General features: G+C 42.4%; 58 protein-coding genes and 2 riboswitches (2 of these 60 cut by a window edge). Of the genes, 1 reads left to right on the top strand and 57 read right to left on the bottom strand.

The genetic code is table 11. From position 1 onward, the window contains the following. The 57 genes from nikB to N5C46_RS17360 all read right to left on the bottom strand — a co-directional run. Positions 1-864, bottom strand: partial view of a nickel ABC transporter permease gene (nikB, locus tag N5C46_RS17640; RefSeq protein WP_261749623.1) — the 5' portion only. Its footprint begins 78 nt before the window's first position; the window shows 864 of its 942 coding nt (coding positions 1-864); its start codon is at positions 862-864; the stop codon falls past the left edge of the window. A 250-nt stretch (positions 865-1,114) separates the two neighbouring features. Continuing rightward, on the bottom strand, positions 1,115-1,564 hold the full coding sequence (locus N5C46_RS17635; protein WP_261749622.1) for an Lrp/AsnC family transcriptional regulator: 450 nt from the start codon (positions 1,562-1,564) through the stop codon (positions 1,115-1,117). A 215-nt stretch (positions 1,565-1,779) separates the two neighbouring features. Next, complete coding sequence (locus N5C46_RS17630) at positions 1,780-2,976, bottom strand: PDZ domain-containing protein (protein ID WP_261749621.1); 1,197 nt, start codon at positions 2,974-2,976, stop codon at positions 1,780-1,782. Between the two features lie 326 nt (positions 2,977-3,302). Continuing rightward, positions 3,303-4,331, bottom strand: coding sequence for an alpha/beta fold hydrolase (locus tag N5C46_RS17625; protein ID WP_261749620.1), 1,029 nt, complete (start codon positions 4,329-4,331; stop codon positions 3,303-3,305). 17 nt (positions 4,332-4,348) lie between these two features. Then, entirely contained in the window at positions 4,349-4,534 is a 186-nt protein-coding gene (locus N5C46_RS17620) for a hypothetical protein (protein WP_261749619.1), read from the bottom strand. A gap of 11 nt (positions 4,535-4,545) precedes the next feature. After that, positions 4,546-5,307, bottom strand: coding sequence for a glucose 1-dehydrogenase (locus tag N5C46_RS17615; RefSeq protein WP_261749618.1), 762 nt, complete (start codon positions 5,305-5,307; stop codon positions 4,546-4,548). 150 nt (positions 5,308-5,457) lie between these two features. Continuing rightward, entirely contained in the window at positions 5,458-6,915 is a 1,458-nt protein-coding gene (locus N5C46_RS17610) for a S41 family peptidase (RefSeq protein WP_261749617.1), read from the bottom strand. 163 nt (positions 6,916-7,078) lie between these two features. Then, positions 7,079-8,152: a homoserine O-acetyltransferase MetX gene (gene metX, locus N5C46_RS17605; RefSeq protein WP_261749616.1), complete on the bottom strand. Its 1,074-nt coding sequence runs from the start codon at positions 8,150-8,152 to the stop codon at positions 7,079-7,081. A gap of 64 nt (positions 8,153-8,216) precedes the next feature. After that, on the bottom strand, positions 8,217-9,512 hold the full coding sequence (locus N5C46_RS17600; RefSeq protein ID WP_261749615.1) for an O-acetylhomoserine aminocarboxypropyltransferase/cysteine synthase family protein: 1,296 nt from the start codon (positions 9,510-9,512) through the stop codon (positions 8,217-8,219). A 148-nt stretch (positions 9,513-9,660) separates the two neighbouring features. Further along, positions 9,661-9,779, bottom strand: a riboswitch (SAM riboswitch). 88 nt (positions 9,780-9,867) lie between these two features. Beyond that, positions 9,868-11,007, bottom strand: a complete 1,140-nt coding sequence (locus N5C46_RS17595; RefSeq protein ID WP_261749614.1) for a trans-sulfuration enzyme family protein — start codon at positions 11,005-11,007, stop codon at positions 9,868-9,870. Between the two features lie 125 nt (positions 11,008-11,132). Next, positions 11,133-11,513, bottom strand: a complete 381-nt coding sequence (locus N5C46_RS17590) for a DUF302 domain-containing protein (protein WP_261749613.1) — start codon at positions 11,511-11,513, stop codon at positions 11,133-11,135. 82 nt (positions 11,514-11,595) lie between these two features. Beyond that, complete coding sequence (locus tag N5C46_RS17585; RefSeq protein ID WP_261749612.1) at positions 11,596-12,177, bottom strand: peroxiredoxin family protein; 582 nt, start codon at positions 12,175-12,177, stop codon at positions 11,596-11,598. Next, complete coding sequence (locus N5C46_RS17580) at positions 12,170-12,790, bottom strand: hypothetical protein (protein ID WP_261749611.1); 621 nt, start codon at positions 12,788-12,790, stop codon at positions 12,170-12,172. Before N5C46_RS17580 ends, N5C46_RS17585 begins: the two co-directional genes overlap by 8 nt. A gap of 21 nt (positions 12,791-12,811) precedes the next feature. After that, a complete protein-coding gene (locus tag N5C46_RS17575) occupies positions 12,812-13,864 on the bottom strand; it encodes a HAMP domain-containing sensor histidine kinase (RefSeq protein WP_261749610.1) in 1,053 nt (350 codons plus the stop codon). Beyond that, positions 13,857-14,543 carry a response regulator transcription factor gene (locus N5C46_RS17570; RefSeq protein ID WP_261749609.1) on the bottom strand — a complete coding sequence of 229 codons (687 nt, stop codon included), beginning with the start codon at positions 14,541-14,543 and terminating at the stop codon, positions 13,857-13,859. The genes N5C46_RS17575 and N5C46_RS17570 overlap by 8 nt, the downstream gene beginning before the upstream one ends. A gap of 9 nt (positions 14,544-14,552) precedes the next feature. Then, the gene (locus N5C46_RS17565) at positions 14,553-15,266 is read right to left on the bottom strand and encodes a cytochrome c biogenesis CcdA family protein (protein WP_261749608.1); all 714 of its coding nucleotides are present in this window, start codon (positions 15,264-15,266) and stop codon (positions 14,553-14,555) included. 82 nt (positions 15,267-15,348) lie between these two features. Continuing rightward, positions 15,349-15,918: a class I SAM-dependent methyltransferase gene (locus N5C46_RS17560; RefSeq protein WP_261749607.1), complete on the bottom strand. Its 570-nt coding sequence runs from the start codon at positions 15,916-15,918 to the stop codon at positions 15,349-15,351. A gap of 210 nt (positions 15,919-16,128) precedes the next feature. After that, positions 16,129-16,365, bottom strand: coding sequence for a hypothetical protein (locus N5C46_RS17555; RefSeq protein WP_261749606.1), 237 nt, complete (start codon positions 16,363-16,365; stop codon positions 16,129-16,131). 129 nt (positions 16,366-16,494) lie between these two features. Further along, positions 16,495-16,581, bottom strand: a riboswitch (cyclic di-GMP riboswitch). A gap of 150 nt (positions 16,582-16,731) precedes the next feature. Continuing rightward, positions 16,732-18,090: a murein hydrolase activator EnvC family protein gene (locus N5C46_RS17550; protein ID WP_261749605.1), complete on the bottom strand. Its 1,359-nt coding sequence runs from the start codon at positions 18,088-18,090 to the stop codon at positions 16,732-16,734. 39 nt (positions 18,091-18,129) lie between these two features. Then, the gene (gene ftsX, locus N5C46_RS17545; RefSeq protein ID WP_224521900.1) at positions 18,130-19,014 is read right to left on the bottom strand and encodes a permease-like cell division protein FtsX; all 885 of its coding nucleotides are present in this window, start codon (positions 19,012-19,014) and stop codon (positions 18,130-18,132) included. Then, positions 19,004-19,690, bottom strand: coding sequence for a cell division ATP-binding protein FtsE (gene ftsE, locus N5C46_RS17540; RefSeq protein WP_034764386.1), 687 nt, complete (start codon positions 19,688-19,690; stop codon positions 19,004-19,006). Before ftsE ends, ftsX begins: the two co-directional genes overlap by 11 nt. A gap of 569 nt (positions 19,691-20,259) precedes the next feature. Beyond that, a complete protein-coding gene (gene cccB / locus N5C46_RS17535) occupies positions 20,260-20,574 on the bottom strand; it encodes a cytochrome c551 (RefSeq protein WP_261749604.1) in 315 nt (104 codons plus the stop codon). 80 nt (positions 20,575-20,654) lie between these two features. Continuing rightward, a complete protein-coding gene (locus N5C46_RS17530) occupies positions 20,655-21,527 on the bottom strand; it encodes a YitT family protein (RefSeq protein WP_159362868.1) in 873 nt (290 codons plus the stop codon). Between the two features lie 410 nt (positions 21,528-21,937). Next, positions 21,938-23,039 (bottom strand): peptide chain release factor 2 gene (prfB, locus tag N5C46_RS17525; protein ID WP_156030177.1). Its coding sequence is split into 2 segments (ribosomal slippage): positions 21,938-22,966 and positions 22,968-23,039, totalling 1,101 coding nucleotides; the frame shifts between segments, so codons are not numbered across the junction. Between the two features lie 355 nt (positions 23,040-23,394). Next, on the bottom strand, positions 23,395-25,905 hold the full coding sequence (gene secA / locus N5C46_RS17520) for a preprotein translocase subunit SecA (protein WP_261749603.1): 2,511 nt from the start codon (positions 25,903-25,905) through the stop codon (positions 23,395-23,397). 380 nt (positions 25,906-26,285) lie between these two features. Then, on the bottom strand, positions 26,286-27,398 hold the full coding sequence (locus N5C46_RS17515; protein WP_261749602.1) for a YecA family protein: 1,113 nt from the start codon (positions 27,396-27,398) through the stop codon (positions 26,286-26,288). Between the two features lie 130 nt (positions 27,399-27,528). Continuing rightward, positions 27,529-28,365 carry a DUF1028 domain-containing protein gene (locus tag N5C46_RS17510; protein ID WP_261749601.1) on the bottom strand — a complete coding sequence of 279 codons (837 nt, stop codon included), beginning with the start codon at positions 28,363-28,365 and terminating at the stop codon, positions 27,529-27,531. 14 nt (positions 28,366-28,379) lie between these two features. Then, the gene (locus N5C46_RS17505; RefSeq protein WP_261749600.1) at positions 28,380-29,489 is read right to left on the bottom strand and encodes an aminopeptidase; all 1,110 of its coding nucleotides are present in this window, start codon (positions 29,487-29,489) and stop codon (positions 28,380-28,382) included. Between the two features lie 113 nt (positions 29,490-29,602). Beyond that, complete coding sequence (hpf, locus tag N5C46_RS17500) at positions 29,603-30,181, bottom strand: ribosome hibernation-promoting factor, HPF/YfiA family (RefSeq protein WP_061811450.1); 579 nt, start codon at positions 30,179-30,181, stop codon at positions 29,603-29,605. 417 nt (positions 30,182-30,598) lie between these two features. Next, on the bottom strand, positions 30,599-31,354 hold the full coding sequence (locus tag N5C46_RS17495) for an ABC transporter permease (protein ID WP_261749599.1): 756 nt from the start codon (positions 31,352-31,354) through the stop codon (positions 30,599-30,601). A gap of 6 nt (positions 31,355-31,360) precedes the next feature. Further along, complete coding sequence (locus tag N5C46_RS17490) at positions 31,361-31,693, bottom strand: MmcQ/YjbR family DNA-binding protein (protein WP_261749598.1); 333 nt, start codon at positions 31,691-31,693, stop codon at positions 31,361-31,363. 459 nt (positions 31,694-32,152) lie between these two features. Then, positions 32,153-32,500 carry a flagellar protein FliT gene (locus tag N5C46_RS17485; RefSeq protein ID WP_261749597.1) on the bottom strand — a complete coding sequence of 116 codons (348 nt, stop codon included), beginning with the start codon at positions 32,498-32,500 and terminating at the stop codon, positions 32,153-32,155. Continuing rightward, positions 32,500-32,904 carry a flagellar export chaperone FliS gene (fliS, locus tag N5C46_RS17480; protein WP_261749596.1) on the bottom strand — a complete coding sequence of 135 codons (405 nt, stop codon included), beginning with the start codon at positions 32,902-32,904 and terminating at the stop codon, positions 32,500-32,502. Before fliS ends, N5C46_RS17485 begins: the two co-directional genes overlap by 1 nt. A gap of 28 nt (positions 32,905-32,932) precedes the next feature. Beyond that, entirely contained in the window at positions 32,933-34,447 is a 1,515-nt protein-coding gene (locus N5C46_RS17475) for a flagellar hook-associated protein 2 (protein ID WP_261749595.1), read from the bottom strand. Between the two features lie 16 nt (positions 34,448-34,463). Further along, entirely contained in the window at positions 34,464-34,820 is a 357-nt protein-coding gene (flaG, locus tag N5C46_RS17470; RefSeq protein WP_261749594.1) for a flagellar protein FlaG, read from the bottom strand. 680 nt (positions 34,821-35,500) lie between these two features. After that, positions 35,501-36,535 carry a pseudaminic acid synthase gene (gene pseI, locus N5C46_RS17465; protein WP_261749593.1) on the bottom strand — a complete coding sequence of 345 codons (1,035 nt, stop codon included), beginning with the start codon at positions 36,533-36,535 and terminating at the stop codon, positions 35,501-35,503. A 16-nt stretch (positions 36,536-36,551) separates the two neighbouring features. Beyond that, on the bottom strand, positions 36,552-38,003 hold the full coding sequence (pseG, locus tag N5C46_RS17460; protein ID WP_261749592.1) for a UDP-2,4-diacetamido-2,4,6-trideoxy-beta-L-altropyranose hydrolase: 1,452 nt from the start codon (positions 38,001-38,003) through the stop codon (positions 36,552-36,554). 14 nt (positions 38,004-38,017) lie between these two features. Further along, entirely contained in the window at positions 38,018-38,752 is a 735-nt protein-coding gene (locus N5C46_RS17455; RefSeq protein WP_261749591.1) for a cytidylyltransferase domain-containing protein, read from the bottom strand. A 7-nt stretch (positions 38,753-38,759) separates the two neighbouring features. Beyond that, a complete protein-coding gene (pseC, locus tag N5C46_RS17450; protein ID WP_261749590.1) occupies positions 38,760-39,926 on the bottom strand; it encodes a UDP-4-amino-4,6-dideoxy-N-acetyl-beta-L-altrosamine transaminase in 1,167 nt (388 codons plus the stop codon). Positions 39,927-39,942: 16 nt separating this feature from the next. After that, positions 39,943-40,935, bottom strand: a complete 993-nt coding sequence (pseB, locus tag N5C46_RS17445) for a UDP-N-acetylglucosamine 4,6-dehydratase (inverting) (RefSeq protein WP_261749589.1) — start codon at positions 40,933-40,935, stop codon at positions 39,943-39,945. Between the two features lie 174 nt (positions 40,936-41,109). Then, a complete protein-coding gene (locus N5C46_RS17440) occupies positions 41,110-42,711 on the bottom strand; it encodes a glycosyltransferase family protein (RefSeq protein WP_261749588.1) in 1,602 nt (533 codons plus the stop codon). 17 nt (positions 42,712-42,728) lie between these two features. Then, a complete protein-coding gene (locus N5C46_RS17435) occupies positions 42,729-43,967 on the bottom strand; it encodes a motility associated factor glycosyltransferase family protein (RefSeq protein ID WP_261749587.1) in 1,239 nt (412 codons plus the stop codon). A 7-nt stretch (positions 43,968-43,974) separates the two neighbouring features. After that, positions 43,975-44,328, bottom strand: coding sequence for a DUF8042 domain-containing protein (locus N5C46_RS17430; protein WP_261749586.1), 354 nt, complete (start codon positions 44,326-44,328; stop codon positions 43,975-43,977). Further along, a complete protein-coding gene (locus N5C46_RS17425; protein WP_261749585.1) occupies positions 44,318-46,093 on the bottom strand; it encodes a motility associated factor glycosyltransferase family protein in 1,776 nt (591 codons plus the stop codon). Before N5C46_RS17425 ends, N5C46_RS17430 begins: the two co-directional genes overlap by 11 nt. Positions 46,094-46,156: 63 nt before the next feature. After that, the gene (locus N5C46_RS17420) at positions 46,157-46,972 is read right to left on the bottom strand and encodes a flagellin N-terminal helical domain-containing protein (RefSeq protein WP_261749584.1); all 816 of its coding nucleotides are present in this window, start codon (positions 46,970-46,972) and stop codon (positions 46,157-46,159) included. A gap of 158 nt (positions 46,973-47,130) precedes the next feature. Then, on the bottom strand, positions 47,131-47,352 hold the full coding sequence (gene csrA, locus N5C46_RS17415) for a carbon storage regulator CsrA (RefSeq protein ID WP_261749583.1): 222 nt from the start codon (positions 47,350-47,352) through the stop codon (positions 47,131-47,133). 4 nt (positions 47,353-47,356) lie between these two features. Then, entirely contained in the window at positions 47,357-47,800 is a 444-nt protein-coding gene (gene fliW / locus N5C46_RS17410) for a flagellar assembly protein FliW (RefSeq protein ID WP_261749582.1), read from the bottom strand. 18 nt (positions 47,801-47,818) lie between these two features. Then, a complete protein-coding gene (locus tag N5C46_RS17405; protein WP_261749581.1) occupies positions 47,819-48,409 on the bottom strand; it encodes a DUF6470 family protein in 591 nt (196 codons plus the stop codon). 74 nt (positions 48,410-48,483) lie between these two features. Then, positions 48,484-49,389 carry a flagellar hook-associated protein FlgL gene (flgL, locus tag N5C46_RS17400; RefSeq protein WP_261749580.1) on the bottom strand — a complete coding sequence of 302 codons (906 nt, stop codon included), beginning with the start codon at positions 49,387-49,389 and terminating at the stop codon, positions 48,484-48,486. Between the two features lie 14 nt (positions 49,390-49,403). After that, complete coding sequence (flgK, locus tag N5C46_RS17395; protein WP_261749579.1) at positions 49,404-50,981, bottom strand: flagellar hook-associated protein FlgK; 1,578 nt, start codon at positions 50,979-50,981, stop codon at positions 49,404-49,406. 29 nt (positions 50,982-51,010) lie between these two features. Then, the gene (locus N5C46_RS17390) at positions 51,011-51,505 is read right to left on the bottom strand and encodes a flagellar protein FlgN (RefSeq protein ID WP_261749578.1); all 495 of its coding nucleotides are present in this window, start codon (positions 51,503-51,505) and stop codon (positions 51,011-51,013) included. A 17-nt stretch (positions 51,506-51,522) separates the two neighbouring features. Beyond that, on the bottom strand, positions 51,523-51,789 hold the full coding sequence (gene flgM, locus N5C46_RS17385; protein WP_261749577.1) for a flagellar biosynthesis anti-sigma factor FlgM: 267 nt from the start codon (positions 51,787-51,789) through the stop codon (positions 51,523-51,525). Positions 51,790-51,902: 113 nt separating this feature from the next. Next, a complete protein-coding gene (locus N5C46_RS17380; RefSeq protein ID WP_261749576.1) occupies positions 51,903-52,319 on the bottom strand; it encodes a TIGR03826 family flagellar region protein in 417 nt (138 codons plus the stop codon). Positions 52,320-52,379: 60 nt separating this feature from the next. After that, on the bottom strand, positions 52,380-53,081 hold the full coding sequence (locus N5C46_RS17375; RefSeq protein ID WP_261749575.1) for a ComF family protein: 702 nt from the start codon (positions 53,079-53,081) through the stop codon (positions 52,380-52,382). Beyond that, entirely contained in the window at positions 53,071-54,561 is a 1,491-nt protein-coding gene (locus N5C46_RS17370; protein WP_261749574.1) for an ATP-dependent helicase ComFA, read from the bottom strand. The genes N5C46_RS17375 and N5C46_RS17370 overlap by 11 nt, the downstream gene beginning before the upstream one ends. Before the next feature lie 145 nt (positions 54,562-54,706). Continuing rightward, on the bottom strand, positions 54,707-55,558 hold the full coding sequence (locus N5C46_RS17365) for a DegV family protein (RefSeq protein ID WP_261749573.1): 852 nt from the start codon (positions 55,556-55,558) through the stop codon (positions 54,707-54,709). 213 nt (positions 55,559-55,771) lie between these two features. Beyond that, on the bottom strand, positions 55,772-56,674 hold the full coding sequence (locus N5C46_RS17360) for a DMT family transporter (RefSeq protein WP_261749572.1): 903 nt from the start codon (positions 56,672-56,674) through the stop codon (positions 55,772-55,774). Between the two features lie 253 nt (positions 56,675-56,927). Here N5C46_RS17360 and N5C46_RS17355 point away from each other — a divergent pair, with 253 nt between their 5' ends. Continuing rightward, a protein-coding gene (locus N5C46_RS17355) for a bifunctional 2',3'-cyclic-nucleotide 2'-phosphodiesterase/3'-nucleotidase (RefSeq protein ID WP_420720420.1) crosses the window boundary here: on the top strand, positions 56,928-57,671 show its beginning. It continues 1,317 nt past the right edge of the window; only the first 744 of its 2,061 coding nucleotides appear in the window; its start codon is at positions 56,928-56,930; its stop codon lies beyond the right edge, outside the window.

Below are 57,671 nucleotides of genomic sequence, written 5' to 3'. Positions count from 1 at the left end.
CACTAATAAAACAGAACCCTGAACCATAGGAAAATCTCTTGCGGCTATCGCATCAATCATTAACCTACCCACACCATTGATAGCAAATACCTGCTCCGTAATAATGGTCCCGCCAAGGAGGAATCCAAAATTCAATCCAATGACGGTAATAACAGGGATCATCGAATTCTTAAGAGCATGAATCCAAATGATTGTTTTCTCTTTCAATCCTTTTGCCCTGGCTGTACGTATGTAATCTGCCCGAATGACTTCAAGCATCGATGAACGACTCATCCTGGCAATCATTGCGGCTGAACCCGTGCCCAATGTTATCGCAGGAAGAATCAACTGCTTCATCCCTTCTATTGTCCAAAAAGGAGAATCGAGCCCCCCAACCGGTAAAACCTGTAAATTCACTGCAAATACGAGTATCAGGATGGTACCCAACCAGAAATTGGGTATGGAAATACCAGCTAATGCAACAACAGTACTGGAAACATCCAGCCAAGAATTTTGTTTAAGTGCTGAAATGATTCCAGCAGTGAGACCGATAACGATTGCAACAATCATGCTTGCAATGGCGAGATTCAGCGTATTCGGAAACCTGACAGCGATCGCTTCAGATACGGATTGCTTCGTTTGATAGGAATAACCAAAATCACCTTGAAACACTCCTTTCAGATAATCCCAATATTGGACCAGAAACGGGTCATTCAATCCAAGATTATCGCGAATGGCGGCAATATCAGAATCTGTCGCCGTTGGTCCTCCGATGATGGATGCCGGATCTCCAGGGGCAATATGCATACTGCCGAATACCAGGAATGAAATACCGATGAGTAAAAGTACTAGTTCAAAAAATCTTCGTGTGATAAGTGCTGCCAAAATGACCAACCTCCTTTTCCCAATCGCATTATTCCACTTAAATGAACTTTCGTTTGTTAGGTTAATTTTAGTTTTAACCTAACAAACGTAGTTATTTTTATGTTATTGACGATTATATCGGATACCGAAAGAAAAATCTACACATTTTTCTAAAAAATTTATTTATTTTGAATATTTAGGTTATCGTGGTGTATTCCAAATAGAAGTTCAAAAAAAAGAGCTTACCAAAATGTTGGTTAAGCCCTTTTTCCTATAATTTAAGTCCACTCCTGCTTTTGAATCTTCTTAGTAGAATGTGACTTTCTACTCTGGAAATGCCCTCTAGAGAATATAGTTCATTATTCACAAATTTCTCTAATGCAGTAAAATCTTCGACAAGTACGTGCATATGTAATGTGCTTGGCCCTGTCATTTGATAGCAACTTGCTACACTGGGATTATCAGCTAATGTCTGCGCGACCTCTACCAAATAAGCTGGTTCACAGTCCACTTCAAAAAAAGCTGAAACTTGCTTTCCCACTTTTTCCGAATTGATTACTACACTAAAACGCTCTATTACACCGTTTTCCATTAACTGATGTACCCTCTCCCTGACAGATACACGTGAAAGACTCAACTCTTTCCCAATGTCAGCATAAGAAAGTCGTCCATTTTCCGTTAACAACTGCAATATTTTCCGATCAATTTCATCAATCTTCATCCATTCACCTCATAAATCTAACAGTTAATAGTTTAACAAAGTAAATTCATTATAACGATAAACAAGTTTAGAGAAAAGGGAGTATCAGAATTTTCCAAAGATATTACAGGGCTTTATTCATAGAATATTGGTCCTTACTCTTAAGGAAAATAAACAAAAGGACCTCCGTCTAAAAGAGGTCCTTCTTACTATACTATATTTATATATTGAAGTCGTTACGAAACCTGATGATGCTCCCACCCTGAAACTTCATCGGCAAAAAGTATCCCCAGTTCATGATGATCACCTTCATACAGGGCTCCCTGGGTAAAACGGTTTTCACCATTCGTCCCCAGAACCTCCAGCTTACAATAGGCTCCGTTCTTTTGCAGTGCTTCATAAAATGCCCTTTCCGTATTCACTTCTGCACCGTTCACCTTAAGGACGATTTCCCCAACCTGAAGGGTCAGCTTCCTGGCAGGTGAACCCGGGAGGATACCGAGAATCATGACGCCATTTGGCTGCCGTTTGAAGAAATAAGGCTTCGAATCATCCACACTCCGGTGACGATAAGCAATCCAGACCCGGCCAAGGATGGCCACCACTGCTGCACCGACTGAAAACAGCGGGGCCCAGAATCCTGTTACAGCCAAGGTCAATACGAATGCACCTAGCCAGAACACACGGGATCCCGTATGCTTGATTGCGGCTTCAGGCAGCGTGCTTTTCACCAGCTGCTGAAACCCGAGGAGAAACGGTACACACAGTAATGAATATGTTTCAGTGCCCAGGGTAAACACCGGCCACCATTCAAATGGAAGAGTCAAGGACCCTGTGGGTACCAATACAAACATAGGGACGAGCCATAATTTTTTCCCGAGATGAGCTCCGACCTTCAAGCCACGTGCACTTTTAAGCAGGCGGGGTGATGTGTGCTTCCAGCCATTCAGTACAACCAGGATGCCTTCGATCATCGTCAATATACCGAGAAGGACGACGATGGAACTGAGCAGACCCAGATTCAGGTTTTCCACATATGTATTCACGTAAGGGATGTCCCACTGAAAATAATCCACCGCGACTAAGATAAAGTAGGAAACGCCTACTGTCATGGTCGCTGACATGAGTTGAAAACGTCCCGTCAACGCAAACAGGACCGACATGGCTCCGATGAGGATGAGACCGGCGAAAGGAATCACCACTCCCGCCCCGACTGTCACAACAGAAAACAGCAGCCCAAGGACGATTCCGTATGAAAATAACACCCGCATATCATGGTATCCGTCCAGCAATCTCGTATTGAAATCTCTCCGTTCCCTCTTCACACGATAATAACCCGCCATGATAGCGAAAAATACGGACAGATATAGTACAGGATGCAGGAATAATTTCCCGAACCCCTTTAACATTTCCAGTAACCAAAGCTCAACCAATATCCGTCACCACCTTTTGCAAGAAAATTTGCATTATCTACTATTTTATCAAAAGACGGTGTTAAAACCTATTGCAATTTTATTCAATCGTTTTACGATTCGATTTCATTTCCGACAGTATTCCTCATATTTTCCCGGGAAATGATGTCGATTGGATGGGAATGATATCTCCTTTTGAAGAAAAAGAGGCGGGGGAGATTCATCCCAGCCGCCCCTATTCCTTATTGAAAATAAGATTTGATACACTCTTTAAAAACGAAAAAGGCAAAACCCATATAATCAAAAGGGGTGTCGATTTCCCACTCCAGCATCATGTTCCCCTCCTTTTATTGTGAGTATTGATGCAGCCACTCTTTCAATTCATTTGATATCCCGTATTTAATCAGACTTGCGTGGCCTCCCCTTACCTCTGCTGCTACCTTATTCGTGCTAGACACCCGTTCCAGCAAGGGCGTGCTAATCGAGGAAGGAACCAAGTGATCATATTGGGAAGAAATCAAATAAAGATTCGATTCGATGTTTTTCAGATCCACTTCTTTTCCGGCAAGTTCGAATTTCCCTGACATCAGCACATTCTCTTTCACAAAATAGGTGATAATATCATTGGCCATGGCTCCGGTGAGTGCGATATGGTCGTTTGTCCATTGATTGAACCGGAACCAATAATGAGCATAGTTTTGATCGTAGGCTTTATTTAATAGCGACAGATAGGGAGAATAGTAAATGGGGGAAGTCAAAGCCCTCATCCCATAACGGATCATGGATGCCGGTATGAGATCGATTCTTTCCATGATACCCGGGATATCGATTTCGTCATTTTTCAAAGCTTGCACCCAATTGTGATAAGCCGGAACTTGACCAAAATCAATCGGCGTGACAAAAACCAGTAGATTTCTGATAAAATGTGGATTTAATGCTGCATAGATGACAGCCAACGTCCCCCCTAAGCAAAAGCCGGAAAGGGACAGCTCGTCTTTCCCACTGTGTTGAAGGGCTTTCTTTATGGATGGGTCCACATAGTGAGACAAATACTCCGCCAATCCTGTACCTTTCTCTTCCACTGCGGGTTCACCAAATTCGAGAAGATAGACATCGTATCCTTCTTGAAGAAATTCCCCTATCAGACTATGTTCCTTTGTCAAATCAAGGATGGATGGCTTGTTAATATGTGAATATAGTAAAAATACAGGGATATGCCCATTTTTATTTACAGGGGCATAGTACCACAATCTACTATTATGGTTTGTCCAAATTTCTTCTCTTGGAAAATTCGGCTGCCACTCACTATCATTTTGCAAAGTCTCGATGAATCCCTTCCAACGGGCTCGTTCTTTTTGTTCATGCTCTTTTTTCATGTATTCACTTCCATTCTTTATTCATTCAGCGTCTGTAAGAGTGAAAGAAGTTGAATGAATGCCAGTACTGTTTGGAATAATTCAAGCCATTGTTTGACGACCGCAACCAGTTCCGGATCATCCAGCTTCCCTACAATCCACTGATTCAACTCATACTCCACACTCATTCCGATTTTTTTCAATTCCTCATAAAATAGATCCATGTTTCCCCTCCTTATACCTGCGCCCGGATGCCGCCATCCACAACTAAGATGTGACCGTTTATATAGTCAGAAGCAGCAGAGGAAAGGAAGATGGCGACTCCATTCAGATCCTCTCCCTGTCCAAATCGCCTTGCTGGTATATGCTGCTTGATCATATTTCCCTGACTAGCAAAAAGTTCCTTCGTAATCTTGGTTGGAAAGAAACCCGGAGCGATGGCATTCACCTGGATATTATGCGGTGCAAGTTTCACGGCAAGGTCCTTCGTCAACGTCATGACCGCACCCTTGCTCGTATTATAGGGTACCGTATCCATGAGCATGGGGTTCGTCCCGCCAAACCCCGTAACGGAAGCGATGTTAATGATCTTCCCTGCTTTTTGCCTGACCATGATCCGGGACACTTCCTGGGAAAATAAAAAAGCCCCCTTTACATTGACATCCATCACCTTGTCCCACTTATCTTCAGGGATGTCAGCAAATGGACCGGCCCAGGACGTCCCGCTGTTATTGATCAATATATCGATTCTTCCAAACTCTTTCATCACCGTTTCCACTACATGTATAACATCCGCTTTCCGCGTCACATCGCAAGGAATGGCGAGTGACCGTACACCTGAACCAATCAACGTTTCCTTCACTTCTTCACACGCCGACTGGTTTCTCGAACAAATCACGACATGCGCACCAGCCCTTCCCAATGCCAGGGCCATCTCTTTCCCGAGGCCCCGTCCACCGCCTGTGACGATGGCGACTTTGTCTTTAACTGAAAACATTCTATCAATCTCCTTTCTAGTAAATGGAAGGTCATTATTATAATAGATAGATTGAGAGAATAAGTGCGGATTCTCCGCTCCATCCAGTCGAAATTGAATCAAATGCCCTCACAAAAAAAGAGACCTCTCACGAAGAGAGATCTCTTTTTTTTACTGATCCTTATTGGCTGTACGGTTTATATACTCCAAGGCTGCCTGCAGCTGCAAATCGTTCTTTTCATTCTGCACCGCTTCAAATATTTCCTCCTGCAGCCTTTCGCCGGTTTTCGCATCAATGACTCCCGTGACGTCGAGGCTTTCCTGGATCTGAAAATCCTTGACGGCTTTAGCCGTTTTCTTACTGAAATAACCGTCGACCCGATCAAGGGTGAAACCTAATCCTTGAAGCATTTCCTGGGCGTTTTTCACCTGCTCATTGTTCGTGCCTTCTTCCATTGGTTTTTCCACTTGAAGAGGATGGGCATAGAAGTAGGATGGCTGTCTGACCGGGATATCCGGTTTGATTCCCTTCTTATGGATCCAATTCCCGTTCGGCGTCAGCCATTTGAACATGGTGAGCTTGATATTGCTTCCGTCTCCCATCGGCACTGCCTGCTGAACGGTTCCTTTTCCGAAGCTCTTCGTCCCGATCAGTGGATATCCTTCCGCCTCACTGAGGGCCCCAGCAAGGATTTCAGATGCCGACGCACTGCCCTCATCGATGAGGACCACCACCGGGTACGCTTTTCTTTCCTTACTGTTGGAGAAGGATTTCAGCACCTCTCCGCTTCTTTCCTGGATTTGCACATACGGCTTTTTCTCGGTGACGAACTGTTTGAGGATGTCTTCCACACTGGAAAGGAGACCACCGGGATTACCCCTTACGTCAAGAACCAGTCCTTCTACCTTTTTCTTCTCGAGTTCTGTCAGCTGCTTTTTAAAATCGACGGCGGTATTTTCCGAGAAGGTTGTAATTTGGATATAGCCCGTCTTCTTCCCATCGACTTCCTTCACATCGGAAATCACCGTTTCAACAGGGATATCGTCCCGCTTCACGGACACCTCGATCGGATCTGAAAGACCCTCTCTCGTAATCTCCAATTTCACCTCCGTACCCTTCTTCCCTCTGATCTTCAACGTGGCTTCATACAGGTCCAGCCCGTCGATACTGTTTCCATCCACCTTGATGATGCGGTCATTCGGTTTCAGACCGGCTTTTTCTGCAGGTGAATTTTTAAAAGGAGCCACGATGACCAGTTTCCCGTCCATGATCGTGACCTCTGCCCCGATCCCTTCAAAAGAGGAATCCAACGCGTCATTGAATTGAGAAGCGGTCTCCGCATTCATGTAAACCGAATACGGATCATCCAGGGTCTTCAGCATCCCCTGAATCGCCCCTTCCACGAGCTGTCCCTTGTCCACATCCTGAAAGAACTTGTCACTGATCAAATCATACGCGACTTCCACCTTGTGAAGCTTATCATTCAGCTCCCCTTTGCCGTTAAACTGGGCAAGCTCGTCCCCGGACCCGGAACTGCCCGTCCACTCCAAGCCGCCATACATTCCTCCTGCACCGATCAACATGCTAATGATGATGGTGATGATGAGCTTTCTGCCCGTCCACTCCATATATTCCCCTCCAGCTTGTCGTTTGTTTATGGTATGGATGAGAGCAGCGTCCACTTTCCCATCCAACGAAAAAAGACACCACACAAAAACGCGCTTAGGCGGTGCGATGTCTTTGCTTATCTAACTATATGCCGGAGGGGGACGAGTTATGATTGGCAGCGGATTATTTCATACCCGTCACGATTTTTTGATCTTGGTGATTTTTCAGATGAGAAGAGATGATCCCTCCCCATTTCTCGAATTCCACAAGGAACCCGTCATGACCGAATGCTGTCGGGATAAAGTAATGTTCACCCTTAGGCACTTGTAGTGTGAATTCCTTTAAATACTGTGGAGAATAGATCAAATCACCCTCATAGCTGATCGAGACCAGCTCGCACGGATAGGAATCGGCGACCATTTCCGATCCTCCCCTTCCCCTCCCGATGTCATGGGTATTCATCGCTTTCAGGAGGGTAAGATAGCTGTTCGGATCAAATCGCTTTCCCAGTTTCTTTCCTTGATAATCAAGATAGCTTTCCACATTGTACTGCTCATTGGTCCTCACCCGCTGGAAGCGCCTGTCAAACAACTCCTGTGTACGATAGGTCACCATCCCGACCATCCTGGCAATCTCAAGCCCTTTTAATATGGAACCGTGAGGATAGTGGCCATTTTGAAATTCGGGATCCCCTTCAATTGCTGTGATCCCGATATGATTGAAGGCGAGACCGTAATCATTCAATGCCGGTGAGACGGCGAGGGCGAATACCTTATTGATATATGTCGGATACAGGGCCCCCCACTCCAATGCCTGCATTCCACCCAGCGAGCCGCCGATCACCGCTTCAATCCTTTCGACGGAGAGTTGTTGGAGTGCTTCATATTGGGAGTGGACCATGTCCCGTATGGTAATGTGGGGGAAGTCCGGGCCGTATCGTCCTCCGGTTTCCAGATCCGTGGACGTCGGTCCAGTACTTCCTTCACATCCCCCTAACACATTGAAAGCAATCACATTGTATAGATCGGTATCAATGTAGGATCCTGGTCCGACCAGTCCATCCCACCAGCCCTGATCCTCACTCGTTCCCTTCACAATATGGGTGCCGGTGAGGGCATGGCATACGAGGATGACGGGACCGTCCTTATTCCCGGTCCGTTCATAGGCCAGATTTATATTGTATAACGTGGTGCCTGACTCTAAGGTGAGGGATGGGACGGTAATGGAGCTTACTTCATAAGAGTATGAGTTCTCCATTCCTCCACCTCCTTTTTTGGTGTTGTTTGGGGTCATGGGCCCCCCCGGTGAAAACAGTTATTTTTTATACCCTCGACGTTTCTAAAGCCACTTCAATCGCATGATCCAGATCCTCGATCAAATCCTTCGCAGATTCCAAACCGACGGAAAGTCTTACAAGGTCCTCGGTGACACCTGTGGCCCGGATTTCCTCATCGTTCAATTGCTGATGAGTCGTGGAGGCTGGATGGATGATCAGTGACTTCGCATCCCCCACATTGGCAACATGGGACCAGAGGGAAATATTGTCGACGACTTTACGTCCTGAATCCCTGCCCCCTTTGATTCCAAAGACGACGATGGATCCCGCTCCATTTTTCAAATATTTTTGAGCAAGAGCGTGGGATGGATGCTGTGGGAGACCTGGATAAGAAACCCAGGCAACTCCGCTGTGCTGATTTAAGTGTTCCGCAATCTTAAAGGCATTCTCCGTGTGACGTTCGATGCGGAGATGCAGGGTTTCCAGTCCCTGCAACAGCAGAAATGCGTTTTGTGGACTTAAGCACGCCCCGAGATCCCGAAGCAGCTGCACCCTTAATTTTGTGATGAAAGCGGCCGCTCCCACATCTTGTGCGTAGCGAAGTCCGTTATAACTTCTATCTTCTTCTGTAAATCCAGGGAACTTCTCATGATTCCAATCAAACTTCCCACCGTCGATGACGACTCCACCAATGGCCGTACCATGGCCGCCGATCCACTTCGTCGCGGAGTGTATGACGATGTCAGCTCCCCACTCAATCGGCTTGCACACATATGGCGTGGCAAATGTGTTATCGATGATGAGCGGGATATGATGGTCATGGGCCACTTTCGCCACCGACTCGATGTCCAGGACGTGCAGGCTCGGATTTCCGATCGTCTCGGCGAATACCGCTTTCGTTTTCGGCGTGATCGCTTTTCGGAAATTCTCTGGATCAGTCGGATCGACGAAATGAACCTTGATTCCGTATTTCGGAAGGGTCGTAGAGAATAAATTGTACGTTCCGCCGTACAGATTGGTGGCTGCCACGATTTCATCCCCTGCACCGGCTATATTCAGGATGGAAAGAGAAATGGCGGCCATCCCGGATGATACACCCAAGGCTCCGATTCCCCCTTCTAAAAGGGCGAGGCGCTTCTCGAGGACGTCGACTGTCGGGTTCATGATACGGGTATAGATGTTTCCCGGTTCTTCAAGGGCGAATAGCTTTGCGGCGTGATCGCTGTTGTCGAACACGTAGGATGTCGTTTGATAGATGGGTACCGCCCTTGAGCCTGTAGTTGGGTCCGGCTCCTGGCCGCCGTGAAGAAGAAGTGTGTCGAAATCGAATGATTTTGTCATTTGGAATTCCTCCTAATTGTTTTGGTTTTGGGATTCTGTTGAACTAAGATACTGAAAAACCGAAGAAGAATAGGTACCTAGGAAGCGAGAAGAGGATAAAATAAAAAACCCTCTTCCTAAGAAGAGGGTCTAATTGAATAGGGTCCTCCTCTTATCTTTCAGGCAGATCGCCTGCAGGAATTAGCACCTTTTCATGTGACGCACAGTGCGTACATGAAGGTTGCCGGGTTTCATCGGGCCTAGTCCCTCCACCTCTCTGGATAAGAGCATTTAATTGTCAATGTGAAAAATTCATGCGTTGAGATGAATTATAAAGGGTAACCAGCCTCAACGTCAAGACCATTTTCAGAATTTTTTATTTTTTAACAGAAGCTGCTATTGCCTCGTTGAATTGAGAAACGATATCTCCCCCATCCTCGATACCTAACGATATGCGCACCACATGGGTGTTGATGCCTAGTTTTTCCTGCGCTTCTTTCGGAAGGGCACGATGAGAGGTTCCAAGCGGATAGGAAACCGTTGTTTCCACGCCGGCCAGGGACGGGATGATTTTGATCCATCCAAGGGACTTGAAGAATGTGCTGATATCGCAGCTGGCATCGAGTTCGATGGTGACGATCGCCCCATTCCCTTTATCGGATAGATCAGTTGGATAATAGACCCTCTTCACCTGCTCATTGCTGCGCAGTTCATCTGCAAGTGTTCCCGCGTTCTGAGCCTGGGTCCCCACCCGAAGTGCCAATGTTTTCGCCCCCCGGCATGTGAGCCATGCTTCAAATGGACTTAGGTTCGAACCGATGTTGACGACCTTCTCTCTTGCCTTTTGCACAAGCTCTTCTTTTCCGACTACGACCCCCGCTGTGATATCGCTATGCCCGCCGATATACTTCGTAGCGCTGTGAGCGACCAGATCGACTCCTTCAAGGTAGGGCTGACGCAGAAATGGTGTGGCGAATGTATTGTCGATCATCGATTTCAGGTTATGCTTTTCGGCAAGAGCTACCATTCTTGAAATATCCTCTACCCGCATAAATGGATTGGTTACCGTCTCACTGTAGAGAAGTTTGGTGTCGGGAGTAAGTGCTGCCTCGATTTCCTCCTCACTCGTGAAATCGACAAAGGAGGTCGAAATACCGAATGATTTCAGCTCTTCTTTCAGCATATGGAAAGTGCCTCCGTATAAATCCTCCGCCGCAACAATATGGTCCCCTGCCTGAACAACGGCAAGGATACCAACCAGGATTGCCGACAATCCGGAAGACGTGGCGACACCCGCAGGAGCTCCTTCAAGTTCTGCCACCATCTTCCCAAGTTCATCCGTGTTCGGATTACCCGTCCTTGAATAAAGATAAGGAGACTTCCCTTCATAGAAACCCTCAAGTTCCTCCAGAGACGTAAAAGAAAAAGCAGACGTCTGGTAGATCGGTGTTGTCTTACTACGGATTTCCTCTGTTCCTTTCAGCTGACTATGTACGACCTTGGTGGTGAATTTCATTTCACTTTCATCCTTCCTGAATCTATGTATTTTTAAAAGTGTATCATATTCAGAAGATTGTGAGGAGTATGAGTTAATGGGAGGCAAAAAAAGAACCCGCCGCTTTTTGCAACAGGTTCAAATCGTCAGACGTTTTCTAAACACCCGATCAGGCGATTTTCGATTTCCAACGCCAATCGTTTTAATTCATCGTTATCTACCATTTCAATCAGCTTGCTGGGCTTTGCCATCCCGATCTTCGTCGTTCCCTTTTCTGTGTATACCGTCACTTTACAAGGCAGGAAATAGCTGACGAGCATGCTTTCTTCCAGCACCTTTTTCGCTTCGTGGGGATTACATACTTCCAGGACAACTACTTCTTCGTTAAAATCCAGCCCTTTATCCTGAAGCTTGGCGGCCAGGTCAAGATTCCACAGAACCCCGAAGCTTTCTTCTTTCAAGGATGCCTCTACTGCTGATACGGCATCCTTCACATTCATTGAAACGTCTTTTGTGTAGTGGAACATTTTGATCCTCCTTTTGGGTTATGGTTACTTATACCTCATAGCGTATAAAACGAAACGTCCTGTCAGAGGTCCGTCCCTCCCATTATTCCATCCCTCCGACCATTTTACCCATCATTTCTTCGTTCATGGGGCCGACGATTTTGTGCTGGATGAGGCCGTTTGTATCGATCATGTAAGTGGTCGGGATCGTGAATGCCCGGTACTCGTCTCCGATATCCCCTTTCTCATCCATGAGAATGGGGAAAGTGAGTTCGTAGCCGTCGACAAATTGCTGGACTGCCTTCTCCCCATCATCCTGTGAGGTCAAATTGACGGCAAGGATTTCGACATTCTCTTTTTTCGCGTTTTTTTCGTAATACTGTTCCATATGGGGCATTTCCGCTTTACATGGCGGGCACCAGGTGGCCCAGAAATTCAGGATCACTTTCTTGCCTTGATAGTCAGACAGCTTTACTTCTTCCCCTTCCAACGTGGATAAGGTAAAGTCCGGTGCACGATCCCCTTTGGTGAGTCCCTGCTTGGCATCAGAAAGGTCCATGGATTCCTTGGCCAACTGGGCAGCCTCTTCTTTTGCCTTTTTTTCCTGTTGATCCTGGAACAAATTCACAAGGAAGATTCCGATCAGCAGTGCGACGATCGCCAGAGCAAAATTTCGTTTATTCACTTTTAGTTTTCCTCCTTACCGTTAAAAGAAAGATGAGACCGATCATCATCACTAAATACGACCAGGTGGTGACGGATAATTCGAAGCCGCCGATCAAAGTGTGAAGCAATAATTGGAAAAGGGTGAACAAAACGAATATCTGCCCACTCCACATCCTTCCATCAGATCCAGCTGATTTTTTCACCCCAAAATAAACCATCATCAGATTGAGAACGGACTGAATACCCGCTAAAAGAAAGTCATCATGGAGCATATGTAAGACAACCTCAAAGACAAGTACCGTAGTCATCCATGAAATGATAGGGGTAGATGGACAATCGACTTTCCTGAAAAAGATATACAGGAGAACAGCCGCCAAGCCTAACCAATACCCCATGATCCCTCCGTGAAAATAGAGAATCGTAAAGGGGTGCTTGATGACCGTTTGAAAGTCGATCACAATCACACTCAATTTCCAGACTAGTATAAAAATCAAAATGGCATTCGAATACCAGTCACTGGCCTTTCGATTCCAGAAGAAAAGGAATAAGAAAGTCAGTACGAATGAGGCGATGATGGCCCCCCATGAGGAGGGGAATGTAAAGGAACCGATCGTGTACCATTGCTCTGTCATGTATTATCCTCGAATCATTCGTTATTTGGGAAGTCGTATCTCAAAGGTATGATGAAGACCATCGGTTGCAAGGGAAAGATCTCCTCCATGGGCAAGTACGATCTCTTTTGCTATGGCCAGTCCGAGTCCTGTTCCGCCTGTCAAAGGCGACCTCGAAGGATCAACACGATAGAAGCGTTCAAAGATCAGCTCGCTTTCTTCAACAGGAATCCTTTTTCCTTCATGGGAAAACCGGATCACATAAGATCCCTCCTCAACACAGCTTTCTATCCTTACCTTCTTCCCATTGTCGTAATCCACAATATTTTGAAGGAGATTGCTCAGGACTTGATTAAGTCCATCAATGCTTCCCTCCAACGTGAAAGGTTCAAGAGTGTCATCCACCATGATCCCTTTTTCAAGGAATTTAATATGAAAGATGGTGATCCGCCTCTTTATCAGCTGATGAATCAAAATTTTATCCCTTTTGAAGTCTTTCATTTCCCCGTCGGATGTCCATTGATTGATCCGGGCGAGTTGTTCCAGCAATCGTTCGATCCGGGTTGTTTCTTCCTGAAGGGAACGATACATTTCTTGATCGCCTTTTACAATTCCTTTTTCAAGGCCTTCGAGGTATCCTGATAAATTGGTCAAGGGAGTTCTTAATTCATGGGACAGATCTTTTAATAACCGGTTTTGCTTTGATTTTACGCGAGCCGTCCGTTCTGTTAAATCATTGAAGGCATCATTCAGCTCTTTCACCTCATAAATCAGAGGATTCTTCAGTCGCTTAGGGTGATTTCCTTTTTTCAATTCTTGTGTTGCGGCTGTTAGTTTTTTCAATGGATGAATCAACCACTTTAATAAAAGGAAATGAAAGCCGCCGGCAAGAAGGAAGGCAAGAATGCTTACTTTCACCAAATATTGATTAAGCAGGATTTCCAGGTCCGTCCCTGTAATCTCTTGCTGATTGACGAGGGTGCAAGCATAGTTTTTGACCGTGAATCCAGCTATGGCGATGACAAGGGCAATGATGATTGTATTAAGAAAAGTCAACTGAGTGAATATCCCCCATACTTCTTTTCTTTTACGCATCGAACTTATACCCCATCCCTCTGACGGTTTGTATAAATGATTGATGGGTGATCGCTTGAAGTTTCTTTCGGAGGTGGCGGATATGGACATCGATCGTCCGTTCCGAAACAACTTTTTGATTCATATCATACAGGGCATCAAGAATCTGCTGCCTTGAAATCACTTGACCCGCATGGATCATTAAATATTCAAGGATCCTGAATTCAAAGGACGTTAATTCCAGGGTGTCGCCTTTATAGGTGACCTCTCCTTTCATCGGCTTCAGCGTCAATCCTTTTTTGCTGAGCTTTTGGCAGCGCGTCCCTGTTCTGCGAAGGACTGTGTCCACCCTTGTCACAAGTTCAGACGGACTGAACGGTTTTGTGACGTAATCATCCGCCCCGGCCTTCAATCCAAGGATTCTTTCATCCTCCGTCGTTTTGGCGGTCACAAAGATAATACCGATATCACTTTTCTCTTCTTCCCGAATCCATCTGCACAACTCTTCTCCCTGGGTTTTCGGAAGCATCAGATCCAGGATCGCGAAGCAAGGGTCATGCTCTTTGAATAATCGTTTTCCTTCTTCCCCATCCTGGGCTTCAAACACTTCATACCCGTCATTTTCAAGAAAGAGTTTGATTAGCTTGCGAATCTTTACATCGTCTTCAACAATCAGAATCGTCTTATTTTGAACCTTCATACTCTCCCCCTATGTTGAAAAGAAACTAAAAACGGAAAGATAAGAGCTGATTTGCTGCATCTTCCCACTAAACACAAGAAATCCCAAGATGATCATCAATGCTCCATTGATTTTCGAAAGCCCAGGAAGGATTCTGTTGATCGTCTTCATCACGGTGAACGTCTTGGTGATCATCAGGGAGATAAGCAGGAAGGGAACTGCCAATCCAATCGAATAGACAATCAGCAGGACTATTCCTTGGGTCAATGTACTGCTGGCACTTGCTAACAACAAAATAGAAGAAAGCGTCAATCCGACACATGGTGACCATCCACTGGCAAAAGCCATCCCCAGCAGAATCGATCCCAAAGCCGTCCCTTTTTTCTTCGTTTCAAACGATCTCGTATCTTTCAGTAAGAATGAAAAACTGAGCCAGCCCATCATTTGCAACCCAAACACAATAATAAGAATCCCCGCAATCTGTTCAATGTAGATCCGATATTCAGAGAACATTTCTCCAAGAAAGCTGGCTGAAGCCCCCATTAGAATGAAAATGAGGGAAAATCCTGCAATGAAACCAAAGGATCGCAGTAAAACCACCGATCGTTCCACCTTCATATGCCCATCCCGTGCCTGTCCACCAGTTAAATGACTGACATAAGCAGGCAGAAGCGGAAATACGCACGGCGAAAAAAAAGATAATGCTCCTGCCGCCAGAGCAAACCATATCGAAACTTCCATCATACTGTTCACTCCTTTACATGAACAGTATGAACAGGAAATGTTAATATTTGATTAAGAAAACCATTTTTATAAAATTTCTATCTTATCCTTTTTTCGCAACAATATAGTAGACGGATTCATGCAGATGCCCAACCGTTGTGATAAATCCTGCTGAATTGAGCTGACGTTCAAGTTCTTCAGATGGAATACGTTCTTCTAAAGGCGGTCCCATTTCCGATTCCACCGCTTCCCAATCGAGAATCAGCCAGTTTCCATCGTCTTTCAGCATATCGTGAAGGTCCTGAAAGACTTTGATCAAGTCCGGTACTTCATGTAAGACGAAGGCAGACACCGCTCTATCCAATGTCCCTTTGTTGAAGCTAAGGTATTCAAGAGACGACTTTACATACACGATATTATCTATATTTTCTTCCTCAGCCCGGTGTTTAAGGTACTCAAGCATCTCCTGCTGCAGATCAACCGCCTGGACCTTCGTCTCCACCTCGTTGGCTATCGGAAGGGTTAGATAACCATTTCCGCAGCCAAGATCAGCAACGATATCATCTTTCCTTAATTGGAGCAGCTTTAATACTTTTTCCACAGGTACAAGCTCTTGTCGTTTTGGGTCAAGCAGCTTTGAAGCTTTGTGATGTTCGAATAAGTGTCCGGTCATGACGTTTCCTCCGTTCGTAATATACCCTATTATGTATTAGTATCTTAAATTTCCATCATTGGGGCAAGTGATTTAATCATAGTGTATCCCTTACCGTCATGATTACAGACCGTGAGAGAGCTCTTTTTCCGGTAAAAAAGGATCCCTCTCTGAAGGATCCTTTCGTATACGACGTGAAAATAATTGCCCCTGTGAAGGAGAATCTAGAACTTAAGCTGCTCTCAACCCTTCCAGGATGAGCATGAAGTATTTGACGGTATCTCCACCGCGTTGATTGATGATGTCAATATCCACCAAAATCCTCTCGACTTCTTCGGCACCTATCCGGTCTATCAACATCTCACTAATATCTTCTGCAGTATAATTTTTTACGTATGTATATCTTAACGCTGTGCGGTTTCTTCGGCAAAAGCTTCGCAGTTGCCTTTTTATATCACTTAATTCCAACTTCATCACCCTTATAGCAGATTCAAATCACACTGAGACGAACATCCAATCAAAAAATGCCCACCAAAAAGGCAGGCTTAAATGAGTACTAGATTTACGTTCGAATTAGTATTCATTGTATCCATTGTTTTCGGTAACCCGGCGATCATTATTTTTAAAAATAGAAGACCCGTGGTTTTGCGTCCTAATTTTTCAATTAGTTTGCCATTTTTCGAAAATTCACATGAGTATACTAGTCATTATACTAGAAAAAAGAAGTGATGAAAACACTATTCCGTAACATTCGCGGTTTTATAAGGATGCAAGAATCGTTCATCTACAATCATTAATAAAGTCCCCGCCTTCATCAAAGCGGGGACTGTTTTATTAAAAGTTAATATATTGACGTGGGTTTACAGCATTAGCATGTGAAGCACTCCATGAACCTCTGTAAAGTTCAAAGTGTAAATGCTGTCCGAAAGAGTAACCTGTGTTACCCATGTAACCGATTTGGTCACCTTTATTTACTGCTTGTCCAGTGCTCACTAATGAAGAAGACATGTGAGCATACACAGTGGTAAACATTTGGCCGTTGATAGAGTGAGTGATGTACACTACGTTACCGTAGCTTGAACTGTAATGGCTCTTGATGACATAACCATCTGCCGCTGCAGAGATTGGAACACTTCCACGTGCCGCAATGTCTGTACCGTAGTGGAAACGTCGCTCACCATTTAAAACATCCCAGCCAAAATTGGTTGTGATTGCTCCACGTGCTGGTGCTGTCCATGCCCCTGCACTTACAGGTGCGCTTGGAGCTGTTTCTGCCGGAGCTGCTGATGCTGATGAAGCTCCGCCGCTGCTGCTTGCTGTCGCCTTTTGTTGTGCTGCTGCACGTTTCGCTGCTTCAGCTTCCGCCTGGCGCTTACGTTCGATTTCACGTTGACGGGCTAACTCTGCCAGACGTGCTTGTTCAGCCTGGATCTCACCTTCAAGCTGGTGTTCCATTTTCGAAAGTTCATCTGACTCTTTCTCAAGATCGGCTTTTTCTACTTTTAATGAAGCCTGCTGAGCTTCAAGCTGCTTGAATAATTCAGCTTTTTTAGCCTTTTGACTATCAAGGTCTTTTTTCAAAGATTCAAGATTTGCTTTGGAAGATTCGAGGTCAGCAAGTTCTTTTTCCACTTCTGCCTGCTTCTTCTCTAATTCCTCTTGATCACGTTTCTGTTCGTCCATGATCTTTTTGTCCGCACTTACAATGGTATTCACTGCTGTGACACGGTTGATGAAGTCTCCGAAGCTTTCCGCTCCAAGTAGTACGTCTAGGTAATTGGCAGAGCCGCCTTTTTCCTGAATGGCACGAGCACGTTCCTTCAGAAGTTCATTACGCTCTTCAATCTTCTTCTTTAACTCTTCAATATCCGCTTTAAGTTTATTGATCTTTGCTGTTGTTTCATCAATTTCTTTTGTTTTTTCGGCAATCTTCGTTTCTGTATCTTTTAATTTCGTACTGATTTCGGCAATCTGTGATTCAAGGTCTTTTTGTTTATTGATCGTTTGGTCGATTTGAGAATTTTTTTCACTAATTTTGCCATTGATCTCTTCTTTTTTAGATGAAACGTCGTCCTGCTGTTTCTTCAAGTCCTCCACGGAGGAGTTAGCGCTAGCAGTGGTTGCTAACGTTGGTAGACTTCCGATTGTTAATGCTGCTGCAATAGATAATGATATGAAATACTTCTTGTTCAAGCGGCATGCTCCTTTCAGCTTCTATCAACCTATCAAATTTTACACTTTTAAGAATTTACGCACAGACATAAAGCTTCCCCAAGCCCCGATCAGGCAACCCATTAATAAAATTAATCCGTTTACTTGATAGATAAAGGGGGTAAAATCTAATATCTGAATAAAATTGTTTTGTAGTTTTGGTTTAATAAATCCATAGGCATAGTAGTAACCTGTTGAGACAAGAGCGATCGGGATAATAGAACCTAAAATTCCAAGCCATAAGCCTTCTAATATGAATGGCCAGCGTACAAACCAGTTGGTTGCACCCACGAGTTTCATTATCTCGATTTCCCTTCTTCTAGCGACAATGGTAATTTTGATTGTATTTGAAATGAGGAACATCGCCGTGAACAACAGACCGATGATCAACACAAGTCCAACATTCCGACTCATTTCCAGTACATTGAATAATTTTTCAATCTTCGCCTCACCGTAAAGGGCTTCATTGACACCATCAAACTTGCTGATTTGACCTGCGATTTTCCCGGTGTCCCTTGGATTGTCTGCTTTTACGATAAACACATCATATAAAGGGTTATCTTGTTCAAATAATCTGAAATCGTCTCCCAGATCCTTGACCAGGTTCTGAAGTTCTTCTTCTTTGGAAGAATACTCAACCGATTCCACACCACTTATATTTTGTATCTTTTTTTCTATTTGTTCGGTTTGGGATTTTTCAGTACCAATTTCGAGTAAGACCCGTACTTCAACGTCTTTCTCAATATCGGTTGCTACCTTGTTCATGTTTAGCATCAAGACGATGAATACACCAACAAGTAGTAATGTTACGGTAACGGCACTCACTGATGCGAATGTCATCCAGCCGTTACGTCCGATACTCTTGAAGCTTTCTCTAAGATGGCGGCCATACGTTCTAGCTTTCATAACCGTAATCACCTCGCTGTTCGTCACGGACAATGCGGCCATTTTCAATGGCGATTACCCGATGCTTGATCGTATTCACGATTTCCCGGTTATGTGTAGCCATGATCACCGTGGTTCCACGGTTACTGATTTCTTCGAATATGTTCATGATATCCCAAGATGTTTCGGGATCGAGGTTTCCTGTAGGTTCATCCGCGATCACAAGCTTCGGAGTATTCACAATGGATCGAGCAATCGATACACGTTGCTGTTCTCCACCGGAAAGCTCATTCGGCAGCATTCTTGCTTTATGCTTTAACCCTACCAGGTCCAGTACTTCCATGACTCTTTTCTTGATCTGCTTTGGATGTTCTTCTATAACTTCAAGTGCGAAGGCAATGTTTTCATAGATTGTCAGCGATGGTAGCAGCTTGAAATCCTGGAATACAACCCCCACGTTTCTTCTTAAGTATGGAACTCTACTATTTTTCAGTTTTGCGAGATTGATACCATTTACAACGATATCTCCTTTGGAAGGACGTTCTTCGCGGTACATCATTTTAATAAAAGTAGACTTCCCGGCACCACTCGGCCCCACCACATACACAAACTCTCCTTGCTTAATGTGGACATTAAAGCCATTAGCAGCCATGACACCGTTGCTGTACTGCTTGTAGACGTCTTTCATTTCTATCATTTTAAAATCACCTAATTTGTATTATGTAGTTACCCTCTTGGCTGTTATCGACATATGTACACGGCACGTAACCAAAGTCGTCTTTATCACCGTTAGACAAAAATTGGTGAAAAACCTCGAATTACGCTTCCGAAAATTATTATAACATCTCTTTATAGTAAGTTAAGGAAAAAAATTATTACATTTACATTTCAGAACCTAAAAAAATGTGAATTTATTACCTGTTTTGTTGTCGATTTTACCTATGTTCAGACCATTTTATAGTTATTTATACCTAGTAACTGGTACTAATACTACATACTTACACAAAAGGATACTATCATGACAAACGCTAAGTTGATGGTAATCTGATTAAGTTACTAGGTTATAATTCTAGCTGGTAGAGAGAATAACAATTGCGTGATTTCATGAGAAAAGGTTCTGTAACAAAGACTTAAAGAAGGATTGGGGAAAATCTGTGGATATTTATTTAGAGGAAGCTTTGTTCATAACCCACAGCCTCGATTGGTGAAGTTTAAGCAGATTTCGGCAAAAATAAAAGAAGAACCCATTGGATTCTTCTCCCGATCTTATTTCTTATTCGATAACCATTCTGCCACCGCTTCTGCTTCATCACCTTTGATGAGTCCAGGAGGCATTTGTCCTTTACCATTTTTGATGGTTTCAAGGATTTGATCTTTGCTTAGTTCTGCCCCGATGTTTTTAAGGGCCGGCCCCATTCCGCCTTCAAGGTTCCCACCATGACAGCTGGTGCACTTATTATTTACGATTTTTTCAGGGTCAATTCCACCGGAGCTTGTTTCTGTACTGTCGCCGTCGTTACCACCACAGGCTGCAAGTACCAATGAAGCGCCAAAAAGAACACCTAGCAGCTTTTTCTTCATTTTTATCCCCCTAGGAAACTTATTTCAGAGTTACGGATCGGTTTTCAGGTCCGTCCCTCTCTTACATAATTATACCAAGTTTAAACTCGTTTGAAACCTTCCCCCAATACCTCTGAAGCGTCCATTGTCACGACGAATGCTGAAGGGTCAATGGTTTTGACCAGTTGTTTCAGTTTTGTGAATTCTGTCTGGTCCACGACACACATGAGGATCGGGCGCTCGTCATCCGTATAACCGCCGTATGCTGATAGTTTTGTCACTCCACGGTCGATTTTATTCAGAATTCCTTCACGAACTTCTTCCTGACGATTAGTAATGATCAGCGCCATTTTCGATCTGCTTATACCAACCTGGACGAGATCGATGGTTTTACTGGTTACATACAAACCTATAAGTGCATATAATCCACGTTCGATATCGTAGACGATGGCTGCAGATAGGACGATCATCCCGTCGATCAGGGCAACACAGGTTCCCAAGGACAGACCCGTGAACTTATTGACGATCTGGGCGGCAAGGTCCGTCCCTCCCGTAGAGGCTCTTCCACGGAATACGATCCCTAACCCAAGTCCTACACCGATTCCGCCGAAAAGGGCACCAAGCAACGGATCCTCCGTCCATGGTTTCCAGTCTTCGGTCAAGAATACGACTAATGGTAAAAACACCGTACCGATGGCTGTCTTGACTCCGAATTGAAGACCCAGGAAGATCAGTCCGGCAATGAATAACGGAATATTGAATGCCCACTGAACGTATGCCGGCTTCCAGTCAAATAATCCATTCAGAATGGTCGATATCCCACTCACGCCTCCTGAAGCGACCTCATTCGGAAGTAAGAACACATTAAACGCAATGGCCACAATCGTTGAACCGAACACAACAAACAAATACTCTAACAATTTTTCTTTACGTGGATTAAATACCTGCTCACGACGCCTTTCCTTCAAACCCATCCAGTACGACTCCTTTAACCTATGTATTAATAGTATGAGTACAAACGCTTTCTTTGATGCACCACTCCTCAAGGGACGGACCTCCAAAGGGTCACGTCTTGATTGTGAAGAAGTAAACATATGCATTCAAAAAACGCAGCACTTCTATTTTCATAAAACTGTGATGAAGAAGATGATATAGAGGCTGATCCATCCATCAAACCCTTCTGTATCAACCTTTGAGAGTATAGCATGGGCACATAAAGGTGTAAATAACAGTTCAATAACGTGTTAAAGCATTAATGAGGTGAGGTTCGAGGGACGGACCTTGGCTGGGGATATAATATGTGCTTCATTGTGCTGATTAGAGGTCCGTCCCTCAAAAAAGCTGACCCCGCCAGAGGTTGACGGGGTCAGCTTTTTATCAAGTATTACTTTATTTTGGATCGCAGGTAGGCGTTGATGAATGGATCGATGTCGCCGTCCATGACGCCTTGTACGTTTCCTGATTCTGTGTTGGTTCTGTGGTCCTTGACCATGGAGTATGGGTGGAAGACGTAGGAACGGATTTGGCTTCCCCATCCGATTTCCTTTTGCTCTCCACGGATTTCAGCAAGTTCCTGCTCCTGCTCTTCGATGCGCTTCTGGTAGAGCTTCGCTTTCAGCATTTTCATCGCTGACTCACGGTTCTTGATTTGAGAACGCTCAGATTGACACGTTACCACCACATTGGTCGGCAAGTGAGTGATACGGACCGCTGAGTCAGTCGTATTAATATGCTGACCGCCGGCTCCGCTTGCACGGTACGTATCGATTTTCAGATCTTCCGTACGGATGTCGATTTCAATTTCTTCATTGAATTCAGGCATGACTTCACACGAAACGAAAGAAGTGTGACGACGGCCTGATGAATCGAAAGGCGAAATACGAACAAGACGGTGTACGCCTTTTTCAGCTTTCAAGTAGCCGTATGCGTTGTGACCTTTTATCGCTAACGTTACACTCTTGATTCCCGCTTCATCCCCTGGAAGATAATCAAGGGTTTCCACCTTGAATCCGCGTTTCTCACCCCAACGTGTGTACATGCGAAGAAGCATGGAACCCCAATCCTGGGACTCGGTTCCGCCTGCACCGGGATGAAGTTCAAGGATGGCATTGTTTTTATCATGTTCTTCACTTAGTAGAAGCTGAAGCTCGTAGTCGTTTAGACGTTTGACCAGGTCAGCAAGTTCTTCTTCCAGGTCTTTTTGAAGTTCTTCGTCCGGCTCTTCTTTGACCAGTTCAAGGGTCAATTCGAGGTTCTCCTGGGATTCAAGCAATGATTTGTATTCATTGACGAGTTCCTTCAAGCCGTTTCCTTCATTGATCAGTCCCTGTGCAGTTTGCTGGTCATCCCAGAAGTCGGGTTGGACCATGATTTCGTCAAGTTCCTGGATTCTGGCCTCTTTGTTTTCTAAGTCAAAGAGACCCCCTGAAGTCCGCTAATGTCTTAGCTGATTTTTCTAACTCTGCTCTGATTTCTGATAGTTCCATGTGTGGTCACCTCTATATTTATTTGGGTTGTTGAGATTATTTTATTGGGAATATACCAGAAGTAGAGTGGCTGGATTTTCTATTAGATAGTAGTGGTTGATTTCCGCTGCAGGTGCTCGCTTTCCGCGGGGCGGGCGGTGAGCCTCCTCGGCTTCGCCTGCGGGGTCTCACCTGTCCCGCTTTTCCCGCAGGAGTCGAGCACCTTCCGCTCCAATCAACAGTGCTTTTAAAAAAGCCTGCTTACAAAATCATCCACTATTAATACCCTCTACTTCAGCTACCCATAAAAAACGGAAAAGTACCTGGGACTTATTTTAGCAAAATAAGTCCCAGGTATCATCTCAAATCGTAAATATTATCCTGTTATGCCGTGGCAGTGTTTGTATTTTTTGCCGCTTCCGCATGGGCATGGGTCATTGCGTCCGACGTCTGCTTGTTTGCGGACGGGTTGTTTTTTGGCTTTTGCTCCGTCTTCTTTCGGGTTGACCGCTTGGCCTTTGGCCACTTCCTGGCGTTCCAGGTTGTTGCGGATTTCCGCTTTCATGACGTATTTTGCCACGTCTTCTTCGATGGCGAGTACCATGCTTTCGAACATGGCGAAGCCTTCATGCTGGTATTCACGCAGTGGATCGTTTTGTCCGTATGCACGGAGGTGGATACCCTGGCGAAGTTGATCCATGGCATCGATGTGATCGATCCATTTCGTATCAACGGCGCGAAGCAGGATGACCTTTTCAAACTCGCGCATCTGTTCAGGCGTCAGCTGCTCTTCTTTTTCATTGTAGCGATGCTGTACATCTTCAAAGATGAGAGCCATCATTTCATCGGCTTCTTTTCCACGAAGATCGTCGACTGTGACGTCATTTTCCGGTAGAAGATTGGCGTTGACGAAATCAACAATACCTTGAAGATTCCAATTTTCCATCTCTTCTTCTGCCGTATGAGCCGCTACTTGGCGTTCAATGACTGACTTGATCATGCCTTCAACGATGTCGCGAAGGTTTTCAGAGTCGATGACTTCATTACGCTGCTTGTAGATGATTTCACGCTGTTGACGCAGGACATCATCATATTGAAGAAGCTGCTTACGAGCGTCGAAGTTGTTTCCTTCCACCCGTTTTTGAGCTGATTCGACAGCACGGCTGACCATTTTACTTTGGATCGGCTGAGAGTCATCCATTCCAAGGCGTTCCATCATGCTCTTCATGTTGTCAGAGCCGAATCTTCTCATCAATTCATCTTCCATTGAGAGATAGAATTGAGTCACCCCAGGGTCCCCTTGACGTCCGGAACGTCCACGAAGCTGATTATCGATACGTCTTGATTCATGACGTTCCGTACCGATGACGGCAAGACCGCCAAGATCGATGACGCCTTCCCCAAGCTTGATATCCGTACCACGACCGGCCATGTTCGTCGCAATCGTAACAGCACCAGGCTGACCCGCTTCTAAAATGATTTCCGCTTCACGGCCATGGTTTTTCGCATTCAACACGTTATGGCGTACGCCTTTTTTCGTGAGGAGCTTAGAAATCAATTCTGACGTTTCAACGGCAACCGTACCGACCAGTACAGGCTGTCCTTTATCGTTACGTTCTTTAATGTCTTCCACTACGGCGTTGAACTTTCCTTCGATGGACGCATAAATTAAATCGGCGCGGTCATCACGAACGATCGGTCTATTCGTCGGGATGACAATAACGTTCATATTGTAGATATTACGGAACTCTTCCTCCTCCGTCTTCGCTGTACCCGTCATACCGGACAGCTTTTCGTACATACGGAAGTAGTTCTGGAAGGTGATCGTTGCCATCGTCATGCTTTCGTTCTGAATCTCCAGACCTTCTTTGGCTTCGATCGATTGGTGAAGTCCGTCACTGTAACGACGCCCCTTCATCAAGCGGCCTGTGAAGGAGTCAACGATGATGATTTCACCTTCCTGGACCACATAATCAACGTCACGATGCATACTTACATGAGCTTTCAACGCCTGGTTGATGTGATGGTTAAGGGTTACGTGTGAGATATCGAACAGGTTATCAATATGGAAGGCTCTTTCCACCTTGCTGATTCCGTCTTCCGTTAATTGAACACCCTTTGTTTTTTCATCATAAGTGTAATCTTCTTCTTTTTTCAGTGTGCGTACGACCGCGTTCGCCTGGATGTAAAGCTGAGGCGTGCGCTGGGCGTTACCTGAAATGATCAATGGTGTACGTGCTTCATCGATAAGAATGGAGTCAACTTCATCGATTACGGCAAAATGAAGGCTGCGCTGAACCATTTGGTCTTTGTACAGGACCATGTTATCACGAAGGTAATCGAATCCGAATTCGTTATTCGTACCATATGTGATGTCCGCACTATATGCTTCGCGCTTTTCATCTTTAGACATGGAGTTGAGATTGAGCCCTACAGTCAGTCCCAAGAAATTGTACAGTTTCCCCATTTCTTCGGCATCACGGCTGGCCAAGTAATCATTGACCGTGATAACGTGAACGCCTTTTCCTGTGATGGCATTCAAGTAAACAGGCATCGTCGCCGTCAGAGTTTTACCTTCACCGGTTTTCATCTCGGAGATGTTCCCTCCGTGAAGGGAGATACCACCCATTAGCTGAACGCGGTAAGGATATAAACCAAGAACGCGGCGGGCCGCTTCCCGTACGACTGCGAATGCTTCAACGAGCATATCCTCCAGGTCTTCACCCTTTTGATAGCGCTCTTTGAAACGCTCCGTTCTTTCACGGATTTCATCATCCGTCAAACGCTCCATATCAGGACCTAATTCTTCTATTTGATCGGCCAGTTTCTCCAGCCTCTTTAATTCTCTTTTATTCGCATCGAACACTTTATTCAATAGACCAAGCATGTATAAACGCTCCTTTATCTGTGTTGGAATGAGAGCCAAACGTCACAAGTATAACGAAAGAAAATGAGATTCCCATGAGAATAATGTGAAATCCCTGTAAATTCCCAGGACCTCTTCCGCATCACTCTACTTAAAATTCGCTACAAAACCCAATTATCCTCCCACACAAACACGATATTTTCCCTATCAATCTTACCACTATCCCATATCGGTTACAACTTAAGGCTTTGAGGGACGGACCTCCCTCTTTCAGCCTTTTGAAGAAATGAATGCCATTATATCAAGCTTTCTAGTCTCAGTGGTCATGATTTGGGAGGTCCGTCCCTCAAAAAAAGCCGCCTTTTTCAGACGACTTTTGTAGGGTGTGTATTGAGTTTGATTTAGGCGTTCGTTGTTTTCAGCAGTTCGTAGACGGTGTCCTGGTAGCTTTCCCAGATTTGCTTGCTTCGTCTTGAGATGCTGTTGGCAGAGACATCGAAGTATTCGGCAAGTTCCTTTTGAACGTGGCGGATACTGATTTCGTCAATGTTTTTCGCCATGTCGACCATAGCCCCCGAGTAGATTTTCGGGTTGCGGATCGTTGGGCGTTCGGTATAGAAGTATTTTTCCAATACGGCTACGAGCAGTTCACTTTCTTTCTTATCTTCCCCTTTTTCAGTCAGGAAAGTTTGAAGTGAGGTGATCGCTTCGTTGTATTCCGGCGTCTTCCAGATTTCGACGCCTTCAATGGAGTCTGCAGAATCCTTCTCTGCATCAGATTCAACAGAAGCTTTACCCGTTGACGCTGCTTTTCCAGCTTTCTTCTTCTCCGCACTATAAAGGACGAATCCGACATCCGCGATTTCCAGGTACTGACCTGATAAGTAATCATGTAGAGTTTCAAATTCACCCTGTTCGAAACGGATCTTCACTAACTCCATCGCCGCTTTTTCAATCGCCGGATAAATGAAGTATTGAGCAAACGGAAGATATTTCTCCCCGTTCGGCAATAGTAATCCCAGGAAGAAGCTGTTCTCTTCAAGCTTACCGAATTTTTCCGTCACGATAAGTGTATCTCCCGTGATTGCTTCCCCGACACGCAGCGTGTTGTCATCAAGCTTCTCTACCGTACCAGCTGTCACCCGTACATTTTTCCACGATTCCAATACCTCAGCTGTCTGTGGTCGAGTCACCGTGCTCAGCTGCTTATCCACAAATCGTTCGATCAAACGAACACCGTCAGCATCCTTCTGAGTCGTTCCGTACCAGCTGACAAATGCCATTTCATAAATATCGGGATCAGCCTGCATCAAGTCCATCTTTGAAAGATAGTGATGGTAGGATTCTTCCATCTCGGCAGACTGGGCCGTAGCGATGAAGTCATACAGCTGTGCCTGCAGCACATCCAGTTCCTGACTCACCAGTGTATCTATATTCACAACGTTTTCGCAGCATTTCTTATATTTCTTTCCACTGCCACAAGGGCATGGTTCATTTCTTCCGACTGTACTCATGTTTGTATTTACCTCCAACTTCTCTGAGTCCCGTACACAAAGGTTCATTATATAACATTTCAGGCAAGCATTAAACTGTTTTAAAACAAGAAAAAAGAACCAATCACTTTCCGACTGGTTCTTTTTACAATTATCTTCCTTGATTTTTCATATAATCCAAGACATCCAAATCGATATAATTCTCTTCCTGCTCACGCATTTCAAAGTTTTCGGTGTGCAGGTAGTCTTTCAAATTTTGATAGAGGGACTGCTTTTCATTTGCATAGCCAAGACGGGTGAGTTCCCGCTCCACTTCATCGTGAATCTCACCTTCGAGAAGTACCACCCTGCCGGCATCTGATTCTTTAAAATACAGCTGGTGCAAATGATAGATCCGCTTCAATTCCTTAATAGGTGATGCGTGATCGTCGACCCTGAGGTCAATATAACGATCATTGAATCCGCCGTATCCACCGTTCTCCTTTACGACTAGTAGGGCAGCGGACTGCATGCCACGGGAATCACCGCCTGCTTCCTGGCCGGCCTCGAGGGCGTGGAGCAGCCTTTCAGCCAAAGACCCCGTGGTGGACTCAAAGGTATCCGCCATCGCCTTCACGGTTTGCTCATCTACTAAAATATTTCCCTGAGCTGCAAAATGCTTTCCAGTCTGTCCACCGGCCCAGTCATAGCACCCTTCACCGGTAAAGGTGGCGGGGTTGCCACATGCATCGATCAACCCCACCTGGCGCAACGGGCGCTCCGGGTCATCCCTTGTGATGATATCAAGCGCCTCTTCCGCCGTCTTGCCTTCCTCCATCAGTTGAAGCGCATGTGGCCCGTAGGAAGTATTCGCGTAAGACTGAGTCGCCACCGCCCCGACTCCTGCTTTCGCAAACGGTACAACCGAACCAACACCGAGGAATTTGGACTGTACCGCAATCCCCCACTCTTTCTCTTCCGGGTCATAGCCTACAATGGAATACGTCATGGTGAAGTCCTCCTTTAAATTAAAGCGTCAGGATTCAATCCTTTTAGCTCTTCTACTACAAATAACCCATCTTTACGAATTAAAACATCATCGAAGTAAATTTCCCCGCCGCCGTATTCTGGGCGCTGGATGCACACCATATCCCAATGGACATTGGAACGGTTACCGTTGTCTGCCTGTTCATAAGCCTGTCCAGGTGTAAAATGAAAGCTTCCGTTAATCTTCTCATCAAATAAAATATCCAGCATCGGCTCATTGATCTTCGGATTCACCCCAAGGGCAAACTCCCCGATGAAACGGGCACCTTCATCTGTATCCAGAATATCGTTGAGTTCCTTCGTTTTATCGGCCCTCGCCTTCACAATCTTCCCGTTCTCAAAGGTCAAAGAGACGTTGTTAAAAGAGAATCCGCGATAAAGTGTTGGTGTGTTATATGTAATCGTCCCATTCACGCTATCCTTTACAGGGGCTGTATACACTTCTCCGTCCGGAATGTTCCGCTCCCCAAAGCACATGACAGACGGAATGTCCTTGATGGAAAACGCAAGGTCCGTCCCTTCACCGGTGATGCGTACCTTGTCCGTCTTGTCCATCAGTTCTTTCAGCGGTTTCTGGGCTTCTTCCATTTGTTTGTAATCTACCGTGCAGACTTCCAGTAGATAATCGAAGAAGGTGTCATAGCTCATCTTCGCTTTCTGGGCGAGGGAGAAGTTTGGATAGTTTAAAAGAACCCACTTTTTGTTTTGAATAAGATAGTCGTTGGATTCTTTCATATGGGGCATAAGTTCCTGCCACTGTTCAGCGGGGACTTCACTCATCTCCGCGTCGTTGGCATCGCTGGCAATATGAATTATCGCATCCAGATCTTCATACTGCTGCATATTCCATTTATTTCGAATGATAACCTGCTCCGGCTTGGCATTACTGACCATGATCCGATTCAATTCAAGGTCGCTTATCTCAAAATAAGGAATGACCCCCATTCCATATGATTTTTTCAGGAGCTCTTTGATTAGAGGTTGTGTCGAATGCTCCCCCGTGATCATCAGCTTTTCCCCTTCTTTTAGTTTCAATGAATGAGTCAGCAGCACATCCGCTAACTTCTCTAATCGTGGATCTCTCATTTGATTTCCCCCTCATTTTTGTCTACCTTCAAACTTCGACAAAAAATGGTAAAATCCTCCTATCAATGAAAAAATCCTGCAGTCTAAGCGACCACAGGATTTCAATGATGTATTTAGTTTGTTTCAATTAAGCCATACTTGCCGTCACGACGCTTGTACACAATGTTCGTTGCGTTCGTCTCTGCGTCCGTGAAGATGAAGAATGTGTGACCCAGCATATTCATCTGCAGGATCGCTTCTTCGCTGTCCATCGGCTTCAGATTGAACTGTTTTGTTCTTACTACTTCCGCATCGTCCTCTTCCTCCAATTCAACGGCTGCTGCACCGTTAGGAGAAACATGATTCAGATCTTCCTGAGCCGCGAAGAACTCCTTCGGGCTGCCCTTTTCACGCATTTTACGGTTCACTCTGGTTTTATGTTTGCGAATTTGACGCTCCAATTTATCTACTATCAGATCAATGGCCGCATACATATCTGCGTTGCGTTCCTCTGCACGTAGAACTAATTGCGGCATTGGAATAGTCACTTCAGTTTTCGTATTTTTATCAGGATACACTTTCAAATTAACATGTACATTTGCATCAGGAGTTTCATTAAAGTAACGGTCTAACTTGCCAATCTTCTTCTCCACATGTTCGCGAATCGCTGGAGTTACCTCAATGTTCTCGCCTCGAATGTTGTAGTTCAACATGTAAACTCCTCCTTTTAAAAATAAAGCTATGTTATATATATTCTCCATTCCCTTCATTAATCCTTCTTAAACTTTCTAAATTTTTTGTCATTTTTTTGTGAAGTTTGTAAGGTGATGTCGAAAGTGTTGGTGTGACGGGAGTGGAGAGAGTTTAAGAGTGAGGTGGGAGTTGTGAATGTTTTGGGTTCACCTGGCACTCTTTGTAGTAGTATTATCTCACTTTTTTTTGGGGATTAGACGGTGGGGATTTGGAGGTTTTGTGGAGGGTTTGGGGCGGAATTGTGAAGGGGGTTTTGGGAGGAGGCTTTAAGTGAATTTTGTACCTGGTACATATGATGCAGATTGTACCTGGTAGATTCGGGTCTAGTTGTACCGGGTACAAGTGCTATTAAATGTACCTGGTACAAAAACAATTTATCAAACATCCACATCCCTCTTCCCAAAACTCCACCAACACAATCCACCAAACCCAACCAAATAAACCACAATCACCCCAACCGAAAACCAAAACGTCATTCCTTCAAACGGTGGAGTCCCGAAGAAATACTGTTGCAAATCGGTATTCGCAAACAACAGATACCTCCCCCACTCCATACCAAGCTCGTTCATCAGGATCAAAAGTGTTCCGGTGGAAAAGGTCAGAAAAATAGTAGAACCAATCGCAAACGAACTGCTCCTCGTCACAACTGAAAAGGTAAAAGCGAAGGAACAAATCACCATCATTTCTATGAATCTCAGTACGTATGCACCTGCCACAATAAAAAAATTCTCGTTCAAATCAAAGAAACTATCATAAAACCATAGCGAACCGAGCACGGCGGAAAATAAGAAATGAGAGGCTGTTAACACAGTAGCAATAACTAGCACGGTTATGTATTTGGAAAGCAGAATTTTCACACGGTTAATGGGTCGGATGAGCAATAGCTTGATGGTGGCTGACGAAAATTCACTTGATACGATATCTCCAACTATGATCAGACTGAAAAGTTGAATGATCATAAGGAGGTTAGAGCTGATCCGCATGTACTCCCAAAATGAAAATTGGATGCCGTCGAACAGTAGATAGACAAAAAGGGACGCGATGGAATCGATGAACACGATGAGTGCCAGTGAAATCCACATACGCGGTCGGGAGATTTGTTTTATGAGTTCATTGGTAATTAAATTCATCATGTTTCTTCATCTATTCTGAACTAGATTGGCGAGTCTCTTGGGTGCAGCAATCAAATAACCCTCACGAATCATTCCTTCAATGACTCGCCAGCCCACTTCCTCTACCTCAACCAGCACCCAGCCATGTCTCCCTATGTACGGCGCCTTTATATAGCCTGGCTGTTCGATGAGGATTTCCTGAGTGGCGGGGAGCGTTTTAATAGATAAGGTCTCCCCGATGATGACAAATGGTTTGTCCTTCACGCGGAAGGAAACATGTCCGAACCCATCTATGTGTTCATGAACTTCTGGATAGAGAAGGCATAGTCTTCTAATCTCATCTATTTCACTAGTTTTCATACCGGCGTCCTCCAGCATTTTTCTATTATTATAGCATGAGAGGATTTGGAAAAAGAAAAAAGCCTCGTGGATTCGAGGCTTAGTGTGTTAGATAGGGTTTTAGTTCTATTTCAATCGAGGCTTTCCAGGTAGAAAAGGCTGGGGACAGATTTTCTTGTACAACATGTTGCTTGATCTCATTGTTGTCTAACTGTCCGTCGAGTTTCCATGCCTGATCCGTCACCGTATCAAATTCAGTTAAAGCTTTCTGAATGCCTTCCTCATCAAAATAGTTCTTTTAACAAGGGATTGCTTTCTGAAATCTGCCCAATGGCCATGAAGACATCGGATAGGACCTGTTCCCCTTCTGTTTTAAATAAATCTGTGAAGCTTGCTTCCTTAGTTCAGTGCTTCTTCATTTATATTGAGTGTTCCGTCGTATTGACTGATATTCACCTAGTTTTGTTATCAAAGAATTACCTATTTCTTTTTATCATAGAACATCCCATCATGTTGCATGTTTTCATATGGATTTGCATAGCGTTTTACATTTGTTTTCTTTTTCGTCAAGCCGTTCATGTCTCGTTTGATGTCATTCCGCAGACCTATTAACGTGCGATCGATCGCACGGTTCCACTCCATCATCTGTTTCCCCATTAGATACTCCTCAGCCGAGAAGGGAGGTCGTATACCTTCAAGAAGAATTTGTCTTTCTTCCAGCATTTTTTCAATCTTTCCTATTATAGCTTCTCGGTTATCATCATCCACCCCGCTAACCGTTTCATACAATTGTCTCGTAATGGAATGGCAAAGACGGACAGAGCTCATTATGCCTGTCCGCCTTGTCCTGCATGTTGTTTCTGACGATTTACTTGCACAACTTGTTTCCATGTGTCCCTGAAATCCGTCAGAAAACCTTCCACTTCTTCTAAAATTGAAAGATCATTCTTCACATTTGCCTCTGCTAGACGGCGATTCAAGTAATCGTACAATGACATCAAGTTTTTTGAGACTTCAAGATCCCTGTTCAAAGTCACCATTAATTCATTAACGATGGCCTGTACTTTTTGGATATTGGTATTTTTAAGTTCTATATTTCTATCTTCTATCGCTTTCTTAGCAATTTGAAGAAACTTCAAGCTACCATTATAAAGCATGAGCGTAAGCTCTCCTGGTGAAGCGGTGTTGACCGAGTTATTCTGATAAGTAGTATATGGATTATTGATGGCCATATTGCCCCTCCTTGCTTATTATCTAAAATTACATGCCTCCGCCGAACTGGTTCATGAGATACATAGACTGCTGATTGGATTGCTGAATCGCTTTTTCCATAGCGGTGAACTGCTTCCAATAGCGATCTTCGACTTGAATCAGGCGGTCCTGGAATCGGTCAATTTGACTGTCCATATTATCAAGCATCCGACCAAGCATATAAGAGTTATTAACACTGGTTGGTTTCCCTGCTTTCTTCTCAATGCTTTCAACCGTGCCGTTAATCGTTTCACGAACCCGCTTCAACAATCCCTGCGATTCTGTATCCGTTTTGGAGCCTGTTGCATTGAAGAGAGCATAGACGGCATTCGGATCATCTTCAATCGCCGCTCTCAGTTTATCTTCATCAATGGTCAGCTTCCCTTTTGCCTGCCAGTTAAGCGAGCTAATTCCGATTTGACTCAACTGCTTATAATTTTCATTGACCCCCGTTCCATTAAAGGGAGTATATAGAGCAGTCCTGAGCTTCGTAAGTGTACCTGACAATATAGAATCATTTCGGATCAATCCACTCTTCGAACGCTCTTCCCACATCTCCACCTGCTTTTCTGACATACTTTCTTTTTCCTCGTCAGAAAGTGGCTGATAGTTTCGGTATCGTTTCTCTGAAATCTTGTCATCGATTTCCTCAATCATTTCATTATATTTGTCTACAAACTTAACGATTTTATCAACCATATTGTCGGTATCACCTGAAACCGCCACCTTGCTTGTGACTCCCACGGGACTTTTTTGGTGAAGGGTGTATGTAATATCATTGAGTGAAAAGGTGTTGCTTGCTCTTGTCACTTCCAATCCATTAATTATAGCCTTCGCGTCAGCTCCCGTCGTTGTCTTATCCAAAACTCCTGCAGTATGGGTCAATCCAAACGATTCAAATAATAATTTTGCATCATTATCCTGCAACATAATGGATGAAGCAGAACCAGTATCATTCTTGGTAATCGAGACCTTTCCTGCTTCAGCAAAAGCAGTAATCCCCAATTCACGTTTATTCGATAGCTGCTTTAATACTTCATCAAGGGTAGCACCCGCTTTAATGGTTAACTTGATGACATCGGTTTCTGTACCATCTGGATTTTTCACTTTAGATCCTGTTCCATCCCCGTTAGTTATCTTCAACTCAATTTCCGTATCTGCCGAAAAAGGAAAAGAGGGAGTATAAGTCGAAGCACCAGAAATCCAATTGGTCGATGTTGCTAATTGCTTAACTTCCACTGAAGTTTTAATATTCCCAGCTGAAGGACCTGCCGTTGCTGTCACAATATTAGAATCTGAGCTTGACACTTTCTTTTTAAGGAAATCTTTTTGTAACGTCATTTCATTAAAGATAAAGCTATCTAAATCACTAAGCATCGTATTCATTCTGCGGTAATCATCACGCTGCCATTCCATCACTTGCTTCTTCTGCGTAAGCTTGTTAAGCGGGATCTTTTCTGCCTTCATCAAATCCGCCACAAGTGAATCAATATCCATCCCACTCGCTAAACCACCGATTCTCATAATAAAGCCCCTTTCTCTAAATCTTTTTATCTACCATTAATCCCACAAATTCTGTCATCGCCGCGAACATGTCGAGAACCTTCTTGGATGGGATTTCTTTAATCACTTCTTTTGACCGCTCATCTACAATCGTCACATAGTACTCTTTTAATTTATCGTGAAACTCGAATTTAAGATGTGTGTTGGATGCCGATAAAAACTCATTCATCCCACGCACGACATCTTCCATCTTCTCTTTCGTAACAGGCTCTTTGTTGACTTCTTCTTGTTGCCGTTCTTGTACCTGGAGTTGTTTTACCGCTTCATTTGTATTATTTTCTAATTTGTTAAATGATTGTATAGCTGGGGTTGTACCTGTTACTTTTTCAATCATTTTTGGTCCTCCTAAGGGTTATATTGTTTTTATCGGATAGATTTTGGGGTTGTTTAGTGTCTAATAATTTCTTAGAGGAAGTAGCCCCACAAAGCAGTTTCATTTGAAATAACTAAGACAATTTATAAATGAATATTTTTCTGGAAAATAAAGAAGGATTAACGGAGAATTAATATAAGGTAGAGGGAGAGCTTAGAGATTTCTGCAATTAATGAATAAAGTACGCCTCTGTAAGGTAGGACATCTTTTCTTTATTATGTAGGAGAGAATTAGAATCCAAATTTATTTAAAGCATTAATACCGGTACCGATTAAAAGCCCATTATTAAGTAAAAAACGTTATGTCCATCCCCCCTAGTATAATTAGTGTGAACAACCACAAACCACAGCTATGGCCACTTCTATGCTTCGACTAATCCCCAAAGCATATAGCTTTTGTTTAATTTATAGAACCTAGAATTCTCCTATTAAAAAATCGGAAGACCCGCAAAATAGCGGGATATATATAAATTTTTTGTGTTCATACCGTTTATACGAGAACACCCTTATACAAAAGACAGCGCTGAAAGAAATTAATGGCGAACTACCAAACGAAAGATTAAAGAATATTTGAATAGCTAGGAATTTTGAATTTTTTTTCAAGAATGACATTTTCATGACTTCCAATCTATTACCGACGGCTTATTTTAAATGCTTCCAATCCAGTGGTGATCCTCTTTTAATATCTTGGCTAGCTGTAGAACCATAGACGTTCTTACTGTATTTTGGAGCTAGTCCAAACCCAGGACGAATAGATCGGACATTTTCTTTACTTAATACCTCCCCTTCTTTAATATCCTTTACTACAAATAAAGAACGAGAAAATTCTCTGCTTTTCACCTTTTTCTCAGTAAGCTCATAATCAACTTTTCCCAGCGCTTTCTCTGCATCCCTTACTGAATCAACAAGTAATTTAAACTCTTGTTTGTCTAGTGAAAAGCTAGCATCTGGACCACCAATACTTTTATCCAGAATAAAATGCTTTTCAATGACTTTTGCTCCTAGTGCTACTGAAACAATGGGTAAAGTTACCCCTAAAGTATGGTCTGACAAGCCCACTTCAACATTAAAAGTTTCTTTTAAATTTTGCATAGTTAATAGGTTTGCGTCTTCAATCTTTGCGGGATATGCAGAGGTGCATTTAAGTAAAATGATTTGGTCATTACCTACTCTTTTACATGATTGTACAGCTTCATCAATCTCACCCAGTGTTGCTATACCGGTAGAGATAATAATAGGTTTCCCTTTTGATGCAATATATTCGATTAAAGGTGTATCAGTTATTTCAAAAGAAGCAACTTTATAGGCCGGTACGTTTAAGCTTTCTAATAAATCAACTGCTGTTTTATCAAAAGGGCTTGAAAAGCAAATTAATCCGAGTTCTTTAGCATAGTCCATTAACTCTTCATGCCATTGCCACGGAGTATAAGCTTCTTTATACAAATCATATAATGTTCGGCCATCCCAAATTGTTCCTTGTTTCACTTGAAAGTACTCATCATCACAATCAATTGTTATTGTATCAGGAGTATACGTTTGTAACTTTATAGCATCCGCCCCAGCTTCTTTGGCAGCTCTTATTGTTTCTTTCGCTATATTTATATCACGTCCATGATTGGCCGACATCTCCGCAATGACAAATACCTTTTTAGATATATCAAATTTATCAATAAGCATGTATTATAATTCTCCTCTAATTAATTGAGTAATTATACTTTAGCATTCTATTATTACTTTCCTGTAGTATAAAGCCTGTATTTTCAAATAGCTTTCTAGATGCAATATTATCGTTTGATACATAGGCTATAATATTCTTTAATCCTGTACTTTCCTCGCAAATTAATTCCATACTCTTTTTAACAAGTACTTTACTTAACCCTTTTCCAGTAATTAATTTGCACAAGCTGATACTTATGGTTGCAGAATCATTCTCAATTTTATATCTCAATTGCCCTAAAAATTCATCTGTATTATCAGTAACCACATAAAATACATGGCTATTAGATTTCAAAATGTTTTCAAACCAGACCTTATGATTTTCCCATTCAATTTTAGCAGTATTAATCGAATATTTTCTTACATAATCCTCATTAGATAATTGGAATACATCAAAAACATCTTCATCTTTTGCTTTTCTCAAATAAAAATTATCTTTCATAAATTCTCCTGGTATTAGAGCATCAATAATTCTTTTACTACCCAATCCATCAATGACTTTACTACACTTTTCAATCAAATTAGTACGGTTACTCAATCTCATAATATTTTCGACTTCAAAAATTAACTTTTCATTAAAGAAAGGATCGTTATATTCAAGTGTTATTTCAACCAAATCGAGTTCTTTTAAAGCTAAAATATTATTATGCTGATTCTCTATAACTTTTATGGGAATAAAAGGTGTTTGCGTGGTTATCAACTCATAAATTGTCTGTCCGGCTGCGGTTATAGCAAAGTCCGATCTTAGCATAATAGACTTCATTTCTTCAGCTGTGGCATTCTCATATAATTGGATATTCTTTGTGCTAACGCTCTTTATTTTTCCAATATTTTCAAATGTATTCCCTATAACTACATTAAAAATAATATCTGAGTTATTATTTTTAAGTTGTTTTAAAATATTCGGAGTTAAATTGTGTATATCTGATCCACCTAGTGTAATTAGTACTTCTTTAATTTTGGGGTTAATATACTCTCTTTTAACTTGAATGAAGGGACTTCTCAATATAATATATTTTGGCCCAAGCAAATAGCAGTTAGTATCTTTGTTAAGATAATTAACTGCTTTTGTACTTAGAGATGGATTCACAACTATTCCTTTTGGATATTTAATTCTTGCAATATCATCAATAAATAAAGACTGCTTTGCTAGGTATGAAATAACTTGATACAACTCTTCTCCGGCTAAATATGAGTCTACGATACAATAATCATCCGGTTTTATATAGCTTTTTAAAAAGTTTTTTGATAACCAATTAATAACTTTGTATTGCTTATCCTTTATTATTTCAAATTGCTCTAAATCACCATTAATGATGAATTCAACGTCGATTTCCCTTTTTTCCAATTCATCATATAAAGAGCTGCACCTAGAGATATGTCCCAGTCCAATATGACTTCCACCTTCAGTGAATATCAGTGCCCTCATAATTTCCATCCTTATTAATTAATTTTCTTTTGTTCAATATGTGCATTGATTGTATGAAGATCTGGTTCTTCCTTAAATAGCTCAATGATATCTGGTAGGTAAAAATCATGAGCTCCTTTAAAAAGTCTGCTATAGATTTCACTTATCAGCTCAAAATCCTCTTTAGTATCTAACGTCCAGCGATATTTAGAATAATCAACTTTGTTTTTGAAATAATAGATTTTTTTGCTTTGTTCATATATGTAAGGAGTGACGTGTTCTCGATGATAGCTTTCTTTTCCGTTAATGAAAGCTTTCTCTAAAACTTCAAATGAAAAAATTTCTATATCCAACCCTCTAGGATATGTTCTTTGCGTAAGATCTGATCCAGCATTCGTTAAAAGCTCATAGGTCCCCTTTAAATAGAATTCAATTATTTCATCAATAACATTCGGATCAATTAGCGGGCAGTCTGATGTAATCCGAATAATGTTTTCAACATTATACTCTTTTGCAGCAAAATAATAACGGCTAAGGACATCATCTTCACTACCCCGATAGACCTTACTACCGCAATATATTGCTTCCGTTTCAATAATGTTGTCTCGCTCATGAGTTGTTGTTGCTATTATAATATCTTGGATTAACTTCGATTGTCTTACTCGTTCAATCACATGAGATAAAACTGTTTTTCCCTCTAATTCTTTCATGACTTTTCCTGAAAGCCTTGTTGAACCCATTCTTGCTTGGATAATAGCTGCAATTTTCATCATTACCCTACTTTCGATAATAATTTATTACTTTATTTACTGCAGAGATAACATCGTATACATCATCCATAGACATAGCAGGAAAAAGTGGTAAAGTGATAATTTCCTCATACAATTTTTCCGCCTTTGGGCAAATTCCCCTCTTGTATCCTAGTTGGGAATAATAAGGCTGTAAATGAACTGGGATATAATGTACATTCACCCCAATATTTTCGGAGAGTAATGCTTCAAAAATTTCTTTTTTTCTAACTTTTAATTTTTCTAAAGACAATTTAACTATGTAAAGGTGCCAGCTAGATTCTCCATTATTGTCTTGATATGGAATGTTTATCTCTTCTATCTCCTTAAAACCTTCGTTGTAAGCTGTAACAATTTTTCTTCTTAAGTCTATAAATTTATCAATTTTTTTCAATTGACTAGTCCCAAGCGCAGCCTGAATATCAGTCATCCGGTAATTATATCCTAAAAACTGCATCTCATAATACCAAGGTCCATGGTCTTCTTTTAGCTTTACTTTATCTCTTGTAATACCATGTGAACGGAACTGCATCAATTTCTCATAATATTCTTTGTTATCTGTAGTGATGATGCCACCTTCACCTGAAGTAATATGTTTTACCGGGTGAAAACTAAACATCGTCATATCACTTATAGAACCGACTTTTTGTCCTTTATAAGTAGCTCCAAGGGCATGTGCTGCATCTTCAATGACTACAAGATCATGTTTATCGGCAATTTCTATGATTTTATCCAAATTCACAGGCTGGCCAGTAAAATCAACTGGTATGATTGCTTTTGTCTTCGAAGTGATTTTTCTTTCAATTTCTTCAGGATCAATATTATATGTATGGGGATCAATATCAGCAAATACTGGTACGCCACCTTGATACAGCACACAATTGGAACTCGCTGCGAATGTAAGGGGAGTTGTTATTACTTCATCCCCCTCTGAAATGCCCGCAGCGAAACAAGCCCCATGTAAGGCAGCAGTTCCATTACAAAATGCTACTGCATAGGCAGAGCCAACATAATTCGCGATTGCTTCTTCAAATTTTAATACCGCAGGTCCGGTAGTGAGATAATCGCTCTTTAAGATTTTTATTACCTCTTCAATATCTTCTTGATCAATCCACTGCTTCCCATAAGGAAGATACGTTTCTCTAATTTTAGACATAATTGATTGCTCCCATTTATGAGAAGGAGTGCTGCATTCCTTCTACCAAATCTCTTAATTGTTCAACTGTCAGCCATTCCTGGTTTTGGTTGCTTACATACGTGAATCCTTCAGGCAGCGGCTTACCTCCGAGTGAGTATTCTTCTCTCCACCAAGGAAATTCTGGTTGAATGACATAGTGAGTATCATATTCCAGTGTATGGCGTGCATCATCTTCAGTGATCATCGCTTCATGTAACTTTTCTCCAGGTCGAATCCCAACAATTTGAATTTCACATTCAGGAGCGATAGCTTTTGCTAAATCCGTCACTCGCATACTAGGGATTTTCGGAATGAATATTTCTCCCCCATTCATTCTGCTGAGATTATCAATTACAAATTGAACACCTTGATCCAAAGTAAGCCAAAAACGGGTCATACGTTCATCGGTAATGGGAATTTGAACCTCGCCCTGTTCTTTAAGTTTCTTAAAGAAAGGAACAACACTACCCCTGCTGCCCACTACATTTCCATAACGAACGACAGAAAATCTAGTTTCTTTATTCCCTGCATATGAATTTCCTGCAACGAATAATTTATCAGAAGCTAATTTAGTAGCTCCATACAAGTTAATCGGACTCGCTGCTTTGTCTGTACTTAAAGCAATTACCCTCTGTACTCCCCGATCAATTGCTGCTTCAATTATGTTTTGTGCCCCATGGATATTTGTTTTTACTGCTTCAAACGGGTTGTACTCACACGCACCAACATGCTTTAAAGCTGCAGCATGTATTACTACATCCACCCCATCAAATGCTCTATATAAACGATCTTTATCCCTTACGTCTCCTATAAAAAACCTTATTCGGGAATCTGTGAATTCCTGAGCCATTTCATATTGTTTGAGTTCATCTCTACTCAAAACAATTACTTTTTTCACATCATAATCTAAAATCTTCTTTATAAACTTTTTTCCAAATGATCCAGTTCCCCCTGTGATGAGGATGCTTTTCCCAACTATTTCAAACATTTAAATCTCTCATTTCTAATGAAATTTTATAAACTTCCTCATTGTCTTTTATCGGAATTATTATCTATTTTATAAGGACTTCCCTACGATTTTAACGTGGAAATTTAAACCAGAATTAATATTACAAAAAATAAAAGCTGGCTATGCCAGCATCATAATTTATAAAAAGTCTCTCTATCTAGGATGGTCTGAAAGAATATCCATCATTTTCTTTATTCTCTCTATGTAAGTATGATACTTCGTTACTGTTTCAAATCCTTGGTATTTAATTCTTTGTCTTTCTTTATCGTTAATTAAATAATAATTAATTTGGTCTATTAAATCTTTTCTATCTCGGTAAACCACTAAATCCTTACCATCGTTAAATAATCTGGAAATGTCGTCTTTATAATTTGAAATGAGAAAACCCTTCGACCCTAATACGTCAAATACTCTCATTGGCAATCCGCTTTCAACAAAACATCTTGTAATATTAATATTTATCTTTGATCGTTTAAACACTTTGGGCATTTCCTCATAGTGTTCTACTAAACCTTTAAAAACACCATTGAACTTATTACCTTGTGTGAGCCAGCTCTCATCTCCGTAAATCCGCAGATCAAATCTTTTGTGTAATTCCCAAAGTATAGCAATGCGTTCAATATAGGTGTGATACCTTCCTAAAATAAAACCAAGTTTATCTAATGGCGAAAGAAGAGTGTGTTGAACAGTATTAATTTTATATTGTGAAACCTGTTCTATCTTATTTAACAAAGTAATGTCCAGTAATTCACTTAATATGTATTCTTCACTTTTGGATTGAATATTTAGAATTCGATTAATTTCAGAAAGAATTTCTTTTGAGAGCTTCGGTTTAATAAAAGACGAAAATTCATTATAAAGACCACTACTTCCCACAAAAGATACCTGAGTAGAGTATTTGTTTAGGTCGATAGTATTTAATACAACTCTTTCTAGCCTTTCCACGTTAGCAGCAACAGGTAAATAGAAGACTTGTCTAACTCCTGATTTTTTTAAGTGTTCAACCACTCTTTCATCGTAGACAAAATAATAACTCTTATCTCTTGAAATATTTTCAGGTTTATAAAGAGAATATGCAGGGGTATCTACTGTCCAAGAAACATAAGGGATATCTAATGTGTCACTAATTTTTGCAATTTTATCACTATAGTTTATGCTAAATATGATGTCGGGATTAATAAGTGCCACTTGTTTCTTCATCAGTTCAATACTATTCCAAGGCATTTCATGAACTTTATAATTCAATTGTTCAAACGCATCAATACAATCCTTTATGATAGTTGGGTGTTCAAAGGCACATACTACCTTCGATAAAGTTCTTTTCAAACTTGAGAAATATTTTATTACATTATTATAGTATGTTAAATTACATTGTATAAGGTTTTCATTTATTATCACTTGCACTCTATGTTGAGATGGATTAATTTGTTTATAATCAATACCAAAGTAAAAATCCACCTTGGTAGAAAATGTATTTACTTCATCTCGTTTTATTCTCAATAACTCATCTAAAAAAGCAATTTCATATTCTATAACAATAATAGGTTTTGAAGTTTGTTTACTAATTTTATCTAGTTCATATCCCATTCCCAACCCCAAGACAATATAACATTCTGCTTCAGGATCTAAAGGAATGTCTTTAATGTTCTCTTCTGGTCTATACTTTGAATACAAATACTTCCATTTTCCTTCAATTAAATATTTGCAGGTGTATTTCCCATTTTTGGCTTCTTCCACATATACCTTTTTTTGCATATTACAACTCCGAGCTATTACAATTTTAGAAATTCTCTCAGGGACATATGTTTCCATCCCTTAATAAATGCTCCACCTTCAGTACAATTACACAATTCTAATTCTTGATGAGTCCTGGCATATCTTTCAAACCATTTTAAATAAGCATATAGGTTTTTGGAGGTTTTTACCTTACCAGTCCCATAAAAATCTTTCACTTCTATGTACTTATAGTTTTCTTGAATTACTTTTTGCGCATGAGCATTTGCAGCATGTGAAAAATTCTCTGTAAATGAAAGGTCTTGTCCTACTAATCCTATGCGTTTACAACCTAATTTCACAAGCATATCCAGTAGACATGTTGCTACTGAGCCACCTGTTTCTAAGAGAATCGAATTACTCTGAGCATTTATTTCTGCTTGTTGAAAACCTTTTTGCCAAGCAATAAACCTTTGTCCCGAATAACTCTTAACTGTTAAATGATTTGCTGTACTCAAATAAACCAAAGGAATACCTGTCGTATTTATCCCCTCTAGTTGTTTAAATATATTATCTTTAGGGTCGGATATCATAATTAAATCTGGTTTGATATTCTCTGCAAGTAGTGGTATTACAGCGGTACCAACACAAATTATTTTAAATTTCCCATCAAGACTCACTCGCTTTAGCATACTTAATTGTTTTGTTAGTGAGGGGCCTGCGGATACCAAAATACAAGTATGATCATGGAAATTGAATAGTTCATTACTGATTTCTTTATCTCTTAAGGTAATGTTAAGATTAAAATTCTCTATTAAATTCCCAGACTGTTCTAAGATCGTTCTATTATATAAATGAAAAGATTCCAAAGACCTTTTCAGATCTTCGTTCTCAATAAGCTCTAAGGAAGGTTTATAGATAAAAAAGTTTTCTTTAGTTTCATTAAGCATTTGCCTTATCTCGTTAAAGATACTATTTTGGTTAAAATGCAAGACAACTTGTTCATTTAAAAGATCCTCCACAATTAACCTGTGTTCAATCAGCCAATGAACATATTTTGTGTTAAATTCAAAAACGTGAATTGTTATATCGGGATACATCTTTTTTAATTCTGCAATATGGTACCCCAAGCCTAATCCAATGACGATGATTTCATCTTGCAGTATTCTTGGGAGCCCATTGACCCATGAAGATGCTTCCTTTATTGGATTATACCTACTATGCAAATAATATTCTTTCCCGTCATGATTCACCTTAACTGTTTTGTGTCCTTTAGTTTTCACTAATTCCCAGTTCAACTTCTCTTCACTTATCCTTTTCAAGTCTCTCTAACCACTTAAGCATTGCAGGATTGATCTCATATTCGAAAATATCTGCTATTAAGACTGTATCATTAAAATGTAACCCATCTTGAATTTCAAATAGGTATTCGTTTATTTCATATGTATCTATATTCAGAGGAAAATCTACTCCTTTAATTCCATTAATAGCACTAACTACCCATTCAATTGCACTAATAACCTTTTGAATTCTGTCCATAGCTTCTGATTCTTTATCTTTTCTAAGCAATTCTGCAATAATAATAGCCTCATTTGCTACTTTCGGCAGGTATTCCTCTAGGCTCTCAATCGTTTCCAAGACTAACTCATTATGTGACATTTTTATCCCTCTTTTTTTCATTTTCACTTAATTTGTCCAGTAATTCCAATAAAAATGAATGACTAATTTTTGTAGATTCCTTAATTCCTTCAAAAAGCAAACTTGTCTTGTTATAAACTCGTTTATTACTATCTTCAAAGGATTCATTGTCTTGTTCTAAATAACTATGCTGTACTTTAAAGATAACTGGCCTCAAAATATAAAATAGAAATTCATTATGCAAGTATTCCTTCAATTCATTTTCGTATTGGGAAAGCCTTTCGTTACTAATTGTATCAAACAAGAAATTATTTTCTTTGATTTCAGCTAATATTGTATTAACTTCATCAGTAAGGTGTATTATCTCCTCATGAATACACAATAACTCTTCAACTTCAATTCTAAATTGGTTCCATTCTTCATTAGAACGTTCATTTATATCTGGAAGTGCATCAATCAAAGTGGTTTTTTTTGAAACCTTACAATAACTATCTAAAAACTGTTTAAAAGGGACCTGCTGAAATCCGCTAATTTTCACTCCACCTTCAGTACAATTGAATAGCCGATGTTTCTGACCACCAACCATGTTTACATATTGCTCAAATCCCTTTTGCATACCATTAAACACATAATCCGTTAAAACCTTTTCTCCATTGTAACCTTCCGTGTAATACATTTTTCTTTGTTTTTCTTTTTCTTTATCAATACCGTATTTTCCTTTATTCCCAGAAGCATGGGTTTGATTGTTTGTATATGCGAGATCCTGTCCGATTAATGCAACGGGAGCAGTAGTTAACTTCATTGCAATATCCAAGGAAAAATTGGCTACTGAATGACCAGTTTGGATAAATCCATTTTCTCGCTGAAGTAATTTATTTGTCCATTTATTCATGAGTGTATGATCCGAAATGTTAAATGTAAACTGTTTTCCATTATGAAGGGCAGGGATTTTTTTATGAACAATGAGCGGATATGCCATAGGAATATGAGAAATGTCAATATCTTCAAAATGAGTATAGTTTGGTTCACCGCCATCTACTGTTACGACAAGATTAGGTGTAATACCTTCATTTAACAATGAATTAATAGTAGATCCAGCGCAAATGAGAAATACTTTATCGCAATTCACCTTTAATAATGGAAGTTGTTTAGTTAAAGAGGGGCCACCTGAAGCAATCACAATCGGGCAATTCAGCTTCCCTGTTAAATCTTCAATATTGTGGGAGGTGAATGCAGAATATAAATTTGAAGTATAGTTTTCTTGCCATTTCTGAGAAAATATGTGGCGAGTATTATTATTGATAACTTCCATCAGGAGCTGATCTTTGGAAATTTCTAAGCATTTTTTATATAGAGCCGGATACAACTTTTGATAATTGGGTGTTTCAATTATTGTAAACCTACCCATGTACTCTTGAAATCCTGAGTTCAAGAGAGATTCGAATAAAGTTAAATCCTTGCCTAAGCAAATGCTAACATTAGGACAAGAAGTAATAGAGAGTTTATTAAATTTGAAAGCTAGCTCATATACCTCTTCATCAGGCTCAATTATTATTAACCTATCAGATTCGCTCATTTTTTCAATAATAGAATCTGCTAAATATCCAAGTCCAATACCAAACAAAATATGTAAATGATTCTTTTTATATGAAGAGTTCACTATTTTCTTAGCTTCTTCTATAGGGGCATATTTGCTGTGAACCAGTAAACTGTTAATTCTCAAACTTTTTATACCACTTTTACTATCGAGTGTTTCAATTTTATACTTCTCTTGTACTAAAACCATTTACATGCATCCTTTTAAAAAGGCAACCAATAAATTGGTTGCCTTATTGAATATTTAAGCTAATTAACGAAGTAACTGTAAAACCCCTTGAGGTTGTTGGTTTGCTTGAGCAAGCATCGCTTGAGCAGCTTGTGAAAGAATTGAGTTTTTCGTTTGTGCCATCATCTCTTGGGCCATATCCACATCACGGATTCGAGATTCTGCCGCCGTTAAGTTTTCAGAGCCCGTATTAAGGTTATTGATAGTATGTTCTAAACGATTTTGAACTGCACCAAACTTCGATCTCATAGTGGAAACAGATTCAATTGCATCATTAATGTTCGAAATAGCAGTATTTGCAGCTCCATTACTACCAACAGTAATTGCGCCTGCAGTTAAACCTAAAGCCGTTGCACTCATTGTAGTAATAGAAAGTGCAATGACTTGTCCTGAATTTGCACCAACTTGGAAGTTATATGTTCCTGAAGCTTTAATAAGCTTTTGAGTATTAAATTCAGTTTCATCAGAAATACGAGTGATTTCTGCTTTCAATTCTGTTAACTCATCTGAAATTGATACACGGTCAGCAGTCACATTAGTGTCATTAGACGCTTGAACCGCTAGTTCTCTCATACGTTGTAAAATAGAGTGTGTTTCGCTTAGTGCACCCTCTGCAGTTTGAATTAGCGAGATTCCATCCTGGGCATTTCGAGAAGCTTGTTCTAACCCTCGAATTTGTCCACGCATTTTTTCTGAAATAGATAACCCTGCTGCGTCATCCCCAGCTTTGTTAATACGAAGACCGGATGATAATTTCTCCATAGACTTAGACTGTGCATTTGAAGCACTATTCAACTGACGGTAAGTATTCAACGCAGCAATATTATGATTAATTCTCATAACAATAATTTCCTCCTTGAAAGTAAGTCCACATCCTTGTGAACCATATCATTTTATTAGTTTGCAACGAGTCACAAAGGTCGGCCGCCCTTCTCCTCATTACCTACAATACTAATATCGGACGTTTCTACTAGTGTTTAATAGTTTGAGAAAAATAATTAATCATTTTTTGGCAAAAGGGTAAAGAGGTTGTCGATTCCTTTGGAAGCTTCGGTGTTTTCTTCCTGGATAGAGAGATAAACTTCTTTTCTATGAATATCCACGTTCTTTGGTGCGTTGATTCCCAATTTTACCTGATCCCCTTTTACAGAAATAACCGTTAGCTCGATGTCATCCCCAATCTGAATACTCTCTCCAGTTTTCCTGGTCAGTACTAACATTCCCTCATCCCTTCTTTCCTGCAGGCTGAGCAAAGATCAGGTGATTGGTTTGGTAATCTGTGTTGGTTAGAATGACTTGTTTGCCTTTACGATTTGCCAGATTGATAATGATTGGAGCTTGTAGATTTGCTGTTGATTCATGGAGTGTTTCGCGAACAGTTAGAATAGAAAGGACCTGCACTTCTTTTTCAGAAGGATTATCCAGTAATTCTACACTCGCCTTATCCAATTCAAAGTCATATTCTTTAAAGAACATAAATGGATCCGTTACGACAAACCCAAGCTCAGGAGTTTTCACCGATTGCAATATATGAAACCACTCATTCTCCGGAAAAGGCAATAATACAAACTGCTTCTCTTCCCCAAACCCGGGGATCCCGTGTTCAAATGTCAGAACATCTTCTGACTTCACTTCTATTTCTCCATGATATTTCGTATTAATTTTCATCCGCTTCATTCCTTCATTCTATATTTCTTGTTCGTAGTTGATCCCTACATGCTTCAAATTCGCAAAATCAATTTGCAAGTCGGCGTAGCGCTTCAAGCTGACATCCACGTTGGCAGGTGTATACTGGATGTTCGGCTTTTGTGGACGAGAATTGTTGATCACCCTTTGTGGTTCAACATCCACTTTTACGCTTCCGGGAGTGTATCCAATTTTGACGCTCCCTGCCGAAGGAATCCATCCTATGTTGAACTCATACATTTGATCTTCACTGTTCCGCTTCGCCTGAGCGGCGATTGCATTACCGCCGTTCTCGATCATCATCAGCTCGTCCCCGTCCTGGGCTACCCGGGCAAGTCCCGTCAGCCAGTCTTCGTAGCCTTGTTGAGAAAATTCTTCAATCCTGCGGCGCGCCGATTTCAAGTCCATATCGGCCCTTGCCTCGGTTTGATCGATGGTCAGCTTGGAGGGCGTCCGTTCAATCTCCATCTTTGCAAGCGGTTGCTGGATATCCAGTACTGCCGGTGGTTGTTCGATGTCCATCCGCCCTGGAGTCGTCCGGATGCTCAGGGCTGCTGATGTGGACTGCAATCTTATTTGTGGAACGTTCACACATACTCACCTCCATGTAAAAAGGGACGGACCCTAAGGTGACGAAACACCTTAAAGGGTCAGTCCCCTTGCTTTTATCGTAGAAAATCCATTAATGTCGGCTGAATGATTCTGGCACCGACGCTGAGTGCCGCTCTGTGGACACTTTCCTGGGTTTTCAAATCTGTGATGACGCGTTCGATGTCGGCATCCTCGTTATCTGAAAGAATTCGATTGGCCGTTACTTCCTGCTGGGACAGCCGGTCGTCGACCATTTCAAGCCGATTGTACCTGGCACCGAGTTCAGAACGTTCTGCTGATAATGTGCTCATGACGCTATCTAACTCCCCAAGCTCGCCATCAAGAGCAGAAACGTCTCCAGATTCCAATGCCTTTTGGATGTTGTGTACTGTATCAAATAATTTCTGATTAAAGACCTTACTTGGATTAACGTTGGCTTTTAAAGAAACGCCTTGTGACACCTCTACGGGATAAGCATCGATGGCATTGCTGCCTAAATTGTCAGCAACCTGCGGGGCACTTCCGTCTGCGGGTTTCCCATCCTTGATCGGTGAATTACCAACATCCGTTCCATGAAAAATATATCTCCCTGCCACTTTCGTTTCAGCAACACTGACAAGGTCATTTTTAATTTGCTCTATTTCAACAGCAACTGCCTTCCGATCTTCCGGGCTTAACGTTCCATTTTTCCCTTGAAGCGTCAACTCCCGAACACGCTGTAAACCTTGATTTGCCTGATCGATTCCGGACTCCGAGTTTTCCATCCATAGGTAAAGCTCAGAAAGATTCCTCTTATACTGTTCAATCCCAGTCAGGTTCGAACGATAAAACATCCCTTTCATCGCAACAACGGGATCATCCGAAGGCTTCGTGATTTTCTTTCCTGTCGCCAACTGGTCCTGCAATTGCCCCATTCGTCCATAGGAAGAACTGAGGTTTCTCATCGAGTTCGCTGTCAGCATACTTTGTGTTACACGCATATTATTTCACCTACCTATCTTCCAACGGTCCCCATGCCGTTGATGATTTTATCGAGCATTTCGTCCTGCAGTGTGATCATTCTGGCAGAGGCGTTGTAAGCATGCTGGAATTTGATCATGTCCGTCATTTCTTCGTCCAGCGAGACTCCACTTACTGACATCCGACGTTCGTCCACTGCGCCTCTTAGTACATCAGAGTTGCTAGCGAGGCGGACAGATTCTTGTGATTCTACGGCCATTTTTCCGATCACGGATTCATAATGACTTTGGAATGAGGCTTCTTTTTCACCGTAAGGCAGTTTAGTCGTAGTGATGATGTCGGCAAGTGCGAGAACGTTTGATGCGTCTCCGAGGGTCGGATTATCTGCACCTGCTGTCGCGATGTTATCAAGGTTGCTCATTTCATCGGCTACCTGCATTCTTTGGGCGAATCCTTCTTTTGAAACACCATCCAGATCTACTGATGCATTCTTTGCATCCTGGAAGAACTTCGGTGTATCCGGAGTATCAGTGTCAGGATTGAAGTTTGGATCGTTCATCTGCTCAGGTGTGAATCCTTGTTGATGTTGGTCATTGAATGCTTTGGCGAATTCATACGCCATGCTGTCCAGTTCATCTAGCATACTAATGTATGAGCCTTCTGCTTCACCGTCATTATTTTTATATCCGTATGTATCAACAAGGGCTCTCAACTTTCCTTCGCCTTGTGATAAGAAGGCTTTTATATCAAGTATTTGCTGACCAATTGAGACGGAATCCACCGAACTTTGTGGCCCATCATAGGTAAGCTTAAGTTCATTGACTCCACCTTGCCCGACCAGATTGACGGCCAGGTTTCCATCCTTACCAACCAATGTGACAGTGACCGCACCTTCTGCAATCGGCGACGACGCTCCCCCATTGGACTGGTAACTTGTTTGGATGGAAACATGCTGTGAAAGTTCATCAATCAAGCGGTCACGCTCATCGTATAGATCATTTGGAAGATAGCCATGTGGTTCAACATCGGCTATTTGTTTATTGATGTTATCGATTTGTCTGGACAGGGAATTGATTTGCTTTTCAGAGACAGACAGCTCATTTTTCAGATCGCCTCTGACACTAGTTAGAGATGACGATAAGTAGTTGAATGTTTCTGCAACCGCTTTTCCTCTTTCGACGACGACTGATCGTGCACCTGAGTTGGAAGGGTTAACGGCTAGATCTTGAAGGGACTGCCAGAACATATCCATCGTTTTTGATAAGCCAGAATCGGATGGTTCGTTCATGACTTCTTCCATCTTCTTCATCGCTTCCATTTTTGTTTCCCAGTAGCCTAGCTTTTGGTTTTCGCCTCTGTACTGCATGTCCAGGAATGAATCACGCACACGTTGAATCGAACCGGCTTCGACTCCCGTTCCGATTTGGCCTGGGATTTGCGGACGGTTCATGGCTGGGGAAGGATAAGGTGTCGTTTGTTCAAAGTTGACTCGTTGACGGGTATATCCAGGGGTATTGGCGTTGGAGATGTTGTGGCCGGTTGTATAAAGGGCGCCCTGCTGGGTGTACATGCCTCGTTTTGCCGTTTCCAGGCCCATAAAAGTGGATCGCATGGTGTTGCCTCCGTTTCAATTAGTAAGTGCTATGCTTTCGAATCAAAGATGGATCGACTTGTTTGTGCTTTCTTTTCACCGTTCGGTCGTGAATAATTGGATTGTTCCGGCTGCGGTTGCGTCATGGATAGATTCATATTCACGAATTGAAGAGATTGATAGACAAGCTTTTGATTTAGCTCGTTTTGATCTTTCAATTCTCCGATGATACCGAGCAGTTTTCCCTGCCAATGGGCAAGCGTTTCTTGGTCTTGGGGTGCGCTGTGCTCGATACAGTGAGATATCGTTGGTGCCTCGTTGAAAGGCACTCCCCGTGATTGAAGATAGTGGCTGGATTCCCGCTGTCGCTCAGCTTCCACCGTATTGATGGCGGCCAAATGCTTCTGCTCATCCATCAATACACGATCAAGTTCACTCATATCACCTTTTTTGATGACATCCGTTTTACTAACTGAAAGACCGAACAAACTTTTGTGCAGCTTATATAGTTTTTCAAGAGTTGCGATTAGATTGGTTGCTGACATGTTTGTTCGCTCCTTCTTTATTGTCCGTTATAAAAATTCTTTAATCCTTTAGCAATGGCTTTCGGATCGATGGTGTAGTTCCCGCTCTGAACCTGATCTTTTAGAGACTCTACTCGCGCCTGGCGTTCTTTGCCGAGTTTGGAAACCTCCTGCATCTCTTTGGCAGCAGAAGAAATTTCGATTTTGTCTGCTGCCGGTTTGCCCGCTTTCCCGATCTCATCCATTTTGTTCTGGTTGCGTTTGTAAGGATTGATGTTCTGATTTCCGATAGAGTTAATCTTCATCATTTTCCCTCGCTTTCTTCACGTACATGGTTTCTACCTAGTATATCGGATGGAAACAGGTTTTGTTTAGTGTCAAGGACTGGTTAGTTCTTCCTGAATTCCATTCCTTACGACTAGTTCTTATCTCTCATCGTGTAATAGGTTCTCTGACCCGATTCCTGGGATTTTTTCTTCCATTCCTGTTCCGTTTCAAATTTTTTCAGATCACTGGCAAGTTCAGAAGAACAATCACCGCAAATCCGTCCCGTCCCAATAATCTTTCCACATTTATCACAAGGATAACCCATATTGGGAAATTGCCTCGTCTGGATACGGCCTTTTTTCACCCATTTATATAGAAGTTCCTCGTCTACTCCCGTCACTTCAATGACCCGATCCATGGTCGCCGCGCGGTTCTCCCGCTTCTTCAAAAATTGGTAGACGGTCTCATACATGTTCTCTTCTTCTCTATAACACTTGTCACACACATCACGGAATTTATTTTGCATAAAAATCGCGTTGCAGCGTGGACAGTTGATGACTTCTGACATAATGTTTCCCTCCCGGTCAAGTTTCTCTTATCCCTTATATCGGCAGAAAGGAGCATTGCTTTAACCCCTCGCGAGAGTCAGTGAAGAAACCTCGTCAGCCCCTGCTTCCTTCAGTAACTTCGCCGCCTGCCTCAACGTCGTCCCCGTCGTATAAATATCATCAAACAGCAGAATCGATTTGCCTTTCACATCACACTCTGCCAACTGAAAAACCTGCACCTGGCGAAGACGCTCAGCGCGAGTCTTCTTCGACTGCTTTTCAGAATGCAAACGTGTGAGGATATGTGAGGGACGGACCTCTGATTCTTCGAGTAGAGCGGTAGATTGATTGAACCCTCTTTCATAGAGTCGTTCACTACTTAGGGGAATGGGGATGATAAGGTCATATTCTATTTTTGTAAGAAAAGATTTAATAGTATGCGAGAAGGCTTTGGCCAACGCGTGATCCCCCCGGTATTTGTATCTGGCCAAATACAATTTCAGAAAATCATTATAGTGGTACAATGAATCGTTTTTATGGAGAATTCCCTTCCACTCCGGATCCAATTCCCATCGATGACAGTCCAAGCAGATCTCTCCTTTCACGAGACTCAATGGCAGGGGCTCCAGTGAACGGGAGCACCCCCAGCAGCGCACTCCTTCTATCTTCTCCAACTGACTCTCACATTCCTGACACAGAAATTGGGGTTCCCTGTAGAATAACCCTCTCCACGACCATACTTCTTCCACTTCGCTATTACAATTCAAACAGTTAATGACCATGAAGCAATCCCCTTTTCTCCGCTTCCTTATTCATTTGATCGATATGGAGGAGCGCCTTGATCATCTCCCTTGTGCGGCCGTAATGGAAATACACAATATCCCCCGTTGGATAGTCAGCGCTCCTTCCCACCCTGCCGGCGATCTGAACGAGGGCACTTTCGGTGAAAATCTTTTCTTCTGCCCCAAGGACGGCCACATCGATGTTCGGGATCGTCACTCCCCGTTCTAGAATGGTCGTCGTGAGTAGAATCGGAATTTCTCCCTGTCTCATCTTCATTACTTTTTCTTTTCGTTTGGGATCTTCGGCGTGAACCGATTCAATGAGGGGATGCATGTCTTGAAATAGAGGCAGGGCCTTTTCCATAAGGTCGACTGTGGGAAAGAAAATCAGGGCTTGTTTCGATTGCTGGAGCCTTATTGAAACCCATTTTTTCAGTGCGAGGGGGATTCGATTTTTCTTCAGGGATTTTTTCCAGAGGTCACACCAGACAAACTTGGGAAGTGGGATTGGATGACGATGGAAGCGGGCCGGGATTCCAATGAAGTTTCTTTTTCCCCGGGCACATTCCTGTTGCGTTTTCTGATCCGGGGTTGCTGTCAGGTATATGATGGACGATTGGGGCTTCCGGGCTTTTTCTACTGCCCCTTGCAGGGAGGAATCGTAGGAATAGGGAAAGGCGTCGACCTCGTCTATGATCATGACATCGAAGGCTTCTTTGTACCTGTAGAGTTGATGGGTAGTAGAGAGAACAAGTTGACCATAGCTGTGTCGTTCCTCGGAACCCCCGTACAGGGTGGTGACCTTTGTTTGAGGAAAGACTTTTTTGAGGCGGGGAGACAGTTCCAGGATGACATCGGTACGGGGTGCGGCAATACAGACTCTCTTGTTTTGCCGAAGGGCTTCATCTATCCCTTCGAAAAGAACCTCCGTCTTTCCGGCTCCGCATACGGCCCAGACGAGAAGGTCGTTGTTGGCTTTAACGGCAGATATCATTTGTTCCGAGGCTGCTTTTTGCGCTTCTGAAAGGGTTCCGGTCCAGTCGAACGTTCCCGGTGGAGAATCCGGTTCTGGACCATTCCACCTTATGAGAGGCGTGCACTCAGACACCCTGCCCATCATGATGCAGTTCCGGCAGTAGGTGCATCCGGTGTGGCATCTGGAACAATGGAAGGTGGCAAATAGATGAGGTTTGTTATTTCCACAGCGATGACATTGACCTTTGTTGACACCCTGTTCATATAAAATATAGCCATTCATATAGTGTTCGTGCAGGGTATGGATTGAAAATGGGAGCTCGTCTACTAATAATGACCTTCCACTTAGATAGGATTGCAGTTCTGAGGAAAGTTGAAAGGATGGATTGATTGGTTGACTTGGATTGGTAGTGAATTCTGAGATTTTTTGGAGAAGGGGGTGTGGTTCTTTTAAAAGAGGTTCAGGGATTAAGCTGTGATCCATTAAAGCAAAACGCAACTGCATCACTCCTTTTGTTGGATAGTGTTGTATTCTACATTTGAGATTGAAAATCCTTCCTACTAAATAACGGTGCCAGGCACGAAACGATCGTGTTGTGCCTGGCACCGTTAGTGAGTGTTGGAGTGTGTACCTGGTACAAGTCAGAAATCTACCTACTCATCTTCCTTGCCCAGCCCATCCCCATCGAACCCTCACCTAAATGAGTCCCGATGACCGGACCGAAGTAGCTCACATTGAATTCCACGTTCGGATACTTCTCCTGTAGCTCGCTTTTCCACTCAATCGCTTCGTCTTCCCGATTGGCGTGGATGATGGAAGCTTGATAGGCTTCGCCTGACGCTACCGCTTCTTCGAGGATTCCTTCCACCCGCTTCAACGCTTTCTTTTTCGTGCGGATTTTTTCAAACGGGACAATGACTTTATCCACGAAGTGAAGCAATGGTTTAACCTGCAGCAGGCTTCCGATGATGGCCTGTGCTTGGGATAACCGTCCTCCGCGTTGCAGGTGGGCAAGATCGTCCACCATGAAGTAGGCCTGCACCGATTCTTTCATTTCGTCCAATAAGCCAACGATTTCATCTGGTGTTTTTCCTTCACGGGCAAGCTTTGCCCCTTCGATGGCGTAAAAGCCTTGGATCATGCAGCTGATCTCTGAGTCGTATGGGTATACTTTAATGCTCTGGACCATTTCACCTGCCTGCACGGCCCCTTGGTATGTCCCGCTGATTCCGCTGGATAGGTGAATGGAGATGACGGCATCGTAGTCTTTGGAAAGTTTTTCGAACAGCTCGACGAACTTTCCGACCGGGGGCTGCGAAGTGGTAGGAAGTTTTTCCTGGATACTGACTTCTTCGTAAAATTCACTTGCCGTAATATCAACTTCTTCTTGATAGGTTTCTCCTCCGAAAATGACGCTGAGAGGGATCATATGTATGTTGAGTCGATCACGCAATTCTTTCGGGATGTAGGCGGTACTATCCGTTACAATTGCCGTTTTCATATAGAATTACCATCCTTATGTTTTATTTTTAATAGCATGTGCTATGCGTTAGTCTACCTTATGTATCTTACTCATTTTATATGAAAATAAGTTGGTTTGCATTAATTTCCGGGGAGTTTCGATGACCTGAAACTAAACAAACGTTTGACTAGTGCGATCACCCCTTGGGAGACAAGGGATTCAACATACTAATCAAACGTTTGTTTAAAGGTCTTACCTTGTCCCTGCCGGCAGGGATGTGATGATTTTCTTTGATTTTCTGGACGATAGGAATACCCCTGCGAATATGATCAGCAGGCCTAGGATGAGATTGTGGGTCACGGGTTCCCTTAGAAGCACGAATCCCCAGATCATCGCCGTACCCGGAATCAGGTACGTCACAGTCGAGGCAAATTCGGGGCTCCCGTTGGTCATGATATAGAAATACAGAAGCGTCGCCACACCAGACCCGAGGCAGCCCAGGCCAAGAATGCCGAGGATGACCTCTCCTGATGCTAAATCACCGACAGAGATGGGATCCGTAATCATCATTCCGACAAACCCGAACGCAGCCCCGATCAACAACTGAAAGGTCGAGATGACCACTACACTGGTTCCTGCCAGGTATTTTTTCGTGAACTGGGAAGCAAACGCGTAGCTCATCGTGGCCAAGATCATCGTTCCCACCCCGACAAAATCAGACGAGAAGATGCCGCTCACTTCAAAGTTCATCAGCACGAGGATGCCGATGAAGCCGACCGCAATCCCGATCCATTGAAACCCCGTCAATACAACAGAGAAGAATAAAAAACCAACCAGTCCCGTCCAAATCGGAGTGGTCGCATTCAGGATGGAAGCCGTATTGCTGTTGATTTGCGTTTCACTTAAGGCGATCAGGGTCCAGGGAAGGGCAGCGTTCCCGATCCCCACAACCAGGAGTTTCCATAGGGGAAGTGGTTTCTTCCCTTCTCGTTTCCTCTGTATGAAAAAGATCGGAAGAAGAACGAGTGCCCCTGCCAGGCACCGTAAAAACACCGTCCCCCACACCCCTGCAGGTTCCACCAACCATTTGATAAAGACGAAAGACATGCCCCAGATCAGGCTTAAGCCAATTAGGGCCGTGTATAGTCGTGCCAACTGGCTCCCTCCTCTCTTTTGTTACCCAAAAGTATATTTTAGTAGATGAATAGATGTTATAGCATATTTTTTTATATGTTCCATCCTATCTTATTGCCTCTTAAAAATAAACAAAACAATTTACCCAGGACCATCCCTTTACAAAAGTTTTACATTTTTCAAATAAATCATACTTTTACACCATTTTTATTTCATGTTGATATGCTAGCATGTAATTGTTTGACAATTAACTACATATATAGGAGCGATTCTTTTGAAAAAAACATCCAATAAGAAAAAAGTCATTGCCGGCAGCGCGTTGGCCCTTGGCCTTCTGATTCCTCAAGCCACTCCTTCCATTACTTATGCAGACGTCATGGACAAAGATATTGTAAAGCTTCGTATACTTGAAACAACCGACATCCACGTGAACCTCGCAAACTATGATTACTATCAAGATACAGTGACAGATAAATACGGACTCGCCAAAACGGCCACCCTGATCAAACAGGCTCGAGCGGAATCGAAGAACTCTTTATTATTCGATAACGGTGATCTGATTCAGGGAAATCCACTTGGAGATTATGTAGCAAAAGAAGACCCGCTTCAAGATGGGGAAATCCACCCTGTCTACAAAGCGATGAATCTGTTGGATTATGATGCCGGGAACGTCGGGAATCATGAGTTCAACTATGGTCTTGATTTCCTCGGTACATCATTAAAGGGCTCCAACTTTCCATACGTGAACGCCAACGTATACGTAGATGATCAAGACGGGAATCCCGACAATGACAAGAACTATTTTAAACCGTACGAAATCCTTGATCGCACCGTGGTCGATGAAGACGGTGAAGAGCATGCAATCAAAGTCGGCGTCATCGGTTTCGTCCCTCCCCAGATCATGCAGTGGGATAAAGGGAATCTTGAAGGGAAAGTCGTTGCAAAAGACATCATCGAGACGGCGAACAAGTTCGTCCCTCAAATGAAGGCTGAAGGTGCTGATGTGATTGTCGCGATC

It is taken from the genome of Rossellomorea vietnamensis, from assembly GCF_025398035.1.
In the GTDB taxonomy this organism is placed as follows: Bacteria; Bacillota; Bacilli; order Bacillales; family Bacillaceae_B; genus Rossellomorea; species Rossellomorea vietnamensis_B.
The sequence above is the reverse complement of the archived record's forward strand: the minus strand, read 5'-3'. Positions and strand labels throughout refer to the sequence as shown.

Excerpts from the sequence above, each read along its gene's own strand:
- N5C46_RS17620 (WP_261749619.1), bottom strand. The coding sequence starts at position 4,534 with ATGGATCTATTTTATGAGGAATTGAAAAAAATCGGAATGAGTGTGGAG.
- hpf (WP_061811450.1), bottom strand. The coding sequence starts at position 30,181 with ATGTTGAACTACAACATTCGAGGCGAGAACATTGAGGTAACTCCAGCG.
- N5C46_RS17495 (WP_261749599.1), bottom strand. The coding sequence starts at position 31,354 with ATGATGAATTTAATTACCAATGAACTCATAAAACAAATCTCCCGACCG.
- flaG (WP_261749594.1), bottom strand. The coding sequence starts at position 34,820 with ATGATTGAAAAAGTAACAGGTACAACCCCAGCTATACAATCATTTAAC.
- N5C46_RS17570 (WP_261749609.1), bottom strand. The coding sequence starts at position 14,543 with ATGAAGGTTCAAAATAAGACGATTCTGATTGTTGAAGACGATGTAAAG.
- ftsE (WP_034764386.1), bottom strand. The coding sequence starts at position 19,690 with ATGATAGAAATGAAAGACGTCTACAAGCAGTACAGCAACGGTGTCATG.
- pseC (WP_261749590.1), bottom strand. The coding sequence starts at position 39,926 with ATGTCTAAAATTAGAGAAACGTATCTTCCTTATGGGAAGCAGTGGATT.
- N5C46_RS17420 (WP_261749584.1), bottom strand. The coding sequence starts at position 46,972 with ATGAGAATTAATCATAATATTGCTGCGTTGAATACTTACCGTCAGTTG.
- N5C46_RS17455 (WP_261749591.1), bottom strand. The coding sequence starts at position 38,752 with ATGAAAATTGCAGCTATTATCCAAGCAAGAATGGGTTCAACAAGGCTT.
- flgM (WP_261749577.1), bottom strand. The coding sequence starts at position 51,789 with ATGAAGATTAACTCTATCGGAAATCAGAACATCAATCCTTACAAACGC.
- N5C46_RS17625 (WP_261749620.1), bottom strand. The coding sequence starts at position 4,331 with ATGAAAAAAGAGCATGAACAAAAAGAACGAGCCCGTTGGAAGGGATTC.
- csrA (WP_261749583.1), bottom strand. The coding sequence starts at position 47,352 with ATGTTAGTACTGACCAGGAAAACTGGAGAGAGTATTCAGATTGGGGAT.
- N5C46_RS17635 (WP_261749622.1), bottom strand. The coding sequence starts at position 1,564 with ATGAAGATTGATGAAATTGATCGGAAAATATTGCAGTTGTTAACGGAA.
- N5C46_RS17615 (WP_261749618.1), bottom strand. The coding sequence starts at position 5,307 with ATGTTTTCAGTTAAAGACAAAGTCGCCATCGTCACAGGCGGTGGACGG.
- N5C46_RS17580 (WP_261749611.1), bottom strand. The coding sequence starts at position 12,790 with ATGACAGAGCAATGGTACACGATCGGTTCCTTTACATTCCCCTCCTCA.
- cccB (WP_261749604.1), bottom strand. The coding sequence starts at position 20,574 with ATGAAGAAAAAGCTGCTAGGTGTTCTTTTTGGCGCTTCATTGGTACTT.
- flgK (WP_261749579.1), bottom strand. The coding sequence starts at position 50,981 with ATGCGATCCACTTTTATGGGCCTGGAAACGGCAAAACGAGGCATGTAC.
- N5C46_RS17560 (WP_261749607.1), bottom strand. The coding sequence starts at position 15,918 with ATGACCGGACACTTATTCGAACATCACAAAGCTTCAAAGCTGCTTGAC.
- N5C46_RS17425 (WP_261749585.1), bottom strand. The coding sequence starts at position 46,093 with ATGGTTTTAGTACAAGAGAAGTATAAAATTGAAACACTCGATAGTAAA.
- N5C46_RS17440 (WP_261749588.1), bottom strand. The coding sequence starts at position 42,711 with ATGCAAAAAAAGGTATATGTGGAAGAAGCCAAAAATGGGAAATACACC.
- N5C46_RS17515 (WP_261749602.1), bottom strand. The coding sequence starts at position 27,398 with ATGAGTACAGTCGGAAGAAATGAACCATGCCCTTGTGGCAGTGGAAAG.
- pseG (WP_261749592.1), bottom strand. The coding sequence starts at position 38,003 with ATGAGGGCACTGATATTCACTGAAGGTGGAAGTCATATTGGACTGGGA.
- fliW (WP_261749582.1), bottom strand. The coding sequence starts at position 47,800 with ATGAAAATTAATACGAAATATCATGGAGAAATAGAAGTGAAGTCAGAA.
- N5C46_RS17565 (WP_261749608.1), bottom strand. The coding sequence starts at position 15,266 with ATGATGGAAGTTTCGATATGGTTTGCTCTGGCGGCAGGAGCATTATCT.
- N5C46_RS17380 (WP_261749576.1), bottom strand. The coding sequence starts at position 52,319 with ATGTCAGAAGTCATCAACTGTCCACGCTGCAACGCGATTTTTATGCAA.
- N5C46_RS17595 (WP_261749614.1), bottom strand. The coding sequence starts at position 11,007 with ATGAAATTCACCACCAAGGTCGTACATAGTCAGCTGAAAGGAACAGAG.
- N5C46_RS17590 (WP_261749613.1), bottom strand. The coding sequence starts at position 11,513 with ATGTTCCACTACACAAAAGACGTTTCAATGAATGTGAAGGATGCCGTA.
- N5C46_RS17370 (WP_261749574.1), bottom strand. The coding sequence starts at position 54,561 with ATGCAGTTGCGTTTTGCTTTAATGGATCACAGCTTAATCCCTGAACCT.
- N5C46_RS17375 (WP_261749575.1), bottom strand. The coding sequence starts at position 53,081 with ATGGTCATTAACTGTTTGAATTGTAATAGCGAAGTGGAAGAAGTATGG.
- N5C46_RS17610 (WP_261749617.1), bottom strand. The coding sequence starts at position 6,915 with ATGGAGTGGACGGGCAGAAAGCTCATCATCACCATCATCATTAGCATG.
- ftsX (WP_224521900.1), bottom strand. The coding sequence starts at position 19,014 with ATGAAAGCTAGAACGTATGGCCGCCATCTTAGAGAAAGCTTCAAGAGT.
- N5C46_RS17490 (WP_261749598.1), bottom strand. The coding sequence starts at position 31,693 with ATGAAAACTAGTGAAATAGATGAGATTAGAAGACTATGCCTTCTCTAT.
- pseB (WP_261749589.1), bottom strand. The coding sequence starts at position 40,935 with ATGTTTGAAATAGTTGGGAAAAGCATCCTCATCACAGGGGGAACTGGA.
- flgL (WP_261749580.1), bottom strand. The coding sequence starts at position 49,389 with ATGCGTGTAACACAAAGTATGCTGACAGCGAACTCGATGAGAAACCTC.
- metX (WP_261749616.1), bottom strand. The coding sequence starts at position 8,152 with ATGGAGAACTCATACTCTTATGAAGTAAGCTCCATTACCGTCCCATCC.
- N5C46_RS17475 (WP_261749595.1), bottom strand. The coding sequence starts at position 34,447 with ATGAGAATCGGTGGTTTAGCGAGTGGGATGGATATTGATTCACTTGTG.
- N5C46_RS17530 (WP_159362868.1), bottom strand. The coding sequence starts at position 21,527 with ATGGGTTTGAAGGAAAGGCGTCGTGAGCAGGTATTTAATCCACGTAAA.
- N5C46_RS17510 (WP_261749601.1), bottom strand. The coding sequence starts at position 28,365 with ATGACGTATTCCATTGTAGGCTATGACCCGGAAGAGAAAGAGTGGGGG.
- fliS (WP_261749596.1), bottom strand. The coding sequence starts at position 32,904 with ATGGCCATCAATAATCCATATACTACTTATCAGAATAACTCGGTCAAC.
- N5C46_RS17430 (WP_261749586.1), bottom strand. The coding sequence starts at position 44,328 with ATGTCACATAATGAGTTAGTCTTGGAAACGATTGAGAGCCTAGAGGAA.
- pseI (WP_261749593.1), bottom strand. The coding sequence starts at position 36,535 with ATGCTTATTGATAAATTTGATATATCTAAAAAGGTATTTGTCATTGCG.
- N5C46_RS17485 (WP_261749597.1), bottom strand. The coding sequence starts at position 32,500 with ATGAGCTCTGTCCGTCTTTGCCATTCCATTACGAGACAATTGTATGAA.
- N5C46_RS17365 (WP_261749573.1), bottom strand. The coding sequence starts at position 55,558 with ATGAAAACGGCAATTGTAACGGATAGTACCGCCTACATCCCGAAAGAA.
- secA (WP_261749603.1), bottom strand. The coding sequence starts at position 25,905 with ATGCTTGGTCTATTGAATAAAGTGTTCGATGCGAATAAAAGAGAATTA.
- N5C46_RS17505 (WP_261749600.1), bottom strand. The coding sequence starts at position 29,489 with ATGAGAGATCCACGATTAGAGAAGTTAGCGGATGTGCTGCTGACTCAT.
- N5C46_RS17575 (WP_261749610.1), bottom strand. The coding sequence starts at position 13,864 with ATGCGTAAAAGAAAAGAAGTATGGGGGATATTCACTCAGTTGACTTTT.
- N5C46_RS17390 (WP_261749578.1), bottom strand. The coding sequence starts at position 51,505 with ATGTCAGCAACCAATCTAATCGCAACTCTTGAAAAACTATATAAGCTG.
- N5C46_RS17600 (WP_261749615.1), bottom strand. The coding sequence starts at position 9,512 with ATGACAAAATCATTCGATTTCGACACACTTCTTCTTCACGGCGGCCAG.